Origin of the sequence: Acinetobacter sp. B51(2017) (assembly GCF_003711395.1) — a bacterium.
Taxonomy (GTDB): Bacteria; Pseudomonadota; Gammaproteobacteria; order Pseudomonadales; family Moraxellaceae; genus Acinetobacter.
Map to the genome: position 1 here is coordinate 55321 of NZ_PJRJ01000009.1, position 43184 is coordinate 98504.

49 protein-coding genes and 4 tRNA genes (1 of these 53 running past the window's edge) are annotated in these 43184 nt (G+C 41.3%); 23 read left to right on the forward strand and 30 right to left on the reverse strand.

All coding sequences use genetic code 11. The features are described from left to right. The 9 genes from secY to CYK47_RS06215 form a co-directional block, all read left to right on the forward strand. A protein-coding gene (secY, locus tag CYK47_RS06175) for a preprotein translocase subunit SecY (protein ID WP_171407306.1) crosses the window boundary here: on the forward strand, positions 1-4 show its final stretch. 1316 nt of this gene lie to the left of the window's left edge; only the last 4 of its 1320 coding nucleotides appear in the window; the start codon falls outside the window, past its left edge; its stop codon occupies positions 2-4. 20 nt (positions 5-24) lie between these two features. Next, a complete protein-coding gene (gene rpmJ / locus CYK47_RS06180; RefSeq protein ID WP_000867907.1) occupies positions 25-141 on the forward strand; it encodes a 50S ribosomal protein L36 in 117 nt (38 codons plus the stop codon). Between the two features lie 106 nt (positions 142-247). After that, positions 248-604 (forward strand): 30S ribosomal protein S13, encoded by a 357-nt coding sequence (rpsM, locus tag CYK47_RS06185; RefSeq protein WP_122899928.1) that lies wholly within the window; start codon positions 248-250, stop codon positions 602-604. Between the two features lie 19 nt (positions 605-623). Continuing rightward, complete coding sequence (gene rpsK, locus CYK47_RS06190; protein WP_001040166.1) at positions 624-1010, forward strand: 30S ribosomal protein S11; 387 nt, start codon at positions 624-626, stop codon at positions 1008-1010. 12 nt (positions 1011-1022) lie between these two features. Beyond that, entirely contained in the window at positions 1023-1649 is a 627-nt protein-coding gene (rpsD, locus tag CYK47_RS06195) for a 30S ribosomal protein S4 (protein ID WP_122899930.1), read from the forward strand. 17 nt (positions 1650-1666) lie between these two features. Further along, positions 1667-2674: a DNA-directed RNA polymerase subunit alpha gene (locus CYK47_RS06200; protein ID WP_034587449.1), complete on the forward strand. Its 1008-nt coding sequence runs from the start codon at positions 1667-1669 to the stop codon at positions 2672-2674. A gap of 18 nt (positions 2675-2692) precedes the next feature. Continuing rightward, positions 2693-3058 (forward strand): 50S ribosomal protein L17, encoded by a 366-nt coding sequence (gene rplQ / locus CYK47_RS06205; protein ID WP_122899932.1) that lies wholly within the window; start codon positions 2693-2695, stop codon positions 3056-3058. A gap of 376 nt (positions 3059-3434) precedes the next feature. Beyond that, a complete protein-coding gene (locus tag CYK47_RS06210) occupies positions 3435-3689 on the forward strand; it encodes an FAD assembly factor SdhE (protein ID WP_122899934.1) in 255 nt (84 codons plus the stop codon). Further along, positions 3682-4059, forward strand: a complete 378-nt coding sequence (locus CYK47_RS06215; protein ID WP_122899936.1) for a hypothetical protein — start codon at positions 3682-3684, stop codon at positions 4057-4059. The genes CYK47_RS06210 and CYK47_RS06215 overlap by 8 nt, the downstream gene beginning before the upstream one ends. Here CYK47_RS06215 and CYK47_RS06220 read toward each other — a convergent pair. The 6 genes from CYK47_RS06220 to rnr form a co-directional block, all read right to left on the reverse strand. Further along, positions 4056-4922 carry a DMT family transporter gene (locus tag CYK47_RS06220; protein ID WP_122899938.1) on the reverse strand — a complete coding sequence of 289 codons (867 nt, stop codon included), beginning with the start codon at positions 4920-4922 and terminating at the stop codon, positions 4056-4058. The genes CYK47_RS06215 and CYK47_RS06220 overlap by 4 nt on opposite strands. A gap of 41 nt (positions 4923-4963) precedes the next feature. Continuing rightward, positions 4964-5482: a hypothetical protein gene (locus tag CYK47_RS15455; RefSeq protein ID WP_164709156.1), complete on the reverse strand. Its 519-nt coding sequence runs from the start codon at positions 5480-5482 to the stop codon at positions 4964-4966. 4 nt (positions 5483-5486) lie between these two features. Then, a complete protein-coding gene (locus tag CYK47_RS06230; protein WP_122899940.1) occupies positions 5487-5699 on the reverse strand; it encodes a YheV family putative zinc ribbon protein in 213 nt (70 codons plus the stop codon). Between the two features lie 44 nt (positions 5700-5743). Further along, the gene (locus CYK47_RS06235; RefSeq protein ID WP_122899942.1) at positions 5744-7774 is read right to left on the reverse strand and encodes a M3 family metallopeptidase; all 2031 of its coding nucleotides are present in this window, start codon (positions 7772-7774) and stop codon (positions 5744-5746) included. Between the two features lie 102 nt (positions 7775-7876). Then, entirely contained in the window at positions 7877-8254 is a 378-nt protein-coding gene (locus CYK47_RS06240; protein ID WP_122899944.1) for a hypothetical protein, read from the reverse strand. 105 nt (positions 8255-8359) lie between these two features. Then, positions 8360-10810, reverse strand: a complete 2451-nt coding sequence (gene rnr / locus CYK47_RS06245) for a ribonuclease R (RefSeq protein ID WP_122899946.1) — start codon at positions 10808-10810, stop codon at positions 8360-8362. A 243-nt stretch (positions 10811-11053) separates the two neighbouring features. Here rnr and CYK47_RS06250 point away from each other — a divergent pair. The 7 genes from CYK47_RS06250 to CYK47_RS06280 all read left to right on the forward strand — a co-directional run bounded on the left by CYK47_RS06250 (position 11054) and on the right by CYK47_RS06280 (position 13298). Next, positions 11054-11143, forward strand: a tRNA-Ser gene (locus tag CYK47_RS06250). Positions 11144-11157: 14 nt separating this feature from the next. Continuing rightward, positions 11158-11234 (forward strand) — tRNA-Arg (locus tag CYK47_RS06255). A 47-nt stretch (positions 11235-11281) separates the two neighbouring features. Then, positions 11282-11358 (forward strand) — tRNA-Arg (locus CYK47_RS06260). A gap of 248 nt (positions 11359-11606) precedes the next feature. Further along, positions 11607-11819 carry a hypothetical protein gene (locus CYK47_RS06265; protein ID WP_122899948.1) on the forward strand — a complete coding sequence of 71 codons (213 nt, stop codon included), beginning with the start codon at positions 11607-11609 and terminating at the stop codon, positions 11817-11819. Between the two features lie 113 nt (positions 11820-11932). Then, a tRNA-Arg gene (locus tag CYK47_RS06270) sits at positions 11933-12009 on the forward strand. A 137-nt stretch (positions 12010-12146) separates the two neighbouring features. Continuing rightward, positions 12147-12647, forward strand: a complete 501-nt coding sequence (locus tag CYK47_RS06275; RefSeq protein ID WP_122899950.1) for a YcxB family protein — start codon at positions 12147-12149, stop codon at positions 12645-12647. A 12-nt stretch (positions 12648-12659) separates the two neighbouring features. Further along, positions 12660-13298 carry a fumarylacetoacetate hydrolase family protein gene (locus CYK47_RS06280; protein ID WP_122899951.1) on the forward strand — a complete coding sequence of 213 codons (639 nt, stop codon included), beginning with the start codon at positions 12660-12662 and terminating at the stop codon, positions 13296-13298. 46 nt (positions 13299-13344) lie between these two features. Here CYK47_RS06280 and msrA read toward each other — a convergent pair whose 3' ends face one another. The 5 genes from msrA to thyA form a co-directional block, all read right to left on the reverse strand. Continuing rightward, positions 13345-13866, reverse strand: a complete 522-nt coding sequence (msrA, locus tag CYK47_RS06285) for a peptide-methionine (S)-S-oxide reductase MsrA (RefSeq protein WP_122899953.1) — start codon at positions 13864-13866, stop codon at positions 13345-13347. A 126-nt stretch (positions 13867-13992) separates the two neighbouring features. Further along, a complete protein-coding gene (locus tag CYK47_RS06290; RefSeq protein ID WP_122899956.1) occupies positions 13993-14460 on the reverse strand; it encodes an META domain-containing protein in 468 nt (155 codons plus the stop codon). Between the two features lie 77 nt (positions 14461-14537). Beyond that, complete coding sequence (locus CYK47_RS06295) at positions 14538-15563, reverse strand: Lnb N-terminal periplasmic domain-containing protein (protein WP_122899958.1); 1026 nt, start codon at positions 15561-15563, stop codon at positions 14538-14540. Between the two features lie 26 nt (positions 15564-15589). Next, complete coding sequence (locus CYK47_RS06300) at positions 15590-16102, reverse strand: dihydrofolate reductase (RefSeq protein ID WP_122899960.1); 513 nt, start codon at positions 16100-16102, stop codon at positions 15590-15592. Positions 16103-16183: 81 nt separating this feature from the next. Next, positions 16184-17026, reverse strand: coding sequence for a thymidylate synthase (thyA, locus tag CYK47_RS06305; RefSeq protein WP_122899962.1), 843 nt, complete (start codon positions 17024-17026; stop codon positions 16184-16186). 439 nt (positions 17027-17465) lie between these two features. Between thyA and CYK47_RS06310 the strand changes: the two genes are divergently transcribed. Then, positions 17466-17969, forward strand: coding sequence for a CHAP domain-containing protein (locus CYK47_RS06310; RefSeq protein ID WP_122899964.1), 504 nt, complete (start codon positions 17466-17468; stop codon positions 17967-17969). Here the strand turns inward: CYK47_RS06310 and CYK47_RS06315 are convergent. The 3 genes from CYK47_RS06315 to lgt all read right to left on the reverse strand — a co-directional run bounded on the left by CYK47_RS06315 (position 17966) and on the right by lgt (position 19596). Continuing rightward, positions 17966-18337, reverse strand: coding sequence for a hypothetical protein (locus tag CYK47_RS06315; protein ID WP_122899966.1), 372 nt, complete (start codon positions 18335-18337; stop codon positions 17966-17968). The two genes, CYK47_RS06310 and CYK47_RS06315, sit on opposite strands and share 4 nt — an antisense overlap. Continuing rightward, positions 18337-18702, reverse strand: coding sequence for a hypothetical protein (locus CYK47_RS06320; protein ID WP_122899968.1), 366 nt, complete (start codon positions 18700-18702; stop codon positions 18337-18339). The genes CYK47_RS06315 and CYK47_RS06320 overlap by 1 nt, the downstream gene beginning before the upstream one ends. 81 nt (positions 18703-18783) lie before the next feature. Next, positions 18784-19596: a prolipoprotein diacylglyceryl transferase gene (lgt, locus tag CYK47_RS06325; RefSeq protein WP_122899970.1), complete on the reverse strand. Its 813-nt coding sequence runs from the start codon at positions 19594-19596 to the stop codon at positions 18784-18786. A gap of 90 nt (positions 19597-19686) precedes the next feature. On the opposite strand from lgt, the gene CYK47_RS06330 reads away from it, so the two are divergent. After that, positions 19687-20457 carry an NRDE family protein gene (locus CYK47_RS06330; RefSeq protein ID WP_122899971.1) on the forward strand — a complete coding sequence of 257 codons (771 nt, stop codon included), beginning with the start codon at positions 19687-19689 and terminating at the stop codon, positions 20455-20457. 38 nt (positions 20458-20495) lie between these two features. On the opposite strand, the gene CYK47_RS06335 is transcribed toward CYK47_RS06330, so the two are convergent. The 4 genes from CYK47_RS06335 to CYK47_RS06350 all read right to left on the reverse strand — a co-directional run bounded on the left by CYK47_RS06335 (position 20496) and on the right by CYK47_RS06350 (position 24233). After that, positions 20496-22697, reverse strand: a complete 2202-nt coding sequence (locus tag CYK47_RS06335) for a PhoX family protein (RefSeq protein WP_122899973.1) — start codon at positions 22695-22697, stop codon at positions 20496-20498. Positions 22698-22851: 154 nt separating this feature from the next. Further along, entirely contained in the window at positions 22852-23604 is a 753-nt protein-coding gene (gene tatC / locus CYK47_RS06340) for a twin-arginine translocase subunit TatC (protein ID WP_122899975.1), read from the reverse strand. Further along, positions 23601-23999, reverse strand: coding sequence for a Sec-independent protein translocase protein TatB (gene tatB, locus CYK47_RS06345; protein WP_122899977.1), 399 nt, complete (start codon positions 23997-23999; stop codon positions 23601-23603). The genes tatC and tatB overlap by 4 nt, the downstream gene beginning before the upstream one ends. 15 nt (positions 24000-24014) lie before the next feature. Next, entirely contained in the window at positions 24015-24233 is a 219-nt protein-coding gene (locus CYK47_RS06350; RefSeq protein WP_122899979.1) for a Sec-independent protein translocase subunit TatA, read from the reverse strand. A 149-nt stretch (positions 24234-24382) separates the two neighbouring features. Here CYK47_RS06350 and CYK47_RS06355 point away from each other — a divergent pair, with 149 nt between their 5' ends. Further along, positions 24383-25264, forward strand: a complete 882-nt coding sequence (locus CYK47_RS06355; protein WP_122899981.1) for an AEC family transporter — start codon at positions 24383-24385, stop codon at positions 25262-25264. A 29-nt stretch (positions 25265-25293) separates the two neighbouring features. Here CYK47_RS06355 and rdgB read toward each other — a convergent pair whose 3' ends face one another. From rdgB to CYK47_RS06395, 8 genes are all read right to left on the reverse strand, one after another. Beyond that, positions 25294-25920 (reverse strand): RdgB/HAM1 family non-canonical purine NTP pyrophosphatase, encoded by a 627-nt coding sequence (gene rdgB / locus CYK47_RS06360; RefSeq protein WP_122900009.1) that lies wholly within the window; start codon positions 25918-25920, stop codon positions 25294-25296. An 83-nt stretch (positions 25921-26003) separates the two neighbouring features. Beyond that, on the reverse strand, positions 26004-26591 hold the full coding sequence (locus tag CYK47_RS06365) for a tetratricopeptide repeat protein (protein WP_122899983.1): 588 nt from the start codon (positions 26589-26591) through the stop codon (positions 26004-26006). Next, positions 26588-27181 carry a methionine biosynthesis protein MetW gene (gene metW / locus CYK47_RS06370; RefSeq protein ID WP_122899985.1) on the reverse strand — a complete coding sequence of 198 codons (594 nt, stop codon included), beginning with the start codon at positions 27179-27181 and terminating at the stop codon, positions 26588-26590. The genes CYK47_RS06365 and metW overlap by 4 nt, the downstream gene beginning before the upstream one ends. After that, on the reverse strand, positions 27181-28338 hold the full coding sequence (gene metX / locus CYK47_RS06375; RefSeq protein WP_122899987.1) for a homoserine O-succinyltransferase MetX: 1158 nt from the start codon (positions 28336-28338) through the stop codon (positions 27181-27183). The genes metW and metX overlap by 1 nt, the downstream gene beginning before the upstream one ends. An 87-nt stretch (positions 28339-28425) precedes the next feature. Then, positions 28426-30123 (reverse strand): 2-isopropylmalate synthase, encoded by a 1698-nt coding sequence (leuA, locus tag CYK47_RS06380; RefSeq protein WP_122899989.1) that lies wholly within the window; start codon positions 30121-30123, stop codon positions 28426-28428. A 411-nt stretch (positions 30124-30534) separates the two neighbouring features. Then, the gene (locus CYK47_RS06385; RefSeq protein WP_122899990.1) at positions 30535-31218 is read right to left on the reverse strand and encodes a Fe2+-dependent dioxygenase; all 684 of its coding nucleotides are present in this window, start codon (positions 31216-31218) and stop codon (positions 30535-30537) included. An 83-nt stretch (positions 31219-31301) separates the two neighbouring features. Further along, the gene (locus CYK47_RS06390; RefSeq protein WP_122899992.1) at positions 31302-33527 is read right to left on the reverse strand and encodes a TonB-dependent receptor; all 2226 of its coding nucleotides are present in this window, start codon (positions 33525-33527) and stop codon (positions 31302-31304) included. Positions 33528-33811: 284 nt separating this feature from the next. After that, positions 33812-35983, reverse strand: coding sequence for a TonB-dependent receptor domain-containing protein (locus tag CYK47_RS06395; protein ID WP_122899994.1), 2172 nt, complete (start codon positions 35981-35983; stop codon positions 33812-33814). Positions 35984-36245: 262 nt separating this feature from the next. Between CYK47_RS06395 and tig the strand changes: the two genes are divergently transcribed. From tig to clpX, 3 genes are all read left to right on the forward strand, one after another. Continuing rightward, positions 36246-37577 carry a trigger factor gene (gene tig, locus CYK47_RS06400; RefSeq protein ID WP_122899996.1) on the forward strand — a complete coding sequence of 444 codons (1332 nt, stop codon included), beginning with the start codon at positions 36246-36248 and terminating at the stop codon, positions 37575-37577. 186 nt (positions 37578-37763) lie between these two features. Then, entirely contained in the window at positions 37764-38369 is a 606-nt protein-coding gene (clpP, locus tag CYK47_RS06405) for an ATP-dependent Clp endopeptidase proteolytic subunit ClpP (RefSeq protein WP_122899998.1), read from the forward strand. A 29-nt stretch (positions 38370-38398) separates the two neighbouring features. Then, positions 38399-39706: an ATP-dependent protease ATP-binding subunit ClpX gene (clpX, locus tag CYK47_RS06410; RefSeq protein WP_122900000.1), complete on the forward strand. Its 1308-nt coding sequence runs from the start codon at positions 38399-38401 to the stop codon at positions 39704-39706. A 39-nt stretch (positions 39707-39745) separates the two neighbouring features. Here the strand turns inward: clpX and CYK47_RS06415 are convergent, their stop codons facing one another. The 3 genes from CYK47_RS06415 to CYK47_RS06425 form a co-directional block, all read right to left on the reverse strand. Further along, positions 39746-40135 carry a hypothetical protein gene (locus CYK47_RS06415; RefSeq protein ID WP_122900002.1) on the reverse strand — a complete coding sequence of 130 codons (390 nt, stop codon included), beginning with the start codon at positions 40133-40135 and terminating at the stop codon, positions 39746-39748. Between the two features lie 93 nt (positions 40136-40228). Continuing rightward, the gene (locus CYK47_RS06420) at positions 40229-40471 is read right to left on the reverse strand and encodes a hypothetical protein (RefSeq protein WP_122900004.1); all 243 of its coding nucleotides are present in this window, start codon (positions 40469-40471) and stop codon (positions 40229-40231) included. Between the two features lie 240 nt (positions 40472-40711). Then, positions 40712-42238, reverse strand: a complete 1527-nt coding sequence (locus CYK47_RS06425; RefSeq protein WP_122900005.1) for a fumarate hydratase — start codon at positions 42236-42238, stop codon at positions 40712-40714. A 537-nt stretch (positions 42239-42775) separates the two neighbouring features. Between CYK47_RS06425 and CYK47_RS15460 the strand changes: the two genes are divergently transcribed. Continuing rightward, the gene (locus CYK47_RS15460) at positions 42776-42952 is read left to right on the forward strand and encodes a hypothetical protein (protein ID WP_164709158.1); all 177 of its coding nucleotides are present in this window, start codon (positions 42776-42778) and stop codon (positions 42950-42952) included. Positions 42953-42990: 38 nt separating this feature from the next. Here CYK47_RS15460 and CYK47_RS06430 read toward each other — a convergent pair. After that, positions 42991-43184 (reverse strand): transposase domain-containing protein (locus CYK47_RS06430; RefSeq protein ID WP_164709117.1); only part of this gene is annotated, 194 nt, incomplete at its 5' end.

Below are 43184 nucleotides of genomic sequence, written 5' to 3' on the forward strand. Positions count from 1 at the left end.
ATAAGCGCACTTAGAGGTTTCATCATGAAAGTACAAGCTTCTGTAAAGAAAATTTGTGGTAGCTGTAAAGTTATCCGTCGTAATGGGGTTATTCGCGTAATTTGTAGCGCAGAACCTCGTCATAAGCAGCGTCAAGGTTAATCTAATCAAGACCTGTTGATTTCAGTAGGCTAATTAGGTTATTATCCGCCCCTCAAGATTTTTGTGGGGCGGTTGATTATCTCTACTGCCTTTTTGGAGAAAGTGAATGGCTCGTATTGCCGGTGTAAACATTCCGGATAACAAGCATGCTGTTATCTCCCTTACGTATATCTTTGGTATCGGTCGCCACACTGCTAAGCAAATCTTAGCTGCTGTTGGTATCGAAACAACTACTAAGATTCGTGAGTTGGACGATGCTCAGCTTGATGCGATTCGTGCAGAAGTTGCTAAGGTTCCTACCGAAGGTGACTTACGTCGCGAAATTTCCATGAACATTAAACGTTTAATGGATTTAGGCTGCTACCGTGGTCTTCGTCATCGTCGTAGCTTGCCTGTCCGCGGTCAACGCACAAAAACTAACGCACGTACCCGTAAAGGTCCGCGCAAACCGATTAAAAAGTAAGATTTCTGGAAGCTAAAAGATGGCTAAAGATACTCGCACACGCAAGAAGGTCACTCGTACCGTCTCTGAAGGTGTTGCACACATTCACGCGTCTTTTAATAACACCATTGTAACGATTACCGATCGTCAAGGTAATGCATTGGCTTGGGCCACTTCAGGTGGACAAGGCTTCCGTGGATCACGTAAATCAACTCCGTTCGCTGCTCAGGTAGCTGCTGAAGTTGCTGGTAAAGCAGCTTTAGACTACGGTTTGAAAAACTTGGACGTCCTTGTAAAAGGTCCTGGTCCAGGTCGTGAATCTGCGGTTCGTGCATTAGGCGCAGTGGGTTATAAGATTAACAGCATTACCGATGTGACTCCAATTCCTCACAACGGTTGCCGTCCACCTAAAAAACGTCGCGTGTAAGGAGAAACATTCATGGCTCGTTATATTGGTCCAAAATGCAAACTCTCTCGCCGCGAAGGGACAGACCTGCAATTAAAATCTGGCGTTAAACCGTTTGACGTTAAGACTAAAAAACATGCTAAAGCGCCTGGCCAACATGGTGGTGCGCGTGGCAGCAAACAATCTGAGTACTCACTACAATTACGTGAAAAACAAAAAGTACGTCGTATGTACGGTGTTTTAGAGCGTCAATTTAGTAACTACTACAAAGAAGCAGCTCGTGTTAAAGGCGCAACTGGTGAGAACTTATTAAAGTTACTTGAAAGCCGTCTTGATAACGTTGTTTATCGCATGGGTTTTGGTTCTACACGTGCAGAAGCTCGTCAGTTAGTATCTCACCGTTCAATCACTTTAAATGGTCGTCGCGTTAACATCGCGTCTATCCAAGTTAAAGCTGGTGACGTGATTGCAGTTCACGAAGGCGCTAAACAACAATTACGTATCAAAAACGCAATTGAATTAGCTGCACAACGTGGTACAGCTTCATGGATCGAAGTAGATCATTCGAAACTTGAAGGTACATTCAAAGCTGCTCCAGATCGTTCTGATTTACCTGCTGAAATCAACGAAAGCTTGATTGTAGAATTGTATTCTAAATAATCCTTGAGGTAGCAATAATGACGCGTACTGCAAATGAGTTTCTAACTCCGCAAGCGATCAAGGTCGAAGCGGCAAGCGGGACCTCGGCAAAAGTTATTCTAGAACCCTTAGAGCGTGGCTTTGGTCATACTCTGGGCAATGCTTTACGTCGCATCCTTCTTTCTTCTTTACCTGGCGCAGCTGTGGTTGAAGTAGAGATTGAAGGTGTTGAGCACGAGTACAGTACTTTGGAAGGCTTGCAGCAGGACATCGTCGAGCTCTTGCTGAACCTAAAAGGATTGTCTATTAAGCTGTTCGATCAAAATGAAGCTTATTTAACATTAGAGAAACAAGGTCCTGGCGACGTAACTGCCGCTGACCTTCGTTTACCTCATAATGTTGAAGTGGTTAACCCTGAGCATTTGATCGGCACATTAAGTGCTACTGGCAATCTTAAAATGCGCCTTAAAGTTGCTCAAGGCCGTGGTTATGAGACTTCTGATTCACGCTTCCCAGAAGGCGAAACTCGCCCTGTAGGTCGTTTACAGTTAGATGCTTCTTATAGCCCGATCAAACGTGTGTCTTACACAGTGGAAAACGCTCGTGTAGAACAACGTACTGACCTTGATAAACTGATCATTGATCTTGAAACAAATGGTACTGTTGATCCTGAAGAAGCAATTCGTAAGGCAGCAACGATCTTGCAACAACAAATCGCGATTTTTGTTGACCTGCAAAAAGATCAAGCACCAGTTGCTCAAGAGCCTCGCGAGGAAGTTGATCCAATCTTGCTTCGTCCAGTAGATGATCTAGAGCTTACTGTTCGTTCTGCTAACTGTTTGAAAGCAGAAAATATTTACTACATTGGCGATCTTGTTCAACGTACTGAAGTTGAGTTGTTAAAAACTCCTAACTTAGGTAAAAAATCGTTGACTGAGATTAAAGATGTTCTAGCTTCGAAAGGCTTGCAGCTTGGCATGCGTTTAGAAAACTGGCCACCAGCTAGTTTACGCATGGACGATCGCTTTGCCTATCGTAGCCGTTAATTAAGTAGGACTATCACCATGCGTCATCGTAATAGTGGTGTGAAATTAGGCCGTACAAGCAGTCATCGCAAAGCGATGTTCCAAAACATGGCTAATTCTTTGTTCGCGAACGAGTTAATCAAAACTACTGTGCCTAAAGCAAAAGAGTTACGTCGTGTAGCTGAGCCTTTAATCACTTTAGCTAAAAACGATACTGTTGCAAACCGCCGTTTAGCGTTTGCTCGTACTCGTTCAGCAGCAACTGTTGGTAAATTATTTACCGTTCTTGGCCCTCGTTACAAAGAGCGTAACGGCGGTTATCTACGTGTTCTTAAAGCGGGCTTCCGTGCAGGTGATGCTGCGCCGATGGCTTACGTTGAACTAGTAGATCGCGAAGTTAAATAATTTCGCAAGAACTGTTCAGTTGTTCTAAAAAAGACCGGTGTTTCACCGGTCTTTTTTTATTGTATTTTTGTAACTCAAAATATCATTAGTCAGCATAATTTTTTCGTTTATTTATAAAAAAGCCCCATAACATTGCGTTTTATTCACAAATATAATTTGTAACAAAAAATAATCTGTCTCATGCTTAAGCCTAACGCATTAGATGACCTTGTACTAACTTCTATTCATACGCATAGCAAAATTAAGCTTATGCATTAAGCATAACGATTTATCTAAGATGATATGAATTGGGTGGAGTATTTTGTTGTAGCAAGCCTGAACAGCTGCTTTTAAATCGGTTACACTTAAAAGCAGATCGTCACTGTTGGGAAATGCAATGCAAGAAATGAGTTTAGAAGAACGTAAGGTTATTTATCGCGCCCGTCGTGGTTTAAAAGAAATTGATGTGTATTTTGATCCCTACGTCAAAAACTATTATTTACAAGCAGATGCTGCAGAAAAAGCGACTTTTGCTGATTTAGTTGAGCAGGAAGATCCTGATTTATTGGATTGGTTTATGGAAGTGTCAGAACCGCCACGTCCAGAAATGCGCGCTTTAATTAATAAGCTTAAACATTACGTGCATGGCTAATCGTTGCTTTCAACTGCAACGTAGCTATTTGGCGCTGGTGTTGCAGTTAGTGTTGTGTTCAGTGATCATTGCTGTTTTGGCAATGACACTGAGCTTATGGCTATTATGTGTAGCAGTGCTTGGCTTAGTGCTAAGTTATTTATATTTTTATTATCAAGATCGTATTATTCAACTTGAATATTTAGATCAACAGGATTGGACTTTAACCAGTCAAAAACAAAAAGTCCACCGTGATCAAATTAAAAAAATCATTGATCATGGGCTTTATATCATTATTTTTTTTGAACAGCATCCACCTCTGGCTATTTGGTGTGATCAATTAGATTGGCCAGATTGGAAGCGTTTAAAAGTTTTAGCTAAACTGTATTAGCGCCTTTTTTTAAACAGTGGGCTACAAATTAAAATGGCTGTTAAGATCAAGCTAAATCCAACTAAACTTAAACCATCAGGCAGTTCTCGCCAAAATAGATAACCCCAAATTCCAGCAAAAATAATCGCAATATAATTGACAGGTCCAATCTGTCCTGCGGGCGCCAATTTATAAGCATTTGATAAAAATAGTTGGCTAATATTGGCCAATAAGCCTGCTGCCATCAATAAACTCAGCTCTCTCAAGCTATACGGGCGCCATAACCAAAACATGGGCAGCATCGAAATTAAACTGCCAATCAAGCAAAAATAAAACACAATGCGCTCTGGCGGTTCAGTTGCGGTCAGCGCACGCACAGTCACAAATGCCATAGCTGCTAAAAAGCTTGCGCCTAGGCCAATCCCTGACATTAAGTTAAACATGCCGCTGTCGGGCTTAGCAACGCAAAGCACCCCAATTAAACCCATCCCAGCAGCGATCAACATGCTTAAGGTGATTTTTTCTTTTAAAAATAACCAAGCAATCAGGGGGATAAAAATCGGGGAGGAATAAGTAAATACCATGGCATTAGACAGCTTAAGATTGGCAATGGCATAAAAAAAGCCATACATGGCAGTTAAACCCACCACCGAACGCCATGTGTGCATCCATAATTTTTCAGTTTTGAAAAAACTCACGCCTTTATTTAATAGCAGCGGCACAAAAATAAATAAGCCAATAAAATTGCGAAAGAACACAATCGTTGCATTGTCTACACTATGCGAGGCATAACGAATACAGACGCCCATAATTGAAAATAAAAACGCAGCGAAAGTCAGGCAAGCAAGTGCTTTGAGCAATTGAGAGGGCGCAGGCTTAGACATGAGCTCAGGATCATTATAATTTGGCTTAGTTTAACGCAACCTTAAGGATGATTTGTAGTTTGGAGTTCTGCTAGTTGTTGTTCGAGTAAGTGAATTTGTTGTTGTTTCAAGCGGATTAATTCATCCGCAGTTAAATTTTGTTGTTGTAAGACTTTTTCTTGCTCAATCAACTGTTGTTGAATATCAAGCTGTGTGTCGATTTCTTCCTGTGCGAGGCTCAGGTTTTCTGGAATCGCTTGGTTAAGCAAATCTTCTTCGACTAATATTCGATTAGGTGTTGTTTTAAATTGTGTGGGTGGTAGAGTTGGCTGGCTTGCAGCACTTGCAGCACTTGCAGCACTTGCAGCACTTGCAGCACTTGCAGCACTTGCAGCACTTGCAGCACTTGCAGCATCTTGGTGCGCCGCTAGAGCTAACGCATTGCTAGTTGGCATATCTTGTGGATGATGAGATTGCAGTGCAGAATTTTCACTGAAAAATAGAGAACTACTTACCGCAATAATGATTACGGTAAGTACAGCAACAATCCACCAAAGCAGTGATGAACTATGACGTTGCATCGGTTTATTTTTGACGTGGTTTAAATTGAATCACACCAACTTGATCTGCAACTTCAGGCATTTGTGGTTCTTCAACTTCAGTTGGGCGATTTTCTGAATAGTCGCATTCAATACATTCAATCCATTCAGCATCGGCTGTGGTGAGCATGACAATACGGTCTTGAGCTTCACAGCGTGGACATTTAGCACCTGCAATAAAACGACGCTTAATGGTCATGATACTCACCTTATCCTTAGAAATTGAACGGTATTTTACGCGCTTTAAGCCTTGTTCGTCCAACCTTGATGACGTAATAGGGCATCAATTTTCGGTTCACGACCACGGAAATTCACAAAAGCATCCAGTGCGCTGTCACGTCCGCCCACCGCAAGCACAGCTTTACGGAACTCTACACCCGTTTGCGTGTTAAAAATCCCTTCACTTTCAAAACGATCAAAAGCATCGCTGGCGAGCACTTCTGCCCATTTATATGAGTAGTAACCTGCTGCATAGCCCCCAGCAAAAATATGGCTAAAGCTGTGTTGGAAACGGTTATAGGCGACTGATGGCATCACGCTAAATTTACGACGAATCTCATCTAAGGTATGTTGAATGCCTTGAGCATCAAGCGCGGGATTGGCTTCATGAATATTTAAGTCAAATAAGGCAAATTCAATTTGACGCAAGGTTTGCATACCTGATTGGAAGAAACGCGCATCCAGTAAGGCTTTAAGTAAATCGGCAGGCAGAGTTTGCTGCGTTTCGATATGTTCACTCAGCAAGTTTAAGCTTTCATGATCCCATGCCCAAAATTCCATAAACTGACTTGGTAACTCAACTGCATCCCAAGCCACGCCGTGCGTACCTGCAACTGAGATATTATCTACTTCTGTCAGCAGATGATGTAAACCATGCCCAAATTCATGGAACAAGGTAATCACTTCATCATGGGTAAGTAGAGCAGGTTGATCACCTACAGGTGGGGTAAAGTTACAGACCATATAGCAAATTGGCTTTTGTAAACCTTGCTTGCTTTGCATACGTGAACGGAAGCCGCTCATCCAAGCGCCACCGCGTTTACCGCTACGTGCATATAAATCAAAGTAGAAACCGCCAAGGACTTGACCTTGATCTTCTAATTCAAAATAACGTGCGTCTTGATGCCAAACAGGGGCTTGACGTTCAATCACGTCAATACCGTATAAGCGCTTCACAATGCTAAATAAACCTTGCAGGATTTTTGGCGCAGGGAAGTAAGGCTTTAATGCTTCTTGTGACAGATTAAATTGCTGTACTTTGAGCTTTTCTGAATAGAAGGTGCTATCCCAAGGCTGTAACTCTGTAATGCCATCTGCTGCAGCAATGGCTTTCAGTTCAGCAATATCGCGTGTGGCAGGTGTGCGTGCATGCTCGGCTAAATCTTCTAAAAATGTTTGTACAGTTGCAACATCGGGTGCCATTTTGCTGGCAAGTGATAGCTCGGCATAGTGATTAAAACCAAGTAAAGCTGCCATTTCTTGACGTAGCTTTAAGATTTCTTCCATCACCTGTGTATTGTCAAATTCAGGCTTATCAGCTTGATCGGATGCGCGTGTTGTATAGGCTTTATAGAGTGTTTCACGTAAAGCACGATCTTCGGCATAGGTCATGATCGCTAGATAAGATGGAAAATCTAGCGTCGCAACAGGCTGTTCAAGCTCACGTTGTTGACCATATTGTTTTAATAATTCAACGCTACTTTCTGGTAAGCCTTTCAGTTCAGCTTCAGTCAATGGCTTAAAGTAAGCTTGGGTCGCATCTAAGACATGATTAGAGAAGTCTGATGACAGTTGCGATAAACGGGCTGAAATTTCGGCATAGCGTTTTTTCGCTTCACCCTCTAAAGCGACGCCTGAAAGTTTAAAATCGCGTAAGGCCAATTTAATTGCACTTTGTTGCGCTGCACTTAAGGCTTGGTATTCGCTTGCATCATGTACATTTTGGAAAGTCTGATATAACACAGTGTGCTGACCAAGTTCGGTGTAGTAAGCACTTAAGCTTGGTAATAAGCTTTGATACACCTCACGGGTTTCTGCGTTGTTCATGATCGCATTTAAATGGGATAACACGCCCCATGCTTCGCTCATGTTATTTTCAAGCGTATCGAGTTGTTCTAGCACGCTTAAACGTGCAGCTTGGCTTTCAGGTACAGTGCTTAAATCTTGTAAAAATTGCTGACCTTGGGCAATGGCAGTTTCAATCTGTTGTTTGAGTTGTTCAAGGCTAATTTGGTCAAATTGTGGAACTGGCAAAGTTGCCTGTTGAAGTGTCATATCTACATTGCTCAATTTTATCTTACTAGTAGATGTAGGGCTTATCGTTGATAAAATCAAGCCTAATCAAGAAAAAGAGCGCCGTGGCGCTCTTTTTCTTGATTAACAATCAGGATCAATAAAATAACTTGTTTTTTCAAATTTTTGCCATGCACCAGTTGCTGCACCGTCAACAACGAGGATTGAAATGATTCCCCAATCTAGTAACACACCTAACAAGGTTGTTGGGTCAAATGTTTTTTGAGGGGTAATAGATGTGGTTTTACAGCCATTTTTTTCGGCTTTAATTACATAGTTTTTTTTTTTCTTAAATGTATAAGCAGCTTGATTCTTGCCCATATACTCTTCATTTACATATAATTTTGCTTCCGTATCATTACTGCGAATATTGACAGTTTGGCTTGCCCCATTAAAAATCGTGGCACAACCTGAAGTCATTAACGTAATCGCTAAAAGCGTTGAAGTAAGAATCTTTTTCATAATTTACCCCCTAAATAAAAGTGCAAAAGATATATATTTGAATAATTTAGTCAAGTGTTTTATTTTTTTAATAAAGAAAAAGAGCGCCGTGGCGCTCTTTTTTATTTAGTCACTATGCGGTTTGGCATTGGCTTTTTTCTTTTTCGCCTTGGCCTTTTTCTTTAGCTTATCTTTAGCCTTTGCTTCAGATTTTCCTGCATGTTTTTTAGCAGACTTTTTACTGTAGGCACTGGGCTTAGATTTTGACTTTTTCTTTTTAATGGGCTGTTCACCATCTTCGCCTGTATCGCCTTTGCTCGGACGTTCATTAAACGTCTGCTCGGTCACTTGTGGGCGGGCACGGGGCGCTGAACGCGGTGCAGCAGCGCGTGGCGCACGGCTACGTACAGGACGACCCGCATGGCTCAGTTGTTGTAACAGCTCAAAGTCAATTTTACGTTCTTCTAAGTTGACCGCAGCCACTTTGATCTTCACTTCATCACCTAAGCTAAAGCTTTGACCGTGGTTTTGACCCACTAAGGTTTGGCTGGCTTGATCATAAACAAAGTAATCATCACCTAATTGACTCACATGAATCATGCCATCTACGTAAAGATCTTTTAAGGTCACGAATAAACCAAATTCAGCGACAGCAGAAATACTACCGACAAAATCTTCACCAATATGCTGCTGCATATAGTGACATTTCAGCCATGTAGTCACCGAGCGTGAGGCTTCATCAGCACGACGTTCTGTGGCTGAGAAATGCGTACCCGCTTCTTCTAAAGCACCGCCTGATAATGGTGATGGTTGCTGTTTAAGATGCGCTTTAATGGCACGGTGTAACAATAAGTCAGGATAGCGACGAATTGGCGAAGTAAAGTGCGTATAGGCATCATAAGCTAAGCCATAGTGACCGGCATTATTTGGCCCATAGTAAGCTTGCATCATAGAGCGTAATAACACCGCATGAATACTTGGCGCATCAATACGGTCTTTGGTTGCGTCAATGACGGCTTGATAATCGGCTTGGGTTGGCTGTTCGGGGAACGGTAAACCCAATAATTTGACAAAGTCGCGGACTTTTTGAATGCGTGAGAATTCAGGTGGCTCATGAATACGATATAGCATTGGCACTTCGTTTTTCAGCGCATATTCTGCCGCTGCTACGTTAGCCAATAACATACATTCTTCAATCAGTTTGTGCGCGTCATTACGCGTACGTGGCAGGATGTCTTTAATTCCACCGAGCTCATCAAAGGTCATGTAGGTTTCAACAGTTTCAAATTCCATGGCATGACGTTCAGCACGTAAGCCTTTGAGGACTTGATAGAGTTGGAAGAGGGTATTGAGTGACTTACGTACACTACGGTCTTCAGTAATGGCTTTGCTGTCGCCATCAAAGTACTGTGCCACTTGATCGTAAGTTAAACGTGCTTTGGAATGCATCACGGATGGATAGAATTCATAACCTGTAACTCGACCTGCGCGTGACAGTTTTAAATCACACACCATACACAAACGATCTACGTTTGGATTGAGCGAGCATAAACCGTTAGACAGTGCTTCTGGCAGCATAGGCAAGACAAAGTGCGGGAAATACACTGAAGTACCACGCTCAACTGCTTCGTTGTCTAATGGTTTGCCTGGGCGTACATAATGACTCACGTCGGCAATCGCAACTACAACACGGTAACCGCCACCTGGACGTTTTTCAGCATACACAGCATCGTCAAAGTCACGCGCATCTTCGCCATCAATGGTCACTAAGGCTAAATCACGTAAATCGATACGACCTTCACGGTCTTTGGCAGATGGCTCTTTAAAGCTTTCCGCATCTTTAACTACCTCTTCAGGGAATTCGTAAGGTAAGCCAAACTCTAAAATGGTTTGTGGAATAATAATTTCGGTGTCGGCTTTATCTGCCATCGATTGCACAATATGGCCAGTGGCAAACTCTTCCTTCGTTGGATAAGTATCAATCGCCACACGAATTGACTCGCCTAAATTGACTTTGGCGTGTTCAATCAGTTCTTTTTCTAAGGTAATCGGTTGGTGGCTATTGGGTGCACTTGGCTGCACAAAGTATTCGCCATCGTACATGGAAACTTTACCAATCACCTGTTTAACGCGGTGTTGTAAAACTTCGGTCACAAAGCCCCACGCTTTACCTTTACGGTCAACTGACGTTTGACGTACTTTAACGCGGTCACCACTAAATACTTGGCGTAATTCGCGTTCAGGTAACAATAAATCATCATGACCGCTGATGTTCGCAGTACCTAAGCCTTTACTATTGATATAGACAGTCGCTTCGTGAGTCGGTTGTTCAGCAGCAATCTGGAACTTAAATCCATCCTTCATTAGCTGACCATCGCGTACCATTGCAATTAAACGGTGTTGCAGAGCATCAATACTTTTTTGATCGGCAATTTCAAAGTGTTCCACAAGATCAGCATGTGATTGTGGGTTTTTTAATTGAGTAATCGTCTCTAGGATTAGAGTACGACTCGGAATGGGATTATCGTAACGTTCGGCTTCTGCCTTTGCTTCTGGATCGACCCAAGTTTTCATCATATCTTCAGTTTCTTATCAGTAGATAGCTTTAGCATAAGACATCACAGCCGAGACTGCACGTAATTGCCTGCAATAATGTGTTTTCGCTTTGTTTTTTTGTATAAACGAACGATTTATAAGCGCTAAAAGCATGAATTTGCTAAAAACGGTTAAAAAGTGTCTTGTTAAGTGATTTTTTTAAGTTTTTTTCATAACAGGGCTTGCATGAAATGCCTTTCCTCTATAATATTGCCACCACGTTACGGTGAGATGGGTGAGTGGCTGAAACCACATCCCTGCTAAGGATGCATACGGGCAACTGTATCGAGGGTTCGAATCCCTCTCTCACCGCCAACTTTACTTATGTCGCGCTCATAGCTCAGCTGGATAGAGCACTTGGCTACGAACTAAGGGGTCGGGAGTTCGAATCTCTCTGAGCGCACCAATAAGTAAAGATGTTAAACGTATGTCTATTAAGACAACACAAGTTACGCGCTCATAGCTCAGCTGGATAGAGCACTTGGCTACGAACTAAGGGGTCGGGAGTTCGAATCTCTCTGAGCGCACCAACTTGAACAATGAACCGCTTTAGCAGCGGTTTTTTTGTGCCTAAAATTTGCCTTTTGATGCATTATTTCCTTATTTCCTTATTTCCTTATTTCCTTATTTCCTTATTTCCTTATTTCCTTATTTCCTTATTTCCTTATTTCCTTATTTCCTTATTTCCTGATCTAAAGTCTGGTAGATATTACTATTGTCGTATAGCTGTGCCTGTTTAAACTATTTATTTTAAATCAAAAATAAATGGGGGCAAGGAATGTTTCCAAAGCAAACACAAGGTAAAATGCTATATAGCGATGGCTATAAGCTCTATCAGCATCTCGATTTAGTGATTTATCTATCTGACAAAGCCTGTTTTGCCTGTCAGGAAAATTTAGATGGGGTGGTGGATGATTTTAGTGAGCTATATAGTGGGCAAAAGGTGAGTTTTTGTGGTGACTGCAAACAAAAATTACAGCAAGTTGCTTAATATTTAGCTAAAAAGCACTAATTTGGCTGTTATCTGTGCACTTGATTGGGTTTTTGTGAAAAAGGGCTTCACAAGCTTTATTATTCCTCTATAATACACCTCATCAAGACGTCGCGCTCATAGCTCAGCTGGATAGAGCACTTGGCTACGAACTAAGGGGTCGGGAGTTCGAATCTCTCTGAGCGCACCAATCTTGATAAGAATTCTGAAAAAACCGCACATTGATGCGGTTTTTTTACGGCTGTGCTTTGTGTTTTGACCAAGCATCAACAAATTTAAGATTATGGTGTAAGATTTGCCCATACTTTATTTGCTATTGATATCCCTATGTCAGACACTTCACCTAGTCTCTCGCTACGTTATTATTTAACTTTAGAAGAATCACAAGATGGTTTTGCTTTAGCCACCTTTGGTAAAAAGCAAATCACCCGTTTTATTACCCCTTTAGTGAGTATCGCAATTTTAATTTGGGGCTTTTATTTAGGGGTAGATGGTGTTGGACGTTATTACGTAGCATTGGGTGCATTTTTTTTAGTTTTGCAAATGTTAATGCGCTATTGGTTTTTACCGATGATGTTTAAACGTCAGTTTGTCAAATATCAATTTGGTAAAAGCGAACAAGGGCTAGATTTATATCAAGACTATGCGCAAATTTTTGCCAATGGCGGCAGTAAAACCATTCATTATAATGAAGTAGTCAATTTTGCTGAAGCTAAGTTAACGTATATGTTGGAATTAAAAAGCCGTATGGTGCTGATTGTGCCGAAACGCGCTTTTCGTGATAGCAGTGAAGAGGCAATCTTTAGCAACACCTTTAATAAAAAATAACGAGGGATCATCATGTCATTGCAACCGTCAAAGATTGTCTGCGTAGGACGCAGCTATGCTGCACATGCCAAAGAATTAGGCAATGCGGTACCTGAGCAACCTGTTTTGTTTTTAAAGCCACCCAGCAGCTTAAAAAGCTTTGCGGAGGGCATTAGTTGGAATCAGGCTTTGGGCAGTTGTCATTATGAATGTGAGCTGTCATTACGCATTGATCAAACGCTGTCACAAGTGACTGACACAGCTGAAGCCTTAGCCGCCATTGGTGCAGTCACCTTGGGTTTAGATTTAACCTTACGTGACTTACAAGACAAACTCAAAACCAAAGGACACCCTTGGGAACGTGCCAAAGCCTTTGATGGTGCGTGTATGCTTGGGGATTGGGTTGATATCGCTGAGATTGAGGCATGGGATCAAGTCCGTTATCGCTTAGAAATTAACGATGAAGTACGCCAACAGGGTGATACAGCCTTATTAATTTTTAGTATTGCTGAACTGCTGAAAGACATTAGCCAAGTATTTAGCTTAAATCCGGATGATGTAGTCATGACTGGTACACCGGCAGGTGTGGCAGCATTAGTCGCCAATGATCAGCTTAAAATGACTTTAAAAGGCAAAAGCCAAGATTTTACTTGGACGACTTTTGTTAAATAATCAAATCAGCATAAAAAAAGGACTGCTCGGCAGTCCTTTTTTTGTATTAGTCACGCAACAAATGTGCAAACTTATTATGTAGCTTTAACAGTTTTGGCGGAATTGCAAAGTTGCAATAGCCTTGGGTGGGGTTCTTTTCAAAATAGTTTTGGTGATAATCTTCAGCAGGGTAGAAGGTCGGTACAGGGCTGAGTTCTGTCACAATATCTAGACCTTCTGCTTTTAAGCTGGCGATCATATGTTCAGAGGCTTGCTTTTGCTCATCGCTGTAGTAGTAAATCACTGAGCGATACTGCGTACCTACATCTTCACCTTGACGGTTTAATGTTGTTGGATCATGTGTGGCAAAGAACACATCAAGCAACTGTGCATAGGTGATTTCAGTTTCGTCAAAATCAACTAATAATACTTCTGCGTGGTTGGTTTTACCTGTGCAGACTTGTTCATAGCTTGGATTTTCTGTGTTACCACCTGCATAGCCACTGGTGACTTTTTTAACACCTTGTAAGCGTAAAAACACTGCTTCTACACACCAGAAACAGCCACCGCCAAATAAAGCTTGTTGCATGTTGTATTACCCAAATTTTGTTGATTTATAACCTTTAATATAAGGCTAATTTATATAACTACAATCTTATCTTGTAATCAAATGCACAAAAAGCCTGCAATAGCAGGCTTTTTCGAGCACTTTTCTTTAGCGTGGTTGCACAGCGCTGTTAAATTGCAGCAAGGCATTACCATTTTTGTCTAATAATTTGAGTGTTTTGTTATACACCTGATAATGCGTAACTTTATTTAAGGCTTCGAGGTATTTTTCAGGTACATAGGTCTTATCTTGGCAGGCCATACGTGTACCCGCCATTTGTGAAAAGTTTAGGGTATCGCGTCCTGCAGTATAGCTGCCCATTAAGCGGTTACAACCATCTGCACCCGAAACACGGCCATCGTTCCCAAACTGTAAGCTTGGAATGTTGAGCGTGCTTGGTTTAGTTGTGACTTGCATGGCGCCAATATGGGTAAGAATCCAAGTACCGTGTTGTAGTTGTAATAAATTACTTTGGGTAATAGTTTCAGAAGGCCCAGTTTGAACAGGGGTGCTTGAACATGCTGTCATGGCTAAACTGGCACCCACTAGACTAAGAGCAAATAATTTTTTTAACATTGATGATCCTGTTATTGTGATTGACTATGAATTATCTTAGGTAAATTTAGGCAAAATGTAAGCTTAATTTACAAAAATTAAGGTTTAACTACACCTTGGCGCAACAGCGCAGAATATTGTGCACTGCTTAAATTTTTGCCACGGCTTTTAGGATTCACATGCGCCTGTTGATACCAGCTTGCCATATCTATATGTGGATTGATCACGCCTAAGTCATGTAAATAATTAGGCAAGTAACCTGAAGCTATTAAACGATAATCGGTGGGTAAGCTTTTTTGTGACACGGCTTGCACCATATCAAACACTAAAGTGGTGCAATTACTGGTTAAGGTGTTATACCACTTCGGTTTTTGTGCCAGTTGATCGGCTTTTGCTAAATATTCTTCAAATAAGGCGCGGCGCTCTGCAACAGGCATTTTAACGGGGAAGAAATACACTTGTTCGCCACGTATATTGCTACGCGTATAAATAATATCTTTTTCGTCTGAGGCCACAAGACTCAATTCAAACTGGCGGAAAAAGCCACCAATCGCTGAAAAATCTTCGTTTTTCTCTTTGCGAATTTCAATAGAAAAGGTAATTGGCGCGCTATTGTCAAAGTCAAAGCTCACCAAGGTATGGGCAATTTGCGGGCCCATCCAATAGGAGGTAATAATATTGACGCCAGAAATTTGATTAAGGTCAAAACGCCGTGTTTCCCAACGTTCGATATAGCTGCCATCGGCTTGCCAACTAAAATTACGCACATTATGCAGGGTAACCAGATTGTCTTGTTGCTCATAACTGAGCAAACGTGCCACTTCAGGATTCCACGCGCGGTTTTGTTGCGGTTGTAAAGATAAATACCAACCGAGTGCCATTAAAAAACCAATAATATATAGCAATACATCTTTTTTACGGCTAAAAAAATGCGTGGCATATACCCCAAGCACGCTTAAAGCAAAAGCCAGCCATATGCCAATCAACACCCGTGACAGCAACACACCCAAAGGTTGTTGCACCCAAAGCGCGATACATAGCCATAACGATGACACAACCACAAAAACACTAAAGCTACTATGTAGTAACCATGTGATGAATGTTTTCGATTGGGGTTGTGTCATAGCAATTAAAGTCTTAACAGAGAAGCTTATTTTTGATAGGTGGCAAACTCAAAAGCAATGCCAGTTTTGTCATCAATATGTTGTTCTGCTGCGACTTTTTTAAACTCGTTTGGAATGTGCGGATAATGTGCATCACCTTGAACATCCAGTTCAACATGAGTCAGTTCTAAACGATCCGCAATTGGCATAGTTTGGCTAAAGATTTCACCGCCACCAATAATAAAAATGGTGTCAGGTTTTTCTGAGGCTTTGACATCGGCTACAGCCTGAGTGAGCGCATCTTCAATCGAATGCGCAACTTTAGTCCCTGCAAACTGCCAATTTTGATCACGGGTAATCACCCAATTGACACGTTTGGGTAAGGCACGACCCATCGATTCTAAGGTCTTACGACCCATCACCACCACACCACCTTGGGTAATGGCTTTAAAGTGTTGTAAGTCGGCAGAGATATGCCACGGTAGGTCATTGCCTTTGCCAATACAGCGGTTTTGATCCATGGCAACCACATGCACCACTTCTAAATTTTGAAAAGCCATAACAACTCTGAACAGAAAAAAATATAACCAAGGAGCTTAATAAAACAAATCCCTCAACAACGAGGGATTGGTAAGAGTGATTTAAACTGCAACAGGCGCTTTAATGCCTGGATGCGATTCATAACCAATAATTTCAATATCTTCAAATTTAAAATCAAATAGATCTTTAATTTCAGGATTCAGTTTAAGCTGACATAGACCCATTGGCTCACGTGTAAGCTGTAATTGTGCCTGTTCAAAATGATTCGCATATAGATGGGTATCACCACCTGTCCAAACAAAATCACCTACCTCTAAATCACAGACTTGCGCGATCATATGGGTCAGTAGCGCATAGCTGGCAATGTTAAATGGCACGCCCAAGAACACATCAGCACTGCGTTGATACAGCTGGCAAGACAATTTGCCATTGTGTACAAAGAATTGGAATAAGGTATGACAAGGTGGTAGTGCCACTTGTCCAGCTTCATTTGGATTCCAACCCGACACAATTAAACGACGTGAATTAGGATTGGTTTTGATTTCATTAATCAACCATTTGATTTGGTCAAAGCCATCTTGGTTATAGCTGTTGTCGGCATTTTTAGTCGCGCCAAAATTCCGCCACTGATGACCATACACAGGGCCTAGTTCGCCTTCAGGACGGCCAAAACGTGCAGTTTGTTCTGCGGTTGACCATTCATCCCAAATGCTGACTTTATTGTCTTTTAAATATTGAACGTTGGTATCGCCTTTTAAAAACCATAAAAGTTCAATCACAATCGAGCGAAAATGTACTTTTTTAGTGGTTAATAGCGGAAAACCCTTCGAGAGATCAAAGCGCATTTGATGACCAAATACAGAACGTGTTCCTGTGCCTGTACGGTCGCCCTTATCGCCACCATTGTCGAGGATATGTTGTAAAAGGTCTAAATATTGACGCATAGAACTCTCGGCTTGTGTTTATCCGGTACATTTTAATGCTAGCAAAAGAGCAAAAATGTACTCGAATAAGAGAAAATAGGAATGTGGCAATGATACAGATAAGCCATACTTGAGTGCAAATCAGTTGAGTAACAGATCAAGATCGATCATGCCAAGCACATCTGTAGTGATCATGCGAGATTTTAACTGATATGAGATATCAACTAAGACAAAAAAACGATGATTAAATTACCTGTTGCTACATTCTGAAAAAAATCGCCCACTCACATTTGCTTTCTAATCTGATGATTCTGCGATTTTTTAAATAAATAAGGAGACTTTTAGGTGTTTTTTTAACCTTTCCTTACATTTTTTGATATGAAAAAGCGCATAAACATAGGTAAGATGCCGTCTTCAAAATTTATTTAAGCCCTATTTAGCTTAGGAAGGTGTCTGTAGAATGGTTTATGATCAAAGCGTCAACATGAGTGAAGTGCATGCTCCTGTCCAAGCCAATATTGTAATTCGTTCACAGGCTGGTCAAACTCCCCCAAAGTCAATTGCGAAGCCTGAAAAGAATGTCTATAGCTTTAATGGTCAGCGTATTGATATCAATAAAATGACTAGCTTTTTAAAAGGGATTACCCGTCAAACCAGCACGCAAAAATGTGCGCGTAGTGTACGTTTAGCGCTACAGGCGGCAGGTGCCAAATTCCAAAGCCATCCTGTGGCAGCAGCTGATTGGGGTTCAACCTTAACTAAAATTGGCTATCGCAAAATTAATTTGTCTTTTGATCAACCGCAAAAAGGCGATATTTATATTATCGACCGCACTGCAAAAAACCGTTATGGCCATATTGCTGCGTATTCTGGTTCGGCTTGGGTATCTGACTTTAAACAACGTAGCCATGCAGTATATAAAAACCAAAATGTGAAATACGAATATTATCGTCTGGCATTTTAATGGCTACGTCGGGCGCGATGGCTATAAATTGACACCACAAATAAGCCGAGCACACTAAAGCCTACGGCTTGTAGCATCAGCGCCCAGACGTGTTGCGTTGGCAATAAAAATATTAAAATAAGCCAATACACACACGGCAAAATAAAAAATAATGCATCAAATCCTGAGTTATATTGTCCATTGGCTTGTAGTTTTAACTTAAGCTGCCTAAGTAGATGTACGAGCGCGCCTAAGCCCAAACTCATCACACTAAACGCCATACTTAACTCAGCAACTTTAGCGCAGCTGTAAATGACTAAACAAAGCAGAACACAGAGCACAAGTTTAATCTGACGATTACATTTTTCCGAATACCAAAACTCTAGCATCACAGATCCTTAAGATTAACCAAGGAGAAAGGCGAGAAAATACAGATGGCTAAAGCCATAAAACCAATCCCTTGTGCACCTAAAATTAAAATATCACCGTGCTTAAATTGCATAAAAATAAGGGCAATGAGGAGAGCAATCGGAATCCAATGCAGTAATCGCGCGAGAAAATTCTGTGTTTGAATAAAATGCATATTGCAGTAGCGACAGATTAAAAAAATTAAACCTGTACCTAAAAACATTAAAATAGCGCTTAATTCTAAGGGTGCGAGTAGATACAATCCAGCCGTACTCAAGGCCAAAACAGCCAATAAAATAAATTTACGTCCAACAGGGATCTTTGAATCAAACCAAAACTCAAGCATAAATTGCCCAATCGAATTCACGGGAGATTAATGTAGCAAATTGGCATAAAAAAGGTGAAGCCATTGCTTCACCTTTTGTATTTAGTTAATTTTCTTGGGACCCCAATCATAGATATTTTTTTGGTAGGCGTACCACAGCATCCATATGCCAATTAAAATCATTGGTAGGCTTAAGAATTGGCCTTTACTCATCCATGCGATAAACAATTGGCTGTTGTCGGGTTCGCGGAAGAATTCCATGATAAAGCGTGCTAAGCCATAACCCATTAAGAACAGCGCAGAAACAGCCATCCGTGGGCGCGGCTTGCTGCTAAACCACCACAGCAGAATAAATAAAATTAAACCTTCTGCCAGTGCTTGATAGAGCTGGGATGGATGACGTACCAACTGCAAAGGATCGGTTGGGAAAATCATCCCCAATGGAAAATCAGGATTTGTGACCGCACGACCATAGAGTTCGCCACCAATAAAGTTACCAATACGGCCAAACATTAAGCCTGTCGGTACGCAGGGTGCAATAAAGTCCAAGGTTTGAAACCATGACATCTTATATTTTTTGCACCACAGCAACATGGCCAATACCACACCCAAGAAACCGCCATGGAAGCTCATGCCGCCAGTCCAGACTTTAAATAGCCATAATGGATCTGCCAAAAACTGCTCGAAGCCGTAAAAAAATACGTAGCCGACACGCCCACCAATCACCACACCTAGCGCGCCATAAAAAATTAAGTCAGAGACCATATCCGCTGTCCAACCTTGACGCTGTTTAGCACGATAGGTCGCAAGTCCCCAAGCAAATAAAAACGCCAATAAATACATTAGTCCGTACCAATGTACCTGTAATGGCCCAATTGCAATGGCAACGGGGTCAATATTTGGATAGGTCAGCATGTAGATTCCTTGATATTGTTTTGCTTAGATTCTAGCGGAAAGTCCCGAAAAATGTTGTACATTCAATGTGTAAAGATCGGAGAGTAGTAGATGTGTATTATGGCTTTAGCTTGGCAGGTGATTGATGATCTGCCAATCTGTCTGATTTCCAATCGGGATGAGTTTTATCAAAGACCCAGTCAGACGTTGCACCAGTGGCAAGATCAACCGATTATTGCTGGACGTGATGTGGTGCAAGGCGGTACATGGATGGGAGTGACTGCTACAGGGCGTTGGGCAGTACTCACCAATTTTAGAAATGCACTGGATAAAAATACTTATCTAACCTCACGCGGGCATATAGTCAGTGATTTTTTAAACTCAGATTTAGCCCCGATCCGTTTTGCCAAACAGCTCGAAGCAAAACAGTGTGATTATGCGGGTTTTAATTTAATCTGTGGTGATCAGCAGCAAGCGGTGTATATGAGTAATCGTGGCGAAGCACCGCAAGTTTTGGCCCGTGGGGTTTATGTGGTATCCAATGGCTTAATGAGTGAGGGCTGGGAAAAAACTCGCCATTTGCGCCAGCGTTTTACCCAAGAGATTTTGCCTTTATTGCAGCAAGATACAGCACAAGTAGAAACGGCAGTTTGGGATGTTTTAGAAGATCAACGCCAAATTTTGCCTGAATTATTACCTGAAACGGGGATATCACGACAGATGGAACAATTGTTATCTTCGACGTTTATTCAAAGCCCCAACTACGGTACACGTTGTTCTAACTTTTTATGTTTAAAACAGCAGCAGTGGTTATGGTTAGAAAAAAATCAACATGCTGCGCCAATTGGTCAAATCGTAAAAATTTCCCAAAAACTACAATAAAAAAATCCCTCATATTGAGGGATTTTTATAGCTTAGATTTAGGCTGGTTGGCTTTGCTCTAAAGCTTCACCTGCAATAACTCCACCATCTTTACGGGTAATGACCACTGTGGCTGAACGTGGACGCGTACCTACACCACGACTTAAATTTAATTCAGTCGGGTGGTTGCTTGGCCATGTGCCACCTGGATGTTGCACGTTAACAAAAATTGCTTTGTAATCTGGGGTCATGGTAACACCTGTAATCTCACAGCCACTTGGACCCGTCAAGAAGCGACGCAATTTTGAGTCATCTAAACTCGCACCTGCTGGCGTGACTTGTGTGCTATCGCCAGATTTTGCTTGTGTGATTTGACCATCACCGACTTGACCTGGTAGGGCAGCTAACATCATACAGTTGGTTTCGTTGGTATATGCGCCATCATCAGTTTGAATCCATAGTACACCGCGTGGGTCAAACCACATACCATCTGGGCTTGAGAAATCATTGGCATCGGTTAAACCTGATAAGTTCACGTTGCTTAATGAATCGGCTTCTGCACCAAATAAGAAGATATCCCAAACAAAGCTGCTTGCTGTTGTGGTATCACCATCTTCACGTAAACGGATGATATGACCGTTAATATTGCCACGTAGCGAGGTTGAACCGCTGTCGTTGTCAAAGTAGTTACGTGGGTTGGCAGCATCAGTTTCATAGCTACGACCGCGGTTTGAGTTGTTGGTTAAGGTTACATAGACTTCACCATTTTTAGGATTCACGGCAACCCATTCTGGACGGTCCATTTTGGTCGCGCCCACTGCATCACCAGCAAGTCGTGCATTGACTAAAACATCGGCTTGGTCAGCAAAGCGGTATTTGTCATAATTGGCAATCAATGGATGATTAATACTCAGTTCGATCCATTGACCTGTGGCGCTTTGTGTTGCTTCATTAAAGTCAAACTTAGCGACATATAACTTACCATTATTCATATATTTGTCGCCAGCAGCATAGCCACCGTTCACATCACGCTGGTCCCATTTGCTGTCTGAAACGAATTTATAAATATATTCGCCTGTTGAGTCATCACCCATATAGAAGGCTAAATTTTGTCCTTGGATGGCACGGCTCGCACGGCAATCTTCGTGAGCAAAACGACCCAAAGCGGTACGTTTAACAGGGCGCTCATTGCTGGCAAATGGGTCAATTTCAACGATCCAACCAAAGGTGTTAGTTGAGTTGCGAAAATCTTGGCTGGCTGTCAAATCCATTTCTTTACGAGTCAACCAACGGTCATATTGGTATTCTTCATCGGCAATACGGTTTTCTACAGTGTGCCAACGATAGCCGCTGTTGGTTGGAATTTTATAACGGTTTAACGATACCAGCTCATTTTCGCTACGATCTGTATCTTCACGCGAGAAGTATTGGTTAAAGTTTTCTTCTGTAGTTAAGTAAGTGCCCCATGGGGTATAGCCATTACCACAGTTGTTGATAGTCCCCAATGAGAATGTGCCCTCAGGACTGGTTGCAGTTTTAACTAAGTCATTGCCTTTGACTGGGCCAGCAAAATCAATTGGTGTTGCGGCAGTGATGCGGCGGTTAAATGGTGAGCTTTGGTTAATACGTACCACTTGGCTATTTGGATCTTTGATTACATGCACAATTGATACGCCGTGGGCATTGATTTCACGGATGACATCATCTTCACCACGAATAGCTTGATTTACGGTATTTTGCGCAGGATGAATCAGGTTGGCATTGTTAATGTATTCATGGTTCATCACCAATAAACCTTCATTGGATTCATTGGCATCATATTGACTGTTTTTCATGCCAAAGAAGGTCATACCATCATGACAGTCGCCTGAACGCTTGGTAAATGATGCACCCGACGGCACGTTATTGTCATCCCATTCGCTTAAACTAGCAGCAATTGGGTCGCCCATGGCATATAACACGCGTGCTTCATAGCCTTCAGGTACTGTAAATGCATTTAAAGTATTTTTATCAACTGCCTTAAATTGTAAGCTTGACGGGGTTTTGCTGTCGTCAAATGTACCATCTGTGCCTGCAGGCGCTGAATTATTGTCGTCATTACAGCCTGTTAAAGTGGTGGCTAAAGTAATGGCAACCGCACCGCCTGCAGTTTTAGTAATAAGTTCGCGGCGGCTGATGCTTTTATTAAATAAATCTAGAAATTCTGCATTCCCCGAAGTATTGCTATCGTAATCATCATTAAAAGGCATTTGTTCAGACATGTTATTTTTCCTAGCGATTGGATGCGTCGGTACTTAAATCGTTGAACAACACCTTAAAGGGCAAATATGACAAATTCTTGAACAGTTTGTTGCAATCTCATGAAATAAAAAAGAGCAGTTTTAAGCTGCTCTATAATTTAATTAAGTATTTATTTTATTTACGTTTTTCTAAAATTTTCCCTGCCAACAAACCCAGTTCAAACAGCATCCACATGGGCACTGCCAACATAATCATTGAGAGGGCATCTGGGGGAGTGACAAACATGGCAATAAAGAAACAACCGACAATAATAAAGCGTCTTTTGGCCACCAATTGTTCGGTTGTGACCACGCCAATTAGGATGAGTACCAGTGTAATAATTGGAATTTCAAAGGTTAAACCAAACACTAAAAACAGCTTTAAACAGAAGCTTAAATAACTGTTAATGTCGGTCATCGGTGCAACGGTTTCAGGCGCAACACTGATAAAAAAATGTAAAATTGAGGGCAGAGCGACAAAGTATGCAAAGGCAATGCCGCTATAAAACAGCACAATACTACCCAATAATAGGGGTAAGGCAAGGCGCTTTTCTTTGGCATAGAGTGCAGGTTTGACGAAGTCCCACAGTTGATACAAGATAAATGGCATCGCCAGCATTAATGCAACAAAAAAGTTTAGTTTAAACGGAGCCATAAAGGTCGCGGTCACATCTGTCGCAATCATGGATGAACTGATCGGCAGCTGGGCACGTAGTGGCTCAGACATTAGTTGATAGCTTTCATTCGCGAAGGGCAATAAGCAAAAAAATAAAGCGATCAACAAACCCACAATTTTAAATAAATGCCGACGTAGCACAATCAAATGCTTAGTAATAGGCATTTCCCCGAGCTGTTCTGCCTGATGGATGTGCTCAGAAGAACTGTTCATAGTGCCACCTTGTATACAGGGTCATTGATTTTTTTTGTTAGCATAGGGCTGCGTAACAGCGGTTGCTGGCAAGGCACATAGGCAATCTGCTTGCGTGCTACTGGCAGTTGTTCTGGTTCAATTAAGCTGACTTTTTGTTGTTCAAGTTGTTGCATTTGGGCTTGCATTTTTGCCTCTAAGGCTTGAATTTTTTGCATTTCCTGCTGCATTTGTTCACGGAGTTCAGATAAACGTAATTCACGGTCAATGTCATTTTGTACATTGCTGATTAAGCGTTTAATTTTGGCATAGCTTTTAGCTGCAAAACGTGCCGCTTCTGGGAGTTTGTCTGGCCCAAGCACCAATAATGCAATGATGCCGAATGCCAATAGCTCCGTCATTCCAATATTGAGCATGTTACAACATCCAAATTAATGTTTATGATTGGATTGGATATTTTGACTAGTGTGTTCTAGCGTCCGTGGTTCATTGAGCTGTGCGGTGCTCGTTTCATCCTCACGAATTGATTTTTTAAAGTCTTTGACTGCGCCACCCACATCTTTACCTAAGTTTTTTAGCTTTGATGTACCAAACAATAACAGCACCACAATTGCAAAAATAAGTACATGCCAAATTGATAAGCCTGCCATAAGATTTCCCTCGAATTATTCTGTGCCTATCTCAACAGCTCTATATGACAACAGGGTGACGTTTATATTGCAGTTTAAAGAAAATCCAGCATCGCCCGCCTAAATGAGTGTGCTAGCATGAGGCACTGCTTGCTCTGAGCTGTTGTGTGATGGTGTTAATTGTTCCAATCCTTGCATTTTTAATTGGTTATTTTGCCGTAGAGCAACTCAAACCCATCCGCCCATGGTTGGCAGCAAGTTTGGCACGGCTATTTATCCCCATATTGATTATTTACAATATGGTGTTTTACCAACAAGGTGGCTTGTGGTTGGTGGGCTTAAGTTTTTTAAGCTCGGTTATCTTCTTTAGCTTTTTCTATGTGTTACGCCAAGATAAATTACAAGCACTGTGTTTAAGTTATTTAAATGGCGCATGGTTAGGCTTCCCCTTTGCTTTAGTACTTTTTGGTAAAGAAGCCACCAATACCATTGTTGCGTTGTATATCGGCGGTTCATTATTTGGAAATATGTGTGCTGTGATGGCGGTGAGTCAAACCAAGCAAAGCACAAGTTTTATGATTAAAAATGTGCTGCAATCCCCGCCTGTGGTGGCTTTAAGCCTTGCAGGAATTTTGTCTTTTTGGGATTTAAGAGCTTATCAATATACACTCGCAATTGATTTAGTCTATCAAACCAATAAGTTTTTAGTGACCTTCGTGGGCATGTGCGTGCTAGGGATGTGGTTAAGCAAAGTCAAAATTCAACTCAGCGATTTATGTTTAAGTTTACATTTGATTTTAATACGCATGTTGCTGGCGGTTGTTATCTGTGTAGTAGCCTATTTTCTATTACCAATTCCACATTTAGCTTTAACCTATGCGGTGATTTTTATGTTCTTTTGTTTGCCACCAGCCGCCAATATTGTGGCTTTAGAAACCCATTATCAAGGTACAGGGCATTCAGCGAAATACATTGCTTCAGGCACGATTGCCAGTGCATTAATCATTAGCGTGTATGGATTGTTGCTACATGGCTTCGGGTTGTTAAATTAAAGCTGCGCCTATAGACGCAGCTTAAAGCATTACTGGCTTAAGGATGCACGTAACAGTTGCATGGCTTGACCACGATGGCTTATTTTATTCTTCTCTTCTTTTGAAAGTTCTGCGCTTGAAACATTGAGTTCAGGCAACCAAAACAGGGGATCATAACCAAAGCCATTTTCACCGCGTGCTTGTTCTAAAATTTCGCCGTGCCAAATCCCTTGGAAGATTTTAGGTAATGGATCATCGGCATGTTCAACCAAGGCCAATACGCATACAAACATGCCATCAATGGCTTTTCCGTCTTGGCGTAATGGTTTTAAGTCGGCTAATAATTTGGCATTGTTGGCAGCATCATCGCCGTGTGCACCAGCAAAACGCGCTGAATAAATACCCGGTGCACCGCCTAAACTGGGTACACACAAACCTGAATCATCAGCAATGGCCGGTTTACCTGAAATACGTGCGGCATGACGGGCTTTAATAATCGCATTTTCAACAAAGCTTAAACCATCTTCAATGGCATCTTCGATGTTGAGTTGACCTTGTGGGATCACATCTACAGGCAAGTTTAAATCGCTAAACATTTTTTCAAATTCAGCAATTTTACCTTTATTGTTACTGGCTAAGACCAATGTGCCTTGTGACAGCCATGCTTGATTTGACATGCTAAAACTCATGTTATGAAAATTTGCTTTAGTGTACCTGATTTTAATAAGGCAATAAAAAAGCACCCGAAGGTGCTTTTCGTTTATAAACCCTGAATCCAGCGGTCGGCACGGTCGCGTGCTTGGCGGATCTGTTCTTGAGTTAAATTAGCGGCTAAAGCGGTTTTTTTGCCTTCTGAAAGGCTAATTACTTTATTGTCGAGCATGCCATCACGGGTAGAAAGTTCATACCATTGATATGCACCAATAAAGTTACGTTTTTTCTCATCTAGCATAGCAAGGTTAAAACTGGCACGGTTATCGCCACGACTAGCAGCTTTTTCTAAATACTGACGCCCTAAAGCTTCATTTTTAGAGGTGCCTTTACCATCAATCAGCATACGACCGACATTGAGCTGTGCGGCAGTTAAACCTTGATCTGCGGCTGATTTATACCAAGCAAAGGCTTGTTTATCATCTTGTTTAACGTCTTTGCCATATTCGTATTTGGTACCCAAATAAAATTGTGCACCAGCTTGCCCCGATTTTGCCGCTTGACTTAAACTTGCTACATCCATAACGGAATAACGTGCAGCTTGGTTAGAAATAGAGTTACTTGGTGAAACATAATCTGCATTGGCTTGCAGGCTAAACAGTCCCAGAAATAAACCACTAATTAATATTTTTTTCATAGAGCGCTCACCCGATAAATTGCGACTTCACCAAACAAGTTCGGGATATGTTTACTCAGCAGACTACCTTGCTGATCCCCATTTACGGCGAGTCGATTAATGATTCGAATATTATTTTCTTCGCATAATGCTTCAAAATCACGGAAAGTACATAAATGAATGTTGGGCGTGTTGTACCACATATACGGCAGCGCGTCAGAAACTGGCATCTTACCTTTTAACGCCAAGAAAGAACGAGTCTTCCAATGCGCAAAGTTAGGAAAAGTAATAATCGCCTGTTTACCCACACGTACCATATCGCGTAATAACACGTCTGGTGCATCCACTGCTTGTAATGCTTGAGCCATCACGACGTAATCAAAAGATTGATCGGCAAAACGGCTTAAGCCAAGATTTAGATCTTGTTGGATAATATTTAACCCGCGACTAATCGCAATTGCAATCTTTTCTTGATCGATTTCCAGTCCATAAGCGCGAATATTGTGTTTTTTGCTCATGTGTTCGAGCAATTCACCTTCACCACAACCTAAGTCTAAAACGCGCGAACCCGGCTTAATCCACTTTTCGGCAAGTTGTTGATCAATACGCATTACACGCTCTCCTTGGTTGCTTGAAGATGTTCCTTGCCACCTAAGAAGGCACGTAACGATTTCACATATAAAGGAATTGGGAACAAGAATGAGTCATGCCCTTGTTCAGCATCAATATCTAAATAGCTGACAGGTTTATTGTTACTAATTAATGCATCGACGATTTCTTGCGAGCGGGCAGGGGTAAAGCGCCAATCTGTAGTGAAAGACACCAACAGGAACTGACATTTGGTTTGTGCCATGGCTTTGACTAAAGACTGCTCATATTCACGCGCAGGATCAAAGTAATCCAAAGCCTTGGTCATAATTAAATAAGTGTTGGCATCAAAGTTACGGCTAAATTGCTCACCTTGATAACGTAAATAGCTTTCGACTTGGAATTCAACGTCAAAACCATACATAAATTTGCCTGACTTTAAGTCGCGGCCAAATTTCTGCTTCATCGCTTCTTCAGAAAGATAAGTAATATGACCCACCATACGCGCCAAAATTAAGCCACGTTTTGGATAGCTATCATTTTCGAGATAACGACCATCATGAAAATCTGGATCAGACAAAATCGACTGACGCGCCACTTCGTTAAAGGCAATATTTTGCGCAGAAAGTTTAGGTGCACTGGCAATAATGACACATTTTTGCATACGCTCAGGATAATCTACTGTCCATTGCAGGGCTTGCATGCCGCCTAGTGAACCACCAATTAAGGCATACCATTTGGCAATGCCTAAACGGTCTGACAGCATGGCTTGGGTCTTCACCCAGTCACGTACAGTGACCAAAGGAAAATCTGGGCCATAAGGACGGTTGTCATTTTCAGGGTTTGGCGAAGTTGGGCCAGTCGAACCATGACAGCCGCCAATGTTGTTTAATGCCACAACAAAGAATTTATTAGTATCAATGGCTTTGTTTGGACCAATACATGCATCCCACCAGCCCGGTTTTTTGTCATCTTCATGATGATAGCCCGCAGCGTGATGATGACCAGACAAGGCATGGCAGATCAAAATTGCATTGGAGTGATCGGCATTTAAAGTACCGTAAGTTTCAACCATTAAATCAAAACGTGGTAATACGCGACCACATTCGAGCTCTAACGGCTCTTCAAAGGAAAACTTTTGTGGGGTAACAAGACCCACGGAGTCAGCTGGGAAAGACACGGGAATAATTCGCCTTAAATCTTTAGAGTAAACGCAGAAAAGGATACCACTGGGGTATCCTTGCATAAAGGGCTTTATTGTTTCGCTTTAAACAGCAGCAGCAACCACTTGTTCAGTACTTAAAACACCTTGTTCAATCAAGCGGTTGGTGCAGGCAATAATTGCTTCAATTGAAGAAGTGACAATATTGTCATGTACACCAGCACCAAATGCTGATTTACCTGTACCTTGCACTTGTAACTCAACTAAAGCCAAAGCTTTGGCATGTGCACCGGCACTAATACTACGTTCTTCGTAGTTTAATACGTCAATTGGCAATTGTAGTGCATTTAAAATCGCAGAGATTGGACCGTTACCTTCACCACGTAATTGCTGGGTTTGACCGTTGACTTCAATATCAAGCTCAATCACTTGCTTGCCATTTTCATCATGTAAGCGGTAGTTTTTGGCAGAGTAATGCGCGTCTTTAGCAGCTACATAGGTCTTTTTAAACAAGTTCCAAATTTGTTGTGCACTGACTTCAATGCCTTCATCATCGGCAACTTGTTGTACCACTTGTGAGAATTCAATTTGTAAACGACGCGGCAAAGTCACGTTGTAATTTGATTCTAACAAGTAAGCAATCCCGCCTTTACCAGACTGTGAGTTCACGCGAATCACCGCGTCATAATCACGACCTAAATCTTTTGGATCGATTGGTAAGTACGGCATATCCCAAATTTCTTGATCTTTTTGGAACTCAAAGCCTTTTTTAATCGCATCTTGGTGTGAACCAGAGAATGCAGTAAAGACTAAATCACCAGCATACGGATGACGTGGGTGTACAGGTAAACCTGTACATTCTTCAACGGTAGCAATGATTTCATTAATATTTGAGAAATCAAGATTTGGTGCAACACCTTGGGTGTACATGTTTAATGCAATCGCAGCAACATCGACGTTACCTGTGCGTTCACCGTTACCAAAGACACAGCCTTCGACACGGTCTGCACCTGCCATAATCGCAAGCTCAGAAGCCGCAATACCACAGCCACGGTCATTATGACAGTGAACCGAAATGATCACGCCATCACGACGTAATAAATTGCGGTGCATCCACTCCACTTGGTCGGCATACACGTTTGGACCAGAAACTTCCACAGTTGCAGGCAAGTTTAAAATGACTTTATTGTCAGGACTCGCTTCCCAAATTTCAGTGACAGCATCACAGACGTCTTTAGCGACTTCTAATTCAGTGGCTGAGAAACATTCTGGTGAGTACTGGAATACAAATTCAGTTTCAGGTTGTTTGGCTGCGTATTCTTTGACTTTCGTTGCTGCATTAATCGCGAGCTGTTTCGCGCCTGCTACATCTACATTCAACACTTTCTCACGGAAAGTCGGTGAGTTTGAGTTATAGATATGCACGATGGCACGTTTGGCACCTTGCAATGATTCAAAAGTACGTTGAATCAAGTGATCACGCGCTTGGACTAAAACTTCAATGTAAACGTCATCTGGAATATGACCTTCTTCAATCAATTTACGCGTGAAGTCAAAGTCAATTTGCGATGCTGATGGGAAACCAATTTCAATATGTTTAAAGCCGATTTTCACCAACATTTGGAACATTTTGAATTTTTTCTCAATATCCATTGGCTCAAAAATCGCTTGGTTACCGTCACGTAAGTCGGTGCTCATCCAAATAGGCGCTTTTGTAATTTCGTTATTTGGCCATTGACGGTCAGGTAGATCAACACGTTGATACATGCGACGGTATTTTTTACTTGGATCAGCCAACATCATGAGATAACTCCTTGTGTAAAAATCATTGCGCTGCTTAAAATACAATGATCATTACCATATAGATTGTGTCTATTTATCTGCTTTACAAGGCTAAGATTTTGCTAATTTCGTAAAAAAATCTGAATAAATTTTACGACTTAGTTTTACCTTTTTTATACCTTATAAATCTATAACTTAAAGTTTAATCCAGATAAACCGAAAAGTTTTTGCTTTTTCTATGGATTTTAGTCGTATGCTAATAAAGATTTTCTGATAATTAGTATATTGTAGTAAAAATTTTCATCTTGCTTGAAAATCAGAGCGCTACTTTTCCTCATCATACATATAGGCGTAATTTTTTTTGCATGGTGATGCTTATTGCTTAAGCGAGTTGCAAGGCTCGGGCTCGAGTCTTTATCCTGCCAGCACAACTTAAACTTCGGCCCATTTACGCATTAGGTTATGATAAAGATTGGTCAATTTCATGACCTCGGCATGTTGATCGCCAAGTTCGACACGTAGGCTTTGAATCGTTTGATCTAAATTAAACAGCATGTGTCGGTTTGCATCATCACGAATCATACTTTGTAGCCAAAAGAACGACGCTGTACGGCAACCTTGGGTGACAGGTGTGACCTCATGCAAACTGCTTGCTGGATATAAAATTAAATCACCCGCAGGAAGTTTGACCTCATGGTAGCCATAGGTGTCTTCAATCACCAATTCACCCCCTTCATATTCATCTGGCTCACTTAAAAACAGCGTGCAAGATAAATCGGTGCGTAAGCGTTGTTGGCTGCCACGAATACGACGAATGGAATTGTCGACATGAAAGCCAAATGCCTCGTTGTTTTCATAACGATTAAATAGCGGCGGAATAATATCAAGTGGCAGGGCAGCCGATAAAAATAAGGGATGCTGTCCAAGAGCTTCTAAAATAAGCGTACTTAACTGATGGGTAAGGGGGTGATCTTCTGGAAGTTGTTGGTTTTGCTTAACAGTCGCTGACAAAGTGCCTGCAGTAAGCTTGCCATTGACCCATTCAACTTTGTGCATTTCTTGATGGATAAATTGAACTTGTTGTTTGGTTAAAATGTTTGGAATATGGTGTAGCACAGTATTGTTCCACGCAGCATTGAATGTTCATGAATCATAAATAACATAGCCTCATCAATGAGGCTATGTTAATGGATTACATATTAATATTTAAAGTTTAACGATAACACTGCGTTACGACCTTCAGCTTCGGTGGTGTAGTGTGGTGAGCTGAGTTTGGTGAAGTAACGTTTGTCCGATAAGTTATTAAGGTTTAATTGTAAATCGACATTTTGATTGACATTGTATCGTGCCATGGCATCAAAACGTGTATAGGCTGGTGCCCAACGGTAGTTGGTATTGTCCGCATAGACTTTGTCCATATAGGTTGCACCTGCCCCCAATGTGAACTGTGAGTCAATCGCATAGGTGGTCCAAAGAGTTGCACTGTGTTTTGGTGTGGTTGGCGTTTGGTTGCCATTTACTGAGCCTGTTGGTGAACCTGATACATAGCCGCCATCAATAATTTCAGCATCTAAATAGGTATAGCCCGCAGACACAGCCCAAGCATCAGTGATGTTACCGCTTAGACCTAACTCAATACCATCAACACGCGTTTCACCAATGTTACGGCTAATACTTTCATCATCGTTGACACGGGTATTGGTTTTCTCTGTACGGAAAATTGCAGCTGTGAAGTTGGCACGACGATCAAATAAATCCCATTTGCTCCCCAGTTCCATGGTGCGAACTTCTTCAGGTTTTAAATTTTGAGATGCAACAGAAATACTTTCTGAGCCATCACCAAAATCGCCGACTGGATTTGAGGCAGTCGCAAAGCTTGCGTAGATCGCAGCTCGTTCAACTGGCTTATAGGTCAAACCAATTTGATAGTTAATAAAGTCATCTTTATTGCTGACTTTGACTGGAGTAGATGAACCACGTTCAGTCACGCTACCTTTGGTATTAAACTCGTCCCAACGTACACCTAAATCAAGTAACCATTGTGGGTTAATTTCTATGTTATCGAGCAAGTAAACAGAGCTTGAATCGGTGTTGATATAGGTTGTTGCACGATTGGCTTTAATAATGTCGTTAAAGGCATCATGTGAATTTGGCGTATATAATGATGTACACCAACCATTGGATGCAGCACCTAAGCCCAATTTACAAGCATTGGTATCGATCGCCGAACCACTTGCCGAGCTGATGCTATAGTTACCTTTGTCTGTTTCTTGTTTGCTGTATTCAGCACCCATATTGAACTTATGGCTGAGTGTACCAGTCTTGAATTTACCTGTCAGTGCCAATTGGTTGGTAAAGGTGGTGGTGTCAGTAATACGTGAATTCGCACGACGCCATACTTGACCATTAACTACGTTGCCTTTTGAATCATCAGGCTGTGCCCAAATATAATCATTTTTAGAGCGGCTATATACTGCTGTGTTGCTGATGGTCAGTTGCTCATTTAGGTCGTGTTCAAGCTTTAAGCTACCAATATGGTTCTCTTGTTTCTGGAAATCACGATCTAACCAACCGTAGTAGATGCCTTGTGGAACCTGTACCGGTTTGCCATAAGTACCATTTTTACCTGTAATTGGGTTTTTAGTATAATTAAATGGTACGCCAGCATCTGGTGTATCGTCAGATTGCAGGTAGTAATAGCTTAAAGTTCCGCGGGTATCACTCTCTAGACCCCAACTAATACTTGGCGCAATACCCGCACGTTTATATTCAGCACCGTCACTTTGACCCGCTTTTTCGTTATGGTGCCCCAACACTGCCACACGAGCGGCAATACCATTACCAAAATCTTTATTGGCATCTAAAGTAATACGTTGATAGTTGTCAGTACCTGCAGCAACTGAACCTTCTAAAGCATCGCCAGCTTTGGCAACTTTAGAGACCATGTTGATGCTACCACCTGTGGTCCCTGCACCGCCCATCGCTGAGGCAGAACCTTTGGTGACTTCCACTTGCTCGACGGCAAACATGTCACGATTTTGTGAAGTTGCACTACGTATTCCATCCACATACATAGAGCTTTCAGAATTATAACCACGAATAAATGGACGATCACCATTTGGATTACCACCTTCACCTGCACCTAAGGTAATACCAGGTACAGTACGTAAAGCATCTGTAAGACTGGTAACTTGCGTATCTTGCATGAGCTGTTTTGAGATCACCGCAACAGATTTAGGGGTATCGAGTAGGGGAGCGACAAATTTAGAATTTTTAGATTGTTCCACTTTGAAGCTTGCTTGAGATTCAGCCTCCGCTTGAGTGTGAATTGTATCTAACGCGACTTCGTCAGCCATTGTTGCGCTTGCCATGACAGAAAGCAGCGCTGATGAAACAATTTTCTTACGGTTTTTTATGAAGGCCATGTGTTACTCAGCAAAAGCAAATATTGTGTTTGCGAATAATAATAATTCTTGTTATTTCTCACAGTACTTTAAAATTGGAAATGCCGATTCTCATATTAAGATAAAATGGCAAATTAAATGTAATAATGTAACAAAAAATAAATAAGTATTTGTATTTAATAAAAATAGAAAAACCCTGCCTAAGCAGGGTTTTTAATTGGGATTTTTAATTTAGCTTTTTTGCTGTGCAGTGGTTTATATATTTGTAAATATGACCTACAGCGTTTAAGCAAGATGATAAAGGCTTAGAAGTCATAAGAGACTGATAACCAGTAGTTACGACCTGCTAAATATGTCCCTGACATACTTGAACCAATGGTCATATAGTCATAGTAGCTTGCTTCTTCACCTAGACTATTGATATAGCTGGTATTGCCACTAAAGTCTTTATCTAACAAGTTATTTACTGAACCGTTAAAACGTAATTGATCGTTGACGCTGTAACTTGCACCTAAATTAAACAAATTATAACCTTTGAGCTTGTTACCTGTTGCCGCATAAATAAGACCTGCGTCACCTACGGTTTCCTCAGTACTATAACGTTTACGATCTGATTTATATTCGTGCTGTAACCATACATCAAGTGCAGGGTTGATATGCCAAGTAGAGGTCACATTCAAGGCATTTTTTGGCACATTATTTAAGTAAGAACCTTTATTTTCACCTTTGGTAATCTCACTTTCCATATAGGTATAAGCAGCTTTAATATCCCATTCTGGAATAATATTATATTTCAAGCTAACTTCAACACCCTTAGTTTCTGCCTCATTGGCATTGATTTTAGGTTCAAAAGCCTCTTGGGTAATATGCGAACCGTAGCTAATACAGCCTGCTTGATTTGGATTGCTTGCTGAATAACAGTTCCATACTTGAGGACCTGTTGTAATCAGATTCTCAATTTGGTTAAAGAATAGTGTTGTGGTCAGATCTAAACCACCGCGGTTATAGTTAAAACCAAATTCATAGTTGATAGATTCTTCTGGTTTTAAGTTAGGTGAGCCCACACCAAAGGTTTCGCCTTGGCCACTTACACTAATCACACCGTTATGTAAGTCTTTGGCAGAAGGGGCTTTATAACCGGTACTCACGCCACCTTTTACTGTTAAATTGTCATTGGTATTCCAAACCAAATAAGCGCGTGGGCTGAATTGACCACCAAAACCAGAATGGTCTTCGTAGCGTCCACCAATGGTTAATGCGAGTTGGTCGACAATACGCCATTCATCTTCAGCGTAAAAAGACAAAGAATCTTTCTTAAATTTAGCGCCAATACCTGCTAAATCATCAGCAATTTCTGCTTCTTTATATTCAGCACCCATGGTCACTTTGTGATTAGCGATAGGCATCACAATATGTGTATCAGCTACAAAGTCAGTATTTTCTAGAGTACGGTCACTGCCTGCAGCAACATTACCTGGGAAAGTATTACGCGGAATAGTACGCCCGACAGTTTCGGTTTGTGTGTGGCTGACATAAGAAGACCACTTACCAAAGTCATAATTACCTTCATGACCTGCGGCGATTTGTTGACGATTAAATTCAAGTTGGTCTTTATAGCCATTGGCGCGTGCTGGTGTGTCAATATTACCTAAGCGACTATCGTGGTTTTTATAGTTTTGGCTCGACTGGAAACCATCAATCCATAAGCTATTTTGATCATCTAGGTTAAATGATAATTTACCGCCAAAATCGTAAATGTCTGCTTCACTTGGACGTGGGTCACGACCTGAAGTGCCAGGGATACGCTCAGATTTTTGACGGTCTAAGTAAGAACCACGTAGTTGTAGACCAAGTTTGTCTTGAATTAAAGGCCCATTAACAACAAAGCTCGTTTTTGCAGAGTCAGCTTCGCCTTTATGTTCCATTACATTGCCACTTACAGTGACATTACCACCCCAAGTATCACTCACTTTTTTGGTAATAATGTTGATCACACCGCCCATGGCTTCTGAGCCATAACGGGTTGCCATAGGACCACGAATCACTTCAATACGCTCAATGGCTGCCAATGGCGGTAAGTAGCCATTAGATGCTTCACCAAAACCGTTAGGCGTTACATCAGCTGAAGTGGTTTGACGGCGACCGTCGATCAGAATCAAACTGTATTCATTACCTAAACCACGCATTTTGATATTTAAGCCTGATGTTTTACCTACACCATCACGAATATCAATCCCTGGTACATCTGCTAACAAGTCTGCAATGCTGGTTGCGTTTTTCTTTTCAATATCTTCTTTGGTCACTACGCTAATTGAAGCAGGTGCATCTTTTAAGTTTTGTTCAAAACCCGCTGCTGATACCACAATAGTTTCGAGTTGTTGTGTTTGAGTGGCTGGCTGTGCGGTGTTTGCAACTGCTGGTGTCGCTATAATCCCAAGAATCGCAAACGTAAGAGGGCGAAGGTTGAAATGATGCATGGCTAATTTCCGTATATATTGGGTACGTTTTAGAGCAGTTGCTCAAAATTAACCAGGATATTAGTGATAATATTTATCATTTGCAATCAAAATAGTACAAAAAATAAGGGATCATCCCAGCAAAATGGCCTTGAAAATTAAGAATCCACCTCAATTAAATAGAAAAATTGCCCCTGAAAAATGCGGTTTTGTATATATTGAAATGTTGGCATATAATGTGGCACATTTTTTTAAACCCTTTCACTAAAATATCGAGGAAGCCATGCAAGTAACTTCTGAAGCGGTTTCGGGCGTTGCCCGTCGTTTAAATGTATCTGTACCGACGAGCCGTATTAACGAGCAGTTTGAAGCTCGCTTGAAACGCACTGCCAAAACTGTAAAGATCAACGGCTTCCGTCAAGGTAAAGTGCCTGTAAACGTTGTACGTCGTGAATATGGCGCGGGTATCTACCAAGAAGTTGTTAACGACATCATTCGTGAAACAGTTTTCGAAGCAATCCAACAAGAAAAAATCAATGCTGTTGGTATGCCAAACATTGAAAAAACTGAGATGAAAGACGACGCGCTTGTATACGAAGCGACTGTTGAAGTTTATCCAGAAGTTGACGTTAAATTTGAAGGTTTAGAAGTAGAGCGTAAAGCTGCGACTGTAAACGACAAAGACGTTGATCAAATGATCGAAAACCTACAAAAGCAACGCGCTGGTTGGGCTGACACGAAAGGCATGGCGAAAAAAGACATGCAAGTAACTTTCGACTTTGAAGGTTCAATTGATGGCGAGAAGTTCGAAGGCGGTTCTGCTGAAGACTTTAAACTTGTGTTAGGTTCAGGTCGTATGATCCCTGGCTTCGAAGATGGCATCATCGGTATGAAGAAAGGCGAAGAGAAAGTAATCGAAGTTACTTTCCCAGAAGACTACCAAGCTGCGAACTTAGCGGGTAAAGCTGCACAGTTCAAAATCACTGTGAAACAAGTTGAAAAACAAAAGCTTCCAGAAATCGATGCTGAATTCTTAAAAGTATTTGGCGTATCTGAAGAAGAAGGCGTTGAAAAACTTAAAGCTGACGTACGTAAAAACATGGAACGCGAAGTAACTAACGGTCTTCGTAACCAAGTAAAAGGCGCAACTTTTGATGCACTTGTTGCTGCGAACGAAATCGAAGTTCCAGAAGCAATGTTAACGCAAGAAATTGAACGTCAACGTCAACAAATGATCCAACAGTTCACACAACAGTTTGGTGCTCAAGGCGCGAAAGCATTCGATTCAAGCATGCTTCCAGACGAATTGTTCAAAGAACAAGCTGAAAAAGCGGTTAAACTTGGCGTATTGGTCAGCAAAGTATTAGCTGAATCAAAACTTGAAGTTGACGCTGCTCGTGTTGATGCTTACATCGCTGACATGGCGTCTTCTTACGAAGATCCAAACGAAGTAATCGAATACTTCAACAACGACAAACAACAACGCGCGCAAATCGAAGCTGTTGTTTTAGAAGACCAAGTTGTAGATTACATCTTAGCTGCTGCTAAAGTAACTGACACAACTGTAAGCTATGAAGACTTATTGAAAGAGCAACAAGCTCGTCAACAAGGCTAATCGTTAAGCTTGAAAAAAAGGCGCTCATAGCGCCTTTTTTTTTGCAATTTGTTGTTTTGCAATCTTCACAAAACTTATGCAAAAAACTGCATGGATTTATTTGTGAATCTTTTGCAATTTAATGAATTATCCCTCATATTGTGACTATGAGTGCAGTAACAAAAAATTTTAGGAATAATTAAACTTATGTACGTTCCAACTATTGATAACGCCTTAGTCCCAATGGTGGTAGAACAGTCATCGCGTGGTGAGCGTTCTTTTGATATTTATTCACGTTTATTACGTGAGCGGGTAATTTTTTTAACAGGACAAGTTGAAGACAACATGGCCAACTTAATTGTGGCGCAAATGTTGTTTTTAGAAGCTGAAAACCCAGATAAAGATATTCATTTATATATCAACTCTCCGGGTGGTTCGGTAACTGCAGGTATGGCAATTTACGATACCATGCAATTTATTAAACCTGACGTTGTGACTTATTGTATGGGTCAAGCCGCATCAATGGGCGCATTTTTATTAAATGCTGGTGCTAAAGGCAAACGTTACTGCTTAGAAAACGCGCGTGTTATGATTCACCAACCACTTGGTGGTTTCCGTGGTCAAGCATCGGATATCGAAATCCATGCACGCGAAATTTTATTTATTAAAGAACGCCTAAACCGTTTAATGGCTGAACACAGTGGTCAAGATTACGAGAAAGTAGCACGTGATACCGATCGTGATAACTTTATGACTGCTCAGCAAGCAAAAGAATACGGCTTAGTGGACGAAGTGTTAAGCAAACGTCCATAAGTTCTTCCCTTTTAGATATTGGAGTGAATATGTCCGAACATCCTCAAGGACAAAAGCATTGTTCATTTTGCGGTAAAACGCAGTCTGAAGTCGGGAAACTGATTGCAGGCGAGGACGCGTACATCTGTAATGAATGTGTGGACGTATGCTTAGACCTCGTACAAACCAGCCAACAAGTTGACGCTGGTGATTGGGCAAGCAAACCATTACCAAAACCACATGAAATTCGCGCTGCGCTTGATCAATATGTGATTGGTCAAGATGTTGCGAAAAAAACCTTGTCGGTTGCGGTATATAACCACTACAAACGCTTAAAAGTGACCCATAACGGTCAGAAAAAAGATGATGCAGTGGAAATCGCAAAAAGTAACATTCTGCTTGTAGGTCCTACAGGTTCGGGTAAAACTTTATTGGCGCAAACCCTTGCACGTTTACTGGATGTGCCGTTTGCAATGGCAGATGCGACTACATTAACCGAAGCGGGTTATGTGGGTGAAGATGTTGAAAACATCGTGCAAAAGCTATTACAAAAAGCTGATTACGATGTAGAAAAAGCGCAAAAAGGCATTATCTATATTGATGAAATCGACAAGATCACTCGTAAATCAGAAAACCCATCGATTACGCGTGATGTATCTGGCGAAGGCGTACAACAAGCATTGTTAAAAATGATTGAAGGTACGGTGGCGTCAATTCCACCACAAGGTGGTCGTAAACATCCACAGCAAGAATTTATTCAAGTCGATACTTCGAATATCTTATTTATTTGTGGTGGTGCGTTCTCTGGTCTTGAGAAAATCGTGCAACAGCGTCAGGAAAAAGGCGGCATTGGCTTTACGGCAGAAGTGCGTAAAAAAGATGAAACCAAAAAACTGTCTGACCTGTTCCGTCAAGTTGAAGCAACAGACCTCGTAAAATTTGGTTTAATTCCAGAATTTATCGGTCGTTTGCCTGTGATCGCGACTTTAGAAGAGCTAGATGAAGATGCATTATTGCAAATTCTGACTGAGCCTAAAAATGCGCTAACTCGTCAATATAAATACTTATTTGACATGGAAGATGTAGATTTAGTCTTTGAAGAATCTGCGTTACGTGCTGTGGCGAAAAAAGCGCTAGACCGTAATACAGGTGCGCGTGGTTTACGTTCGATTCTAGAAAACGTCTTGCTTGAAACCATGTATGATCTACCAAGTCAGACTGATGTCGGTACAGTGGTGGTCAATGCGGCAGTAATCAATGAAGGCACTAAGCCTGAGTTTAAAGCTGAGCGTCAAGCCAAAACAGAAAGTTCTGAACCAGCCAAAACAGATTTAAAGTTAGTCAATAAAACTGCCTAATGTTAAAGCTTAAAAAAACGTGCCAATTGGCACGTTTTTTTATTTGGACTGGTTGAGGAGTTTTTCTAAGGCTTTATTTTGCATAATGTCACGACTTTTATTGGTTACTTTATCTTCGATTGAAAAGTCTACGTTTTCACTACGTGCATTGACATTATATTTGTATAAAAAAGCATTGCTTTCATCAATAGCGCGTACATCAACAAAAGGTGTGGTGTAATTTTTTAAAGTGAAGGTGAGAGTAGTATTAGGTTTAATGACTTGATTTTCGGCAAGCAAATTGTCTTGCCATGTTCCACTATTACTTGGACTGACATAAATTGCTTGAAGATTTAACAAGGTTTGATTGTGAATACGCAGCATTAAATCTGCGGCATGCGTGCTTAAACTTAAGCATAATGTACAGAATAAAACCAGTAGCTTAGACATCTTACTGCGCCTTTTATCCGATCAGTGACTATATATATTATGCTTAAAAAACGATCAATTCTATTTTTGTCGGATAAAAGGCAGCTGAAGCTTTTATTTTAAATTGGGAATATTTTTTGGAGTTAATGTAGAGGTGACACGGTCTTGAGCTTTAAAATATACAGGCCCTTGTTCAGCATCTACACGATAGCGATAATAAAAATTACCTTCTGAATCGATGGCTCGAATATCAAAATAGGGTGTTGGGTAATCGCTGAGGGTTAGGGTGAGTTGTCCATCACGTTCTAAATATTCATTTTCATCGAGTAAATCCTCTTCCCAAATGTGATCTTGCACATGACTGACCTAAATATAATGCAAAGCTTTTTGAGTTTGATTGTGGATTTCTAAAATATAGTCTTTTGCCCACAGCGCGGTGCTGAGTTGAAGCATCACGAAGACCAGTATCAATTTAGACATAAGCTAAGCGCCTCAATCCTAAAAGCGTTAGCATGAGTGTATGCCCAAATATGCATCTGCATCGTTATGTTTAGGTAAAAAAAAGCACCCAAAGAGGGTGCTTTTTTTTAAGACAAATTATTGCGCAGCAGCATCTACTACTGGAATTTTACCAATTTTTGCTTGCCAGATTTTTGGCGCAGTCGCGTGTACAGAAGTACCATTGACGTCAACTGCTACAGAAACAGGCATGTCTTTTACAACAAACTTGTAGATCGCTTCCATACCTAAATCTTCGAAAGCGACAACTTCAGCTTCACGAATTGCTTTAGAGACTAAGTAAGCAGCACCGCCAACAGCCATTAAATAAGTGGCTTTGTTATCTTTAATTGCTTCAATTGCAGCAGGACCACGGTCTGCTTTACCAATCATGCCATAAAGACCAGTTGCTTCTAAAACTTGGCGAGTGAACTTATCCATACGTGTTGCAGTTGTAGGACCAGCAGGACCAACCACTTCGTCGCCTACTGGATCTACAGGACCAACGTAGTAAATGAACTTACCTTTAAGATCGACAGGAAGCTCTTCACCGTTGTTCAGCATGTCAACCATACGTTTGTGCGCCGCGTCACGACCTGTATAGATGGTACCATTAAGCAATAATGTATCACCTGGTTGCCAAGCATTCATTTCTTCTTGGGTGATGTTGTCTAGGTCAACACGTTTAGAAGTTGATGAATCCCATGTTACTTCAGGATAATCTTCAAGTTTCGGTGCGATGATGTTGGCAACACCAGTACCATCTAACGTAAAGTGTGCGTGACGAGTTGCAGCACAGTTTGGAATCATACCGACTGGTTTGCCCGCAGCGTGGCATGGGTAATCTTTGATTTTGATGTCTAGAACAGTTGTAAGACCGCCAAGACCTTGCGCACCAATACCCAGCGCGTTTACTTTTTCGAAGATTTCGATACGAAGTTCTTCAAGTTTAGACTGTGGACCACGACGAAGTAATTCGTCCATGTTGATCTCTTCCATCAATGCTTCTTTAGCAAGCATCATGGCTTTTTCTGCAGTACCACCGATACCAATACCCAACATACCCGGTGGACACCAGCCTGCACCCATGGTTGGAACAGTTTTTAATACCCAATCCACGATTGAGTCAGAAGGGTTTAACATTGCCAGTTTAGATTTGTTTTCTGAACCGCCACCTTTTGCTGCAACAGTGATATCTACTTTGTTACCTGGAACAAGTTTGTGGTAGATCACAGCAGGGGTGTTGTCTTTAGTGTTTTTACGACCAAATGCAGGGTCAGCAAGCACAGATGCACGTAGTACGTTTGAGTTTTCTAAGTAACCTTGGCGTACACCTTCGTTAATCGCATCGTCTAGGCTCATGGTTAAATCAAATTTAACATCCATACCCACTTCAACGAATACGTTGACGATACCAGTATCTTGGCAGATTGGGCGGTGGCCTTCTGCACACATACGAGAGTTAATTAAGATTTGTGCGATTGCATCTTTAGCAGCTTTGTTTTCTTCACGGTCATACGCACGGCTCATCGCTTGGATGAAGTCTTGTGGATGGTAGTAAGAAATAAACTGAAGCGCATCTTTAACCGATGTGATCAAGTCATCTTGCTTGATAATAGTTGTCATATCAAATATCTCTTGAGCGGGCTGATAGCTAGCGGGCTAAATTATAAGACAAAAAAATGCTGCTGTGGGTGTTTTGGGCGAAAGTTTAATATCTAGCCTGAAACTGCAAGTCTTGGCTTATGGTTTAGTCCAAAAAAGCCTTCATTTTGGATATGTATCTAGAGATTTTTGTCATAAAAAAATCATAAATGAATTGCGATTTTTGTTAAGTTTTTGATATTAATAGATAATATGGATTGAGTTGCATTTAACTTTTGTCATATAACTGTCATAAAACTTTCGCATAATGCACGCATCGAAACGAAGAGATCCTAAGACAATGGTTACAGGTATTTTGATGGTTGCTGGTTTTTGTGTATATATCGCAGCGACTTGGATGTATGGTCAAAAAGAAGATCAAGCTTAAGCTTTATCTTCTTTTTTCGTTTTATAGTCCAACAATAAAAATTCTTACCATATTTACTATTTTTACGCTCGTTCTTCCTACCCCTCTCGCGCTATGCTGATAGTACGCACCTCAAGTCTAAAGGTGATGCTATGGCTCAATTTTTTTGTGTTTTTATCTTCGTGATTTGTCTTACACCCAGTTATGCCGCAGATAGCCGTGAACAATCACAGCCACCAGCGAAACAATCTATCACGCAGGAACAGCCACCTCCTACGCCAATTCATCCTTGTGCACCGCTTGAACAATGTATGCCACCGAGTTACTAAATAAAAAGTAAGCATCCGCTGAACCCCATACCTATTTTTTAATTTTGGTCGGGTTGCCACCGGTGTGGCAGTAATTCTTCAATTTGGGTCACTTTGTGTGTCGGCAGCCTTTTCAGCACATCACTTAAATAGGCATACGGATCCAGCCCATTGAGCTTTGCTGACTGGATTAAAGTCATGATATTGGCAGCTCGTTGGCCACTGCGCAGCGAACCTGCAAATAGCCAGTTCT

Excerpts from the sequence above, each read along its gene's own strand:
- metW (WP_122899985.1), bottom strand. The coding sequence starts at position 27,181 with ATGCGTATTGATCAACAACTTGCCGAAAAGTGGATTAAGCCGGGTTCG.
- rdgB (WP_122900009.1), bottom strand. The coding sequence starts at position 25,920 with ATGTCAAATCAAGCATGGCTGTCACAAGGCACATTGGTCTTAGCCAGT.
- rpmJ (WP_000867907.1), top strand. The coding sequence starts at position 25 with ATGAAAGTACAAGCTTCTGTAAAGAAAATTTGTGGTAGCTGTAAAGTT.
- CYK47_RS06335 (WP_122899973.1), bottom strand. The coding sequence starts at position 22,697 with ATGTCTGAACAAATGCCTTTTAATGATGATTACGATAGCAATACTTCG.
- CYK47_RS06220 (WP_122899938.1), bottom strand. The coding sequence starts at position 4,922 with ATGTCTAAGCCTGCGCCCTCTCAATTGCTCAAAGCACTTGCTTGCCTG.
- rpsM (WP_122899928.1), top strand. The coding sequence starts at position 248 with ATGGCTCGTATTGCCGGTGTAAACATTCCGGATAACAAGCATGCTGTT.
- CYK47_RS06215 (WP_122899936.1), top strand. The coding sequence starts at position 3,682 with ATGGCTAATCGTTGCTTTCAACTGCAACGTAGCTATTTGGCGCTGGTG.
- CYK47_RS06415 (WP_122900002.1), bottom strand. The coding sequence starts at position 40,135 with ATGTCTAAGCTACTGGTTTTATTCTGTACATTATGCTTAAGTTTAAGC.
- CYK47_RS06365 (WP_122899983.1), bottom strand. The coding sequence starts at position 26,591 with ATGAAAAAAATATTAATTAGTGGTTTATTTCTGGGACTGTTTAGCCTG.
- rpsK (WP_001040166.1), top strand. The coding sequence starts at position 624 with ATGGCTAAAGATACTCGCACACGCAAGAAGGTCACTCGTACCGTCTCT.
- leuA (WP_122899989.1), bottom strand. The coding sequence starts at position 30,123 with ATGATGTTGGCTGATCCAAGTAAAAAATACCGTCGCATGTATCAACGT.
- CYK47_RS06310 (WP_122899964.1), top strand. The coding sequence starts at position 17,466 with ATGGTTTATGATCAAAGCGTCAACATGAGTGAAGTGCATGCTCCTGTC.
- tig (WP_122899996.1), top strand. The coding sequence starts at position 36,246 with ATGCAAGTAACTTCTGAAGCGGTTTCGGGCGTTGCCCGTCGTTTAAAT.
- CYK47_RS06425 (WP_122900005.1), bottom strand. The coding sequence starts at position 42,238 with ATGACAACTATTATCAAGCAAGATGACTTGATCACATCGGTTAAAGAT.
- lgt (WP_122899970.1), bottom strand. The coding sequence starts at position 19,596 with ATGCTGACCTATCCAAATATTGACCCCGTTGCCATTGCAATTGGGCCA.
- CYK47_RS06240 (WP_122899944.1), bottom strand. The coding sequence starts at position 8,254 with ATGAAAAAGATTCTTACTTCAACGCTTTTAGCGATTACGTTAATGACT.
- CYK47_RS06290 (WP_122899956.1), bottom strand. The coding sequence starts at position 14,460 with ATGTTAAAAAAATTATTTGCTCTTAGTCTAGTGGGTGCCAGTTTAGCC.
- CYK47_RS06295 (WP_122899958.1), bottom strand. The coding sequence starts at position 15,563 with ATGACACAACCCCAATCGAAAACATTCATCACATGGTTACTACATAGT.
- CYK47_RS06390 (WP_122899992.1), bottom strand. The coding sequence starts at position 33,527 with ATGGCCTTCATAAAAAACCGTAAGAAAATTGTTTCATCAGCGCTGCTT.
- msrA (WP_122899953.1), bottom strand. The coding sequence starts at position 13,866 with ATGCAACAAGCTTTATTTGGCGGTGGCTGTTTCTGGTGTGTAGAAGCA.
- CYK47_RS06330 (WP_122899971.1), top strand. The coding sequence starts at position 19,687 with ATGTGTATTATGGCTTTAGCTTGGCAGGTGATTGATGATCTGCCAATC.
- tatC (WP_122899975.1), bottom strand. The coding sequence starts at position 23,604 with ATGAACAGTTCTTCTGAGCACATCCATCAGGCAGAACAGCTCGGGGAA.
- CYK47_RS06320 (WP_122899968.1), bottom strand. The coding sequence starts at position 18,702 with ATGCTTGAGTTTTGGTTTGATTCAAAGATCCCTGTTGGACGTAAATTT.
- CYK47_RS06200 (WP_034587449.1), top strand. The coding sequence starts at position 1,667 with ATGACGCGTACTGCAAATGAGTTTCTAACTCCGCAAGCGATCAAGGTC.
- clpX (WP_122900000.1), top strand. The coding sequence starts at position 38,399 with ATGTCCGAACATCCTCAAGGACAAAAGCATTGTTCATTTTGCGGTAAA.
- clpP (WP_122899998.1), top strand. The coding sequence starts at position 37,764 with ATGTACGTTCCAACTATTGATAACGCCTTAGTCCCAATGGTGGTAGAA.
- CYK47_RS06280 (WP_122899951.1), top strand. The coding sequence starts at position 12,660 with ATGTCATTGCAACCGTCAAAGATTGTCTGCGTAGGACGCAGCTATGCT.
- rpsD (WP_122899930.1), top strand. The coding sequence starts at position 1,023 with ATGGCTCGTTATATTGGTCCAAAATGCAAACTCTCTCGCCGCGAAGGG.
- CYK47_RS06300 (WP_122899960.1), bottom strand. The coding sequence starts at position 16,102 with ATGGCTTTTCAAAATTTAGAAGTGGTGCATGTGGTTGCCATGGATCAA.
- CYK47_RS06265 (WP_122899948.1), top strand. The coding sequence starts at position 11,607 with ATGTTTCCAAAGCAAACACAAGGTAAAATGCTATATAGCGATGGCTAT.
- tatB (WP_122899977.1), bottom strand. The coding sequence starts at position 23,999 with ATGCTCAATATTGGAATGACGGAGCTATTGGCATTCGGCATCATTGCA.
- CYK47_RS06275 (WP_122899950.1), top strand. The coding sequence starts at position 12,147 with ATGTCAGACACTTCACCTAGTCTCTCGCTACGTTATTATTTAACTTTA.
- rnr (WP_122899946.1), bottom strand. The coding sequence starts at position 10,810 with ATGATGAAAACTTGGGTCGATCCAGAAGCAAAGGCAGAAGCCGAACGT.
- CYK47_RS06235 (WP_122899942.1), bottom strand. The coding sequence starts at position 7,774 with ATGACACTTCAACAGGCAACTTTGCCAGTTCCACAATTTGACCAAATT.
- CYK47_RS06395 (WP_122899994.1), bottom strand. The coding sequence starts at position 35,983 with ATGCATCATTTCAACCTTCGCCCTCTTACGTTTGCGATTCTTGGGATT.
- CYK47_RS15460 (WP_164709158.1), top strand. The coding sequence starts at position 42,776 with ATGGCTCAATTTTTTTGTGTTTTTATCTTCGTGATTTGTCTTACACCC.
- thyA (WP_122899962.1), bottom strand. The coding sequence starts at position 17,026 with ATGCGTCAATATTTAGACCTTTTACAACATATCCTCGACAATGGTGGC.
- rplQ (WP_122899932.1), top strand. The coding sequence starts at position 2,693 with ATGCGTCATCGTAATAGTGGTGTGAAATTAGGCCGTACAAGCAGTCAT.
- CYK47_RS06350 (WP_122899979.1), bottom strand. The coding sequence starts at position 24,233 with ATGGCAGGCTTATCAATTTGGCATGTACTTATTTTTGCAATTGTGGTG.
- CYK47_RS06210 (WP_122899934.1), top strand. The coding sequence starts at position 3,435 with ATGCAAGAAATGAGTTTAGAAGAACGTAAGGTTATTTATCGCGCCCGT.
- CYK47_RS06355 (WP_122899981.1), top strand. The coding sequence starts at position 24,383 with ATGGTGTTAATTGTTCCAATCCTTGCATTTTTAATTGGTTATTTTGCC.
- CYK47_RS15455 (WP_164709156.1), bottom strand. The coding sequence starts at position 5,482 with ATGCAACGTCATAGTTCATCACTGCTTTGGTGGATTGTTGCTGTACTT.
- CYK47_RS06230 (WP_122899940.1), bottom strand. The coding sequence starts at position 5,699 with ATGACCATTAAGCGTCGTTTTATTGCAGGTGCTAAATGTCCACGCTGT.
- CYK47_RS06315 (WP_122899966.1), bottom strand. The coding sequence starts at position 18,337 with ATGCTAGAGTTTTGGTATTCGGAAAAATGTAATCGTCAGATTAAACTT.